The sequence below is a fragment of the Candidatus Hydrogenedentota bacterium genome, from assembly GCA_035416745.1.
Taxonomy (GTDB): domain Bacteria; phylum Hydrogenedentota; class Hydrogenedentia; order Hydrogenedentales; family SLHB01; genus UBA2224.
In genome coordinates, this window is sequence record DAOLNV010000017.1 from 1 (window position 1) to 47,013 (window position 47,013).

At 62.0% G+C, this 47,013-nt stretch carries 35 protein-coding genes; 16 read left to right on the top strand and 19 right to left on the bottom strand.

Annotation, left to right across the window (positions count from 1 at the left end; all coding sequences use genetic code 11):
- Positions 1-429 precede the first annotated feature (429 nt).
- From PLJ71_07825 to PLJ71_07835, 3 genes are all read right to left on the bottom strand, one after another.
- Positions 430-1,521, bottom strand: coding sequence for a formylglycine-generating enzyme family protein (locus tag PLJ71_07825; protein ID HQM48582.1), 1,092 nt, complete (start codon positions 1,519-1,521; stop codon positions 430-432).
- A 187-nt stretch (positions 1,522-1,708) separates the two neighbouring features.
- The gene (locus PLJ71_07830) at positions 1,709-1,894 is read right to left on the bottom strand and encodes a hypothetical protein (GenBank protein ID HQM48583.1); all 186 of its coding nucleotides are present in this window, start codon (positions 1,892-1,894) and stop codon (positions 1,709-1,711) included.
- Entirely contained in the window at positions 1,891-4,563 is a 2,673-nt protein-coding gene (locus PLJ71_07835; GenBank protein ID HQM48584.1) for a glycoside hydrolase family 127 protein, read from the bottom strand. The genes PLJ71_07830 and PLJ71_07835 overlap by 4 nt, the downstream gene beginning before the upstream one ends.
- A gap of 399 nt (positions 4,564-4,962) precedes the next feature.
- Here PLJ71_07835 and PLJ71_07840 point away from each other — a divergent pair, with 399 nt between their 5' ends.
- The 6 genes from PLJ71_07840 (at position 4,963) to PLJ71_07865 (ending at position 11,912) form a co-directional block, all read left to right on the top strand.
- Positions 4,963-5,361: a sigma factor-like helix-turn-helix DNA-binding protein gene (locus tag PLJ71_07840; protein ID HQM48585.1), complete on the top strand. Its 399-nt coding sequence runs from the start codon at positions 4,963-4,965 to the stop codon at positions 5,359-5,361.
- Between the two features lie 174 nt (positions 5,362-5,535).
- Positions 5,536-7,809, top strand: a complete 2,274-nt coding sequence (locus PLJ71_07845; protein HQM48586.1) for an NADP-dependent malic enzyme — start codon at positions 5,536-5,538, stop codon at positions 7,807-7,809.
- A 229-nt stretch (positions 7,810-8,038) separates the two neighbouring features.
- Positions 8,039-8,491, top strand: coding sequence for a nucleoside-diphosphate kinase (gene ndk / locus PLJ71_07850; GenBank protein HQM48587.1), 453 nt, complete (start codon positions 8,039-8,041; stop codon positions 8,489-8,491).
- Between the two features lie 253 nt (positions 8,492-8,744).
- Positions 8,745-9,215, top strand: a complete 471-nt coding sequence (locus tag PLJ71_07855) for a DUF1844 domain-containing protein (GenBank protein ID HQM48588.1) — start codon at positions 8,745-8,747, stop codon at positions 9,213-9,215.
- 38 nt (positions 9,216-9,253) lie between these two features.
- Positions 9,254-10,588 (top strand): adenylosuccinate synthase, encoded by a 1,335-nt coding sequence (locus PLJ71_07860; GenBank protein ID HQM48589.1) that lies wholly within the window; start codon positions 9,254-9,256, stop codon positions 10,586-10,588.
- Between the two features lie 31 nt (positions 10,589-10,619).
- Positions 10,620-11,912 carry an extracellular solute-binding protein gene (locus PLJ71_07865; protein HQM48590.1) on the top strand — a complete coding sequence of 431 codons (1,293 nt, stop codon included), beginning with the start codon at positions 10,620-10,622 and terminating at the stop codon, positions 11,910-11,912.
- 688 nt (positions 11,913-12,600) lie between these two features.
- Here the strand turns inward: PLJ71_07865 and PLJ71_07870 are convergent.
- The 3 genes from PLJ71_07870 to PLJ71_07880 form a co-directional block, all read right to left on the bottom strand.
- A complete protein-coding gene (locus tag PLJ71_07870) occupies positions 12,601-15,102 on the bottom strand; it encodes a hypothetical protein (GenBank protein HQM48591.1) in 2,502 nt (833 codons plus the stop codon).
- Between the two features lie 334 nt (positions 15,103-15,436).
- Positions 15,437-16,513: a prepilin-type N-terminal cleavage/methylation domain-containing protein gene (locus PLJ71_07875; protein HQM48592.1), complete on the bottom strand. Its 1,077-nt coding sequence runs from the start codon at positions 16,511-16,513 to the stop codon at positions 15,437-15,439.
- A gap of 975 nt (positions 16,514-17,488) precedes the next feature.
- On the bottom strand, positions 17,489-18,580 hold the full coding sequence (locus PLJ71_07880) for a prepilin-type N-terminal cleavage/methylation domain-containing protein (protein HQM48593.1): 1,092 nt from the start codon (positions 18,578-18,580) through the stop codon (positions 17,489-17,491).
- Between the two features lie 496 nt (positions 18,581-19,076).
- Here PLJ71_07880 and PLJ71_07885 point away from each other — a divergent pair, with 496 nt between their 5' ends.
- From PLJ71_07885 to PLJ71_07915, 7 genes are all read left to right on the top strand, one after another.
- Positions 19,077-20,069: an AraC family transcriptional regulator gene (locus PLJ71_07885; GenBank protein HQM48594.1), complete on the top strand. Its 993-nt coding sequence runs from the start codon at positions 19,077-19,079 to the stop codon at positions 20,067-20,069.
- A gap of 320 nt (positions 20,070-20,389) precedes the next feature.
- Positions 20,390-21,778, top strand: a complete 1,389-nt coding sequence (locus tag PLJ71_07890) for a uroporphyrinogen decarboxylase family protein (GenBank protein HQM48595.1) — start codon at positions 20,390-20,392, stop codon at positions 21,776-21,778.
- Positions 21,775-22,689 (top strand): GTP-binding protein, encoded by a 915-nt coding sequence (locus tag PLJ71_07895; protein HQM48596.1) that lies wholly within the window; start codon positions 21,775-21,777, stop codon positions 22,687-22,689. Before PLJ71_07890 ends, PLJ71_07895 begins: the two co-directional genes overlap by 4 nt.
- 185 nt (positions 22,690-22,874) lie before the next feature.
- Entirely contained in the window at positions 22,875-23,525 is a 651-nt protein-coding gene (locus tag PLJ71_07900; GenBank protein ID HQM48597.1) for a hypothetical protein, read from the top strand.
- Positions 23,526-23,648: 123 nt separating this feature from the next.
- Entirely contained in the window at positions 23,649-25,976 is a 2,328-nt protein-coding gene (locus tag PLJ71_07905) for a DUF4838 domain-containing protein (protein HQM48598.1), read from the top strand.
- Positions 25,977-26,068: 92 nt separating this feature from the next.
- Positions 26,069-28,048, top strand: a complete 1,980-nt coding sequence (locus PLJ71_07910) for a beta-galactosidase (GenBank protein ID HQM48599.1) — start codon at positions 26,069-26,071, stop codon at positions 28,046-28,048.
- Between the two features lie 59 nt (positions 28,049-28,107).
- On the top strand, positions 28,108-29,088 hold the full coding sequence (locus PLJ71_07915) for a glycosyltransferase family 2 protein (GenBank protein HQM48600.1): 981 nt from the start codon (positions 28,108-28,110) through the stop codon (positions 29,086-29,088).
- Between the two features lie 10 nt (positions 29,089-29,098).
- Here the strand turns inward: PLJ71_07915 and PLJ71_07920 are convergent, their stop codons facing one another.
- The 9 genes from PLJ71_07920 to rpsF all read right to left on the bottom strand — a co-directional run bounded on the left by PLJ71_07920 (position 29,099) and on the right by rpsF (position 36,391).
- A complete protein-coding gene (locus PLJ71_07920) occupies positions 29,099-30,094 on the bottom strand; it encodes a hypothetical protein (GenBank protein ID HQM48601.1) in 996 nt (331 codons plus the stop codon).
- 23 nt (positions 30,095-30,117) lie between these two features.
- The gene (locus tag PLJ71_07925; protein HQM48602.1) at positions 30,118-31,053 is read right to left on the bottom strand and encodes a SufD family Fe-S cluster assembly protein; all 936 of its coding nucleotides are present in this window, start codon (positions 31,051-31,053) and stop codon (positions 30,118-30,120) included.
- Positions 31,050-31,787 (bottom strand): ABC transporter ATP-binding protein, encoded by a 738-nt coding sequence (locus tag PLJ71_07930; GenBank protein ID HQM48603.1) that lies wholly within the window; start codon positions 31,785-31,787, stop codon positions 31,050-31,052. The genes PLJ71_07925 and PLJ71_07930 overlap by 4 nt, the downstream gene beginning before the upstream one ends.
- A gap of 254 nt (positions 31,788-32,041) precedes the next feature.
- Complete coding sequence (gene dnaB, locus PLJ71_07935) at positions 32,042-33,496, bottom strand: replicative DNA helicase (protein HQM48604.1); 1,455 nt, start codon at positions 33,494-33,496, stop codon at positions 32,042-32,044.
- 6 nt (positions 33,497-33,502) lie between these two features.
- Complete coding sequence (gene rplI / locus PLJ71_07940) at positions 33,503-34,060, bottom strand: 50S ribosomal protein L9 (protein HQM48605.1); 558 nt, start codon at positions 34,058-34,060, stop codon at positions 33,503-33,505.
- An 85-nt stretch (positions 34,061-34,145) separates the two neighbouring features.
- Positions 34,146-35,120: a DUF2232 domain-containing protein gene (locus tag PLJ71_07945; protein HQM48606.1), complete on the bottom strand. Its 975-nt coding sequence runs from the start codon at positions 35,118-35,120 to the stop codon at positions 34,146-34,148.
- Between the two features lie 13 nt (positions 35,121-35,133).
- Entirely contained in the window at positions 35,134-35,397 is a 264-nt protein-coding gene (gene rpsR / locus PLJ71_07950; protein HQM48607.1) for a 30S ribosomal protein S18, read from the bottom strand.
- Positions 35,398-35,432: 35 nt separating this feature from the next.
- Positions 35,433-35,858, bottom strand: coding sequence for a single-stranded DNA-binding protein (ssb, locus tag PLJ71_07955; protein HQM48608.1), 426 nt, complete (start codon positions 35,856-35,858; stop codon positions 35,433-35,435).
- Positions 35,859-35,884: 26 nt separating this feature from the next.
- Positions 35,885-36,391 (bottom strand): 30S ribosomal protein S6, encoded by a 507-nt coding sequence (gene rpsF / locus PLJ71_07960; protein HQM48609.1) that lies wholly within the window; start codon positions 36,389-36,391, stop codon positions 35,885-35,887.
- 453 nt (positions 36,392-36,844) lie between these two features.
- Between rpsF and cysC the strand changes: the two genes are divergently transcribed.
- The 3 genes from cysC to PLJ71_07975 all read left to right on the top strand — a co-directional run bounded on the left by cysC (position 36,845) and on the right by PLJ71_07975 (position 41,207).
- Entirely contained in the window at positions 36,845-37,465 is a 621-nt protein-coding gene (gene cysC / locus PLJ71_07965) for an adenylyl-sulfate kinase (GenBank protein HQM48610.1), read from the top strand.
- Positions 37,466-37,680: 215 nt separating this feature from the next.
- On the top strand, positions 37,681-39,762 hold the full coding sequence (locus PLJ71_07970) for a hypothetical protein (GenBank protein ID HQM48611.1): 2,082 nt from the start codon (positions 37,681-37,683) through the stop codon (positions 39,760-39,762).
- 128 nt (positions 39,763-39,890) lie between these two features.
- Entirely contained in the window at positions 39,891-41,207 is a 1,317-nt protein-coding gene (locus tag PLJ71_07975; GenBank protein ID HQM48612.1) for a cell division FtsA domain-containing protein, read from the top strand.
- Between the two features lie 93 nt (positions 41,208-41,300).
- Here the strand turns inward: PLJ71_07975 and PLJ71_07980 are convergent, their stop codons facing one another.
- The 4 genes from PLJ71_07980 to PLJ71_07995 all read right to left on the bottom strand — a co-directional run bounded on the left by PLJ71_07980 (position 41,301) and on the right by PLJ71_07995 (position 46,925).
- Positions 41,301-43,244 (bottom strand): heparinase II/III family protein, encoded by a 1,944-nt coding sequence (locus PLJ71_07980; GenBank protein HQM48613.1) that lies wholly within the window; start codon positions 43,242-43,244, stop codon positions 41,301-41,303.
- Between the two features lie 28 nt (positions 43,245-43,272).
- Positions 43,273-44,202: a dihydrodipicolinate synthase family protein gene (locus PLJ71_07985; protein HQM48614.1), complete on the bottom strand. Its 930-nt coding sequence runs from the start codon at positions 44,200-44,202 to the stop codon at positions 43,273-43,275.
- Between the two features lie 172 nt (positions 44,203-44,374).
- Complete coding sequence (locus PLJ71_07990; GenBank protein HQM48615.1) at positions 44,375-45,922, bottom strand: glycosyltransferase family 39 protein; 1,548 nt, start codon at positions 45,920-45,922, stop codon at positions 44,375-44,377.
- Positions 45,923-45,953: 31 nt separating this feature from the next.
- Complete coding sequence (locus PLJ71_07995; protein HQM48616.1) at positions 45,954-46,925, bottom strand: hypothetical protein; 972 nt, start codon at positions 46,923-46,925, stop codon at positions 45,954-45,956.
- Between the last annotated feature and the right edge of the window lie 88 nt (positions 46,926-47,013).

Genomic DNA, 47,013 nt, shown 5'->3' on the forward strand with positions numbered 1-47,013 from the left:
CGCCGAGCGCCAGCTCGGCATTCTTTTGCCGTCTGCCCCGTCGGCGCTCCGGAGGAGGCATGCCGTCCGTCCTTGGCGCCCCGGAGACCCCATGCCGCCGCCGTTGGTGCTTTGGAGGACGCCTGCCGTTGGCCGTTGGCGGGGTTATCTGACCACGGCAAGGAGATGGCGCCCCTGGGAGCGCCGAGCGCCAGCTCGGCATTCTTTTGCCGTCTGCCCCGTCGGCGCTCCGGAGGTCCCAAGGGGGATCGTGGGAGAGTCGTCCGGGACATCGGGTAGCCCAGACGTTTCGCTGACCCGGGCAGGGGCTTACCGCAATACGCCTCTACGGAGGGCTGCCCCGCGCGCAGCGTAATACGTGCCCACGGCGCACCCGGCCCTCCGAACAGCCATTCGGGACGGCAAAGCGCCAAACCGGCCCAGCGGCGGTTACTTCGCCAGGCGGAAGCCGGTGTCGGCGTCCGTGGCCGATGGCTCGGCATAGTAGCGATACGCGGAGCGGCAGTAGCTGCCGCTGAAATACCAGCTGCCGCCGCGCAACACGCGGGTCGAGCCCGATGCCGGCCCGGCCGGATCGGTCGCGGGGCTGGCCGAATAGTAGCCGGCGTCGTACCAGTCCTTACACCATTCCCAGACGTTCCCGCTCACGTCGTACAGGCCGAACGCGTTCGGGAGGCCTTGGCCCACCGTGTTCGCGTAGTATTCGCCTGACTGCTCGGCACTGTCATTCCACCACGCGTAATCGTTAATCTCGACGTAGTCCGGGTCGTCGCCCCAGTAGAACCGGGTCGCGGCGCCCGCGCGGCATGCGCACTCCCACTCGGCCTCGGTCGGCAACCGGAACGTCCTGCCCGTCAGGCTGTTGAGTTGCGTGATGAACTGCTGGGCGTTGTCCCAGCTCACATACACCGCCGGAGTGTCCGGCTCATCCAGCACGGACCCTTCGCTTGCCCAAGGCTCGGTTCCCATCACCGCAGTCCATTGGGCTTTTGTCAGCTCGTACTTGCCCATCCAGAAGCCGTGCGTAAGGGTCACCGAATGCTGAGGGTCTTCTTCGGGTGAACTGTCCAGTTCGCCGGGGTACCGTCCCATCATGAAGGTGTCGGGTTCGATCCACAGCATGGCGAGCGGCACGTTGCCCGGGAGGATGATGGTCTCCTCGTTTCCGCCGCCGCTCTGGTCGAGCATGATGCTGTCGCTTACTACAGAAGACTCGCCGGCGTCGTTCCGCACCTTGAAATACACCGTCTTGGCGCCGTTGCCCGAAGACAGCGTAAACGACGGCGCTACCGAATACGGGAGCCATGGCGCCCCGGCAAAGATCGACGACTCCGACGCCATATATTCCGTTGGCGCTTCGGAACAGGTGTTATTGAGCGTCACGGCGGCCGACGGCGCAGCAGCCGCGCCATCGTTGATGGCGAACGAGGTCACCGCGGGTCTGTTCCCGGGCGGACAACCGACAAGCGCCAGGGCAACGACCGAAAGAATAATCGTGGCAAGGTTGCGTGCAATTGACATGGCCTTTCCCTCCCGTGGTTTTCCGCCGGACCAGGGACGACACGATGCAGGCTTGCCTCTGCCTGGTTCAGCGGGAACGGACACGCGCCGATTCTTCCAAGCGGCCAGAGTTGGTTGTGGCTGCATGTTCAATTGTGCGTATTCTGAGGCGATGTGACCCCGAAATGGGGATGGCGCACCAATGAATTCATCCCATCCCGCGGCACATCGTCTTGATGCGGCCCGCCGGGCCACCCTGGGCCGGTTGTTTGCCGTCAGAGCCGGTCTCCGTTTCGCCCGGCAACTCCCATGTTACGCGGCGGCGAATCCATGATTCAATGGTCTGGTCGCAGGCGTTGTTTCCGGGCCGTTTCGAGACGAAGTCGCGCTTCACGGTTTCCTGGCTGAACCCACATCCTCGGATGTTCTTCCCCCGACGCTGGCAATCACGAAGTCCACGAGTTCCTCGCTTTGAAACCACCCGGGCCACATGTCATGGCCTCGCCCTTTGATGACCATGATTTCCATTTGTCCGCCGTATCGGTTGTATTGTTGGGCCAAGGCGGAGGAATTGGCCTCGAGGGGCACGGTGTCGTCGCTGTCGCCGTGGATGTGAAAGATGGGAACGCGGGCTTTCGCCAACGGTTCCACGCGGCTGACGGGGTTGTGCGCCTCGAGTTGGCCGGCGAGTTGCTCTTCGGTCATGCCGTACGCGCCGCACGCTTTGTCGAGGCCGGGGTAGCTTCTGATATCGCAGACCGGATAGATGCCGGCAATGGCGCCTACGCACTCGGGATGCTCCACGGCCCAGTTGTAGAGCATCAGCCCGCCGCGGCTTCTCGCCAGCAGGCATGGCTTCTTCGAGAACCCACGCTGCTCGACAAGCCGTTCGTATAATGACGTATAGAGCGCCCGCCCTTCCGGACTGCCATACGATTCACCCACATCGATACCGGCGACGGCGATGCCCGCATCCGTGAAGCGTTCGAACATCCATTTCTCTTCCGGACCCGGATAGGGTGCAAGGCTTGGCGCGTACCACACCCACGGATTCGTCTCGGCAGGTTGCTTCGGCGAAATCAGAAATGCGGTGTGGCCCTGAACCTCAAAGACCTCGCCCGACACCGGCAGGTCCTTTGAGGGCTTCGCGGGTGCAAGCATTTCCAGGGGCACGACGAGCACGTCAAACGCGAATACCTCGCGCTGCTCGGGCACGATGCGGGACCACGGATGAAGCGAAACCTCCGGCGCGTTTGGGAGCGCGTCGTCCACATGGTAGTCCTGAACGTATGAATTGGGCAGGGAAACCGTACTGTATCCTTCGGGCGTCTGGCCGCGAAAACGGAGCCGGCCCGTGGCGTCGACCGCAGCCACGATGGTCACCCGGCCCGAGGACGAAGCAGGCTGCGTAGCGCACAAAATATGGGGGCCCGTGAAGACGGACACGTCGCGCAAGCGGGCGCGCTCTCCGGCCTTCGGCGTCGCGAGCTTTTGAAAGCGCCGCCCTTCGAGCGTCAGGCCGATGGGCAGAATGCACGAGACTGACGCCGTTTCACCGGCGCGGAACGTGCCGTCGAAGCGGAGATAGCCGTTCTCGGTCGACGGCATGATTTCCTTGCCGGCGAATCGGACCTGCTCAACGCCCATCGCCCAGTGGGGCACGCGAAACCAAAGCGTGATGTTCTCAGCGGGCGGGCCCTCGTCCTTCGGCGCGAGCGTCACGTCCATGTTGACGCCGATGGCGCTGGCGCCGGAATCCGTGCGCACGGCCACGCGCCAGTCGCGCCCGCCGGCCTTCACAGACGACGCAAAATCGAGCGCGAAGTTCACGTAGATGCCCCGGTCTGAGCCGGCGGCCAGATAGGACTTGGCAATGTGCAGCGCCAACGGGCCGGCGAAGCAGCAACAGTAATCGGCCTCGAGCATGCTGTCGGCCGCGAAGGGTCCGGCGATCGGGTCGCCGTCGAAGTACAGGTCGCCGTAGCCGCCGTTTTCGCATTGACTGGCAGGATACTGGTTGTGAAGCAGGCGATCGGCGACCTCGAGATAGCGCGTTTCGCCTGTAAACCGCCACAGGTCAAGACAGAACCGCAACCAGTCGGCCTCGCTGCACGTTTCGCCCGCCCGGTAGAACACGTCCCATCGTTCGCCGATGCCGCCAATGGGCCAGACATACCCGCCCGCGACCGCCGTGTCCCATTTCGCGCGCGCGCGGTCGAGGTATTTCCGGTCGCCGGTGATCTCGTAGAGGTACAGGATTCCCCGCCAGGCCGAGAGGTTGCCGTGGCTGTGGTCGATGGGGAGAACGTCGAACCTCGAGAAGAACTCGGCCATCCGCTGCGCCTGCGCGAGGTAGCGCCCGTCGTTGGTCTCGCGGTAGAGCATGGCCAATCCTTCGATGGCCGGGAAATAATTGCATGTATAGCTGTGACCGTACGTACCGCTGGCGCGATAATCGGAATCCCGTTGGGGATCGCAGAGTTGATCGGCCGTTGCAACATAGAAATCTCCCAGCCGTTTGGCCGCGTCCAACGCCGCCGGGTCGTCGTATTCACGCGCGCAAACGACCAGGCCGGCCAGCAGGCGGGCATTGCCCCAGAGCAGGCAAATCGTGGGCGAATCCTCGGCAAGACCCTCCTTTGTCAGATCCACATCGACGCCGAAGTGCCCGTCCGGCTTCTGGAATTGAGAATTCCGTTCCCGCGTTATCGCGGCCAGTACCGGCGCCAGCGTTGCAGGCGATTTCTGGCCGGCCGGGCTGGTCAACGCCGTCAATTCGATGAAACGGCCGGAAACATCACCGCTGAAGTTTGTGTATCTGCGCTCCACCTCGAACGACAGGTCGGCCAAGAGCCACTCCTCGGTATACGGGGCCATATCCATCCGCGCGACGCCGCGCCGCAACGCATCACCCAACGTCCCGCCGAGTTCGACGTCCCGAGGGTTCGCCAGGACGGCCTGAGGCCAGGACGCTGGTTCCGCGTTCGCGTTCTGGAAAACCGCAAATCCCTGGCTGGTGATGGCAAGTACGAGAACCGCCGAGATCGGATTCATATTGCTCATGCTGTATCGCCTCCTGCGATGAAGGTTACGTCGAGCACCAAATCGTTCTGCCTGAGCCGGCAGAGGCCCCGGTTCAGCGAAAATTGGACAGCCGGCGCTCCCCGCGTGGCACGAATGCCGCCGTTCGCCTGCGCCTTTTCCGAAACGCATCCTCTTGAGCAGCCCCGCGGGACTATGGGCTGGCAGGGGACTCTCGGGCAGAGCCGGCCTCCGTTTCGCCCGGTAACCGCCATGGTACGCAGCGGCGAATCCCTGATTCAACGGCACGGGCTGCCCTGCCAAGAAAATTCAAAGAAAAAGACCTGGTTCCGCAAAGGTTTTTCTCGCCGTTTCGATGCCACTATTCCTTGTGAAACGGGGCGGTCCGGCACCATGCCGCCAAAAGGAGGAATTACACGCATGGAAACCACGAATTGGCACTGGCGAAGGGAGTACCCGGTGGCTCCCGCGAAGCTTGACGCCGTGAACGAAGCGCGGAGTCTCTGGCATGAAACTCCCGGCGAGATCGAAGATGCCCTCGAGTACGGCCGCGAGAAAGCCCGGCTGTTGCGATGGGTGCGGCGGCATATGAAATCCAAGTTGTCGGCGCGCGAGCGCCGTTGCGTCGAGCTGTTGTTTTTCCGTGGGCTGACGTACCGCGAGGTGGCTGAGCGCACGGGGACACACCCCTCGGTGGTGCACCGCGCGGTTCAGCGCGGCCTGGTCAAACTGCGCCGGCAGTTGGCAGACCGCCGCACCCGCGCACGGCTCCGGGTTACGCGCTTCGAGAATGCGGCAACGCGGGGGCGCAGGGAATAATGCGTTCGATAAGGAGAACGGGGTATACTAAGCGCTTCCGATGGTCTGGCATGCGTGACCGGCCTGTGCCTTGCCGGCCGGTAAACCAGAAAAGGCGCGTTCGACACGAATCCCGTGCAAACAGCCACGCCCCATGAGCATGCCGGGAGGGACCGTACCGGGAGGAGAAGCTACATGATTACTCGCGAAGATGCTTTGAACTACCACAGCGTGGGACGGCGCGGCAAAATCGAGGTTATTTCCACGAAACCCTGCCAGACCCAACGCGACCTGTCCATGGCCTACACCCCGGGCGTTGCCGAGCCGTGCCGCGAGATCGAGAAAGACCCCAGCCTTGCGTATGACTACACCGCGCGCGGGAACCTGGTCGCGGTGGTGACCAACGGGTCGGCCGTGCTCGGGCTGGGCAAGATCGGCGCGCTCGCGGGCAAGCCCGTCATGGAAGGCAAGGGCGTGTTGTTCAAGCGTTTCGCCGATATCGACGTGTTCGACATCGAATTGGACACAAACGACCCCGAAGAGATTATCCGGGCCGTCAAGCTCATGGAACCGACGTTCGGGGGCATCAACCTCGAGGATATACGCGCCCCCGAGTGTTTCCTGATCGAAGAACGGCTCAAAGCCGAGATGGATATCCCGGTATTCCACGACGACCAGCACGGCACCGCGATAATTTCGGGGGCGGGACTGATCAATGCGCTCCAGATCGCCGAGAAGGACATCGAGAAGGTGAAAGTGGTGTTCAACGGCGCCGGGGCCGCGGGCATTGCTTGCGCCAAGTTCTACATCGCGCTTGGCGTGAAGCCCGAGAACGTGATTCTCTGCGACAGCACCGGCGTCATCTACAAAGGCCGCACCGACCGCATGAACCCGTACAAAGAGGCGTTCGCCGTCGAGACCGGCGCGCGCACCCTCGAGGATGCGCTTGAAGGCGCCGACGTCTTCGCGGGCCTTTCGGTCGCGAACTGCGTTTCGAAGAAGATGGTGCGGGCCATGGCCGACAGGCCCATCATTTTTGCCATGGCCAACCCCGATCCCGAGATTACGTACGGGGACGCCCTCGAGGCGCGCGACGACGTTATCATGGCGACGGGCCGGAGCGATTACCCCAACCAGGTCAACAACGTGCTCGGCTTCCCGTTTATTTTCCGCGGCGCGTTGGACGTGCGCGCCCGCGCCATCAACGACGACATGAAGATCGCGGCCGCCTATGCCCTCGCCAACCTCACCAAGGAACCCGTGCCCTACCAGGTGGAAAAGGTTTACGGCGGCGGGCGGCTGCGCTTCGGTCCCGAATACATAATTCCGAAACCGTTCGACCCGCGCGTGTTGATTTGGGAGGCGTCGGCGGTGGCTCAAGCAGCCATGGAAACCGGCGTGGCACGTATCGAAATCGACATCGAGGAATACCGCGAAGAGCTCGAGGGCAGGCTGGGAATGTCGCGCAAGGTCATGCGGGTGATGATCAACAAAGCCCGCACGCACCCCAAACGGATCGTCTTCCCTGAGGGTGACCAGCTCCCCGTGATCAAGGCATGTGAAACCATCCTGGACGAACGGATGGCGCAGCCCATACTCCTCGGGCCCAGACAACGCATCGAGGCCATGGCCGAGGAGAGCGGCATCCCCCTCGATAGCGCCCTCGAGATTATCGACCCACGGACCACTGACCGTCACGACCGGTACGAGCAGGAGTTCTACCGCATGCGCCAGCGTAAGGGCGTCACGGTTTCGCTGGCCCACGAGTTGATGCTGTTGCGCAACTATTTCGGGGCCATGATGGTCCATCTCGGCGAAGCCGACGGTATCGTGTCCGGCCTCACCACGAATTATGCGGACACGCTGCGGCCGGCGCTCCAGATCATCGGTACGCGGCCGGACGTCCGAAAGGCTGCCGGAATGACGATACTGGCCATGCGCGACCAACTGTATTTCTTCGCCGACGTGTCGGTGACGATCGATCCCACGGCGGAGGAATTGGCCGACATCGCGATCCTGTGCGCGAATCGCGTGCGCGAGTTCGAACTCGAGCCCCGGCTCGCCATGGTGTCGTTCAGCAATTTCGGCAGTGTCCAGGCCCCCGAGGCCGAGAAGATGCGCCGTGCCGTCGAACTGGTGCGCGAACGCGCGCCCGGTCTGAAAGCGGATGGCGAAATGCAGGCCGATACCGCCATCTCGCCGGACATGCTCGAGGAGAACTTCCCGTTCTCGGACCTCAAGGGCGGGGCCAACATTCTCATTTTCCCCTGCCTTAATTCGAGCAATGCCGCCTGCAAACTCGCGCAACGGTTCAGCGGGGCCGAGAGCATCGGACCCATCCTTCTCGGCATGAACAAGCCGGCCCACATCATGGAGTACGGCGGCTACAACGAGGCCGACATCGTCAACATGACAGCGCTGGCCGTCGTCGACGCCCAAGGCGCCGTGTCCGACCTGCTTCGAAAATAAGGCCGGCGCGGAAAAAGGCCGTCCGTTGATCCGGCTCATACCCGAGCGGGTGGGGCTGCTTGTCTTCATCGTCATGCGCGGCATCGCGAGCAGCCCGGGCGTTTGAACTCTCCGCACTTCGTTTGCTATACTTGTTTGGTTTTGCCGCCGGGAAACGGGGCGGCGGTTTCAGAAGTGTGCCTGGCTCAATCCGTTAATCCGCCGCATGCATAACAGTTGAGGACGAGTTGTGGTAGAGCGGACGTTCGTGATGATAAAGCCCGACGCCGTCGGGCGCCGCCTCATCGGCGAGGTCATCGGCCGGTACGAGGCAAAAGGCCTGAAACTCGTGGGCCTGAAGATGCAGATCGTCTCAAGAGCGCTGGCGGAGAAACATTACGCCGAGCATCTTGGCAAACCGTTCTACCCGGGGCTATTGGATTTCATTACGTCGGGTCCCACCATCCAGATGGTGTGGGAAGGCGAAGAGGCCATTGCCATGGCGCGCAAGCTCAATGGGGCCACGAACTCGCGCGAGGCGGATGCCGGCACGATTCGGGGCGATTTCGGTCTCACGGTGCAGAACAACCTCGTGCACGCATCGGACGCGCCGGACACGGCCAAACGGGAGATTGCCCTGTATTTCGAGCCGGCGGAATTGTGGGAGTATTCGCAGCCCGGCGAAGCTTGGCTGCGTGAATAAACAGCGGTTTGGACCGAGCAGGAAAGGAGGCCATCGCATGGCTGGTGGACGTAAGGTTCGTCGCGCGAAGATCGCCAAACACAAACGCAAGAAGAAGCGTCGCGCGAACCGCCACAAGAACAAGTAGCAAGCGGATGGCGCGTCTCGGTTCGGGTGTTTTGCAAACGTACCACGGCCCCGGTTTTCGGGGCCGTGGGCGTGCGTGTGACAATGCGGCACGGACCTGCACGGGATGTGCTGGAGGTGGTCGATAATGGCGGATGAAGAGAAGAAGATTCTCATCGATGAAGACTGGAAAGCCCAGGTAGCCCGCGAGAGAGAACAGGCCCGTGCCAAGTCCGGGGAGAAAGCCCAGGAAGCCCCTCAGCCGGCCGCAGACACAAAACCTGATGCTGAAATGCCTGAGGAAGAGCCCGTCGAGGCCAGTTTCACGGCACTGGTCAACAGCCTGGCAGCGCAGGGGCTGTACGCGCTCGGCGTCATCGCTCCCCAGGACGCCAAAGAGGTGTATGTGGATATCGCGTCCGCGCGCTTCATCATCGACACGCTCATGATGCTGCGAGAGAAAACCAAGGGCAATCTGACGTCCGAGGAGTCCGGTCAGCTTACGGGCACCCTGGCGGATCTCCAGCGTTTCTATGTGGCGCGTGCCCAACAGGTGCATGAGCAGACCTTGAAACAAGCGGGGGTCGATCTGAAAAACCTGCGCAATCCCAAGGCGTAAGCGGCTCGGGCGCCATTAGAGAGAGAAGGAGGCGAGCCATGCCTGCCTATGTCGTCGTTGGTATGCAGTGGGGCGACGAGGGAAAAGGAAAGATCGTCGACTACCTCACGAAGTATGCCGAGATGGTGGTCCGTCATCAGGGCGGAAACAACGCCGGCCACACGGTGGTGGTGGACGGGAAGCAGACCATCCTTCATCTTATCCCCAGCGGCATTCTCCACAAGGGCATAACGTGCATCGTCGGCAACGGCACAGTACTGGACCCGGCGGTCGTCATCCAGGAACTGAACAGCCTGGAAGCCGCGGGCTACGAGACCCACGGGCGCTTGTTCTTCTCGGATTGCGCCCACGTGATCATGCCGTATCACAAGCTGCTCGACAAGGCCCAGGAGCGTTTCCGGGGCAAAAACCGCATCGGCACCACGGGCCGGGGCATCGGCCCCTGTTACGCCGACAAGGCCGACCGCATCGGGATCCGAATGGGCGACCTGGTGAACGAGCCCATCTTCAAAGAGAAGCTCGCGGCCGTCCTCGATTACAAGAACGGCGTACTGGAAAAGGTGTTGAACGAGGCGCCGCTGCGCTTTGAGGACGTCTTCGAGGAGTACCGGGTCTACGCGGAGCGGTTGCGCCCCTTTGTTACGGATGCGGTAAAGCTGGTGCACGACGCGGTCGCGGCCGACAAGCGGATCGTCTTCGAGGGCGCCCAGGGCGCCATGCTGGACCTCGATCACGGAACCTACCCCTACGTCACGAGCTCGACCACGGTGTCGGGCGGGGTATGCGCGGGCGCCGGGGTAGGCCCCACCAACATCCACGGCGTAATTGGGATCGTGAAAGCCTATACGACCCGTGTGGGCGAAGGCCCCTTCCCCACGGAGTTGACCGATGCCCTGGGCGAGCAACTGCGCACGCAGGGGAACGAGTATGGCGCCACCACGGGGCGGCCCCGCCGCTGCGGCTGGTTCGATGCGGTGCAATTGCGCCGCGCTTCGAAACTCAACGGCATGACCGCAATCGTGTTGACGAAGCCGGACGTGCTCAGCAACCTGGACCCGATCAAGATCTGCACGGCGTATCGGGTGAATGGCAAGGTCACCAAGGATTTCCCGACGGGCATCGATGTCCTCGAGAACATCGAGCCCCTGTACGAGGAGATACCGGGCTGGAACCAGGATATCTCGTCTTGCCGCACCTGGGAAGAGCTGCCCGAGAAAGCCCAGCGCTATTTCCTGCGGATCGAGGAATTGCTTGGCGTGCCCGTATGCACCGTCAGCGTCGGACCCGGCCGTGAACAGACCATCGAACGCATCGATCCATTTGCCATCGATGCCTGCGGCGCCGGGCACGGATTGACGGGAAATCCCGCATGAGGTTTACCGCGCGTCATCGCACGTTCTCGCCATGACGACAAGACGCCCATATGCCTTTGGCCGCGGCGCCCGGCTTTGCTGCCGGGCGCTTATGGTTTTCGTGGCGGCAGCGGCCTGTGGTTGCCTCGCCGGTCCCGAGCCGATTCCCCCGAAGGAAGCGCTCAACCGCGCCCACCAGCGCATTACGCGCCTGCTCGACGAGGAGCGGACCCAGTATCCGGCCGCCATGGCCATCGAGTCCCCCGAGATACCCGCGGACCCGGCCCGTATTGTGGTCTGGTATCCGTCACACCCGATCATCGCGGCAGGGCTTAGACGGCCCGGCGGACCGGCCGCTTTCGAACAGGCCCATCCCGGGCTGAAACTTGATGGTCAGTTCATCGGCGAATGGCATGTGGCGGTTCAGAAGCTTACGGTAGCTCTGGCCGCCGGTGACGTGCCGGATATCGCGGTGGTCGAGCGTTCGTGGGCGGCCCGCCTGGCTCAGGCCGGCCGGCTCATGCCCCTGGACGGGTTTCTTCCCCTGGAGGTACTCGACGATATCCATCCGGCGGCGCGCGACGCCTACGCGATGCAGGGAAGGGTGTGGGCGTTGCCCGCGGACGGTTTCTGCAGCGTGTTGTTCTTCAATCGGGACCTGGTGGCGAACGCGCCAGAAACGTGGGACGAGCTGCGCAACGCCGCGCCCGGGGCCAAGGCCGTCCGCGCCATCGGTTACGTCCCCTTTGTCGAATCGTTGTGGTCAGCCGGGGGCCGGGTGTGCGAACTCAATCAGAGCGGCCTGACCGCGCCAGCCGCGATGCGCACGCTCGAGTTCCTGCTGGAGTTGCGCGACTCGGGACGAACCGAGGCGCGGATGTTGCAGGATCCCGCGTGGGGATTCTCAGCATTTCTCAACGGCGACGTCGCCATGACGGTGGGGTCATCGGAATGGCTGCCACAGACGTTTGATGTGAAGTTTCCGGTGGGCATGGCACCAGTGCCGGGAGAGAGCGGCCCGGTATCACGCCTGGGAGACATGGCATTGGTCGTTTTCGCAAAATATGCCCCCGCGAAACGCAACGGTATTGTGGCCGTGTTGGATTTCCTGACCGGACCGACCGTGCAAGGCACGGAGGCGGCGTTTCGCGGCTCGATGCCCGTGCGGCAATCGGTGGCGGACACGGCCGAGATTCCCGCGGGGCTGCGCGAAGCATACGCCGCAGCTCAAGCGCCGCCTTTCACGGGCGTCTGGAGCGCCGCCGAATTCGAATTGTGGAGTGCCCTCGAGCTGACGTATCGCTGGGCGGACCAAACGGAAGACTCCCGGAACAAAGCTCAATAGGCGCCACGCGGACCGTGCCACGGCGAAATAGAGGGCTGAAACTAAGTCTCCTCCGCCCCTCCGGGGCAGGATGATGGAGTTGGCTTATCCCGGGGCTGCGGCCTGCCGCCTCTTGCGGGGCTCCGGACTTGATCTCCGCGGTCACCGCAGCGCGGGCGTCTCGCCTGCAGTTTCCGGGTAGAATGAGCATTTTGCTCATGATTGGCATCCGGGGTTATGTCTGTTGGAGACCTGCGGTCGTAAGAGTGGCATGGTCGGGAGACCATGCCACAGCGCGGGGGTGAGGAATGGATGGGTGTCAAGGGTGTGAACGGGTGAAAGGTGTGAAGGGTTTGGAGGACGCGCCACAGCGGGGACGTGCATGTTGTCTTCGCAGCGGAGGGCCGGTTGGAAAACCGGCACTCGGCTGAGCGAAAAACAGTGATAGGTGATACGTGGGGCCGGGGGATACTTGCCGGAGCCGCTCATCCAAACCCGAAACCCGCTGCACGGAAACAGGTGTTGTGCTTCTCGTTTCGGTGCCCGCTATTTCGTCTTCATCTCGTGCATTTCGTCGCTTTGCCGCTATAGGTTCTTTTGCACTGCAACCACGTATCATCACGCCGAAACAGAAGCTCTGGCTCAAAACGAAACCGGCGGCGAAGGCATCTTCGCCGCCAGCACGTAAACGTTCTCTCGAACGTCAGGATCATTCGGGGATCAGCCACGCCTCCGCGACCTGGCATCCGCGTCCTTCAACACGCTGCCATTCGAGGTCGAGAACGCCGTCCGCCGTCAATTCCTTCGGCAACACGAAGTCAACGGGCCATATGGGATTGGGCTGCGCCATGGGTCCGTGTACCTCGTGGCCCCCGTCAGCCACGAGCCGCATCGTTGGCCTGAACCGCCCCGCATAAGTAACGCGCAGGGTGTAGGCCTTGGCGGGGTCCAGCCCTTCGTAGTGCATCTTGAGGGGGGTAACGAACAGCGTCTGGGCTTGGTCGAGCCAGGACAGCCGGTCGTCGGTGTACTCGCGCGTCCTGTTGTCCTGGCCGCGGGCATGTTCGCACTGCGGCCCGTTGACGAAACCGGGGTCTTCCTCCCATGTGGTCTGCTTGACGAGGTGAGGCTGTTTCCAGGCGCATCCGAGGTCGTCGTACAACGCGCCGGGTTTCGGATTCTCCCACGTGAGGAGCCGGTCGATGACGGCATTCCGCTCATCATCGCTGGCCAGGGCCGGAAGCGTTGCGATCTCCTTCATGAGCCACAGCCTGTTGCTGAGCGGAAGGTCGATGCCGTCGAGAATGGCCCCGCGCTCGGGGTTAAGCGCAAAATAGGGCGGCAGAACCGAGAGCTGCATCCCGATGCTCTCATGCATCGCCATCGAGACCTCCTCAATGCGCTTCCGAAGCTCCGGACGCACCTGCGGCGGCGGGGTCTGACTGAGTTTCGTGTGCAGCGCGGCCGCCGCTTCGCCAACTCCGGTTCCCCGAATGCCTTCCAGGGCAGTGTAGATTTCCTGTTCCTGTGCGGTCTCGGCGGCCAACCGCGCGCGGATATACCCGTCGCAAAGCGCACGCAGCAGGTAGAGCTGGAACCGCCAGTTGCCCGACAAATCGGCCCCGCCCCGTTGCTCGAGGGCCTGCCAATGCGCCAGCGTCGCGTCGATGCCAGCATTGTCCAGAACCGGGCCAACCCAGTTGGCTTCCAGCATGTAGAGCCCTTCTGCGACGTCATCCGCGTACGCCTCCCCGAAGAACGCCCGCGCGTACTCGCGCACAATGCCTTTTACGTCCGCTTCCGGATTCCAGGCCAGGGACGTCCAGATCATCTTGTTCAAGTCGTCGTGGCATCCATCCGAATAAGACACAAAACCCTGTGCCAGCGGCGCGAAAAGGTTATGAATATGGGCGGTGCCGATGGGCCTGGGATTTGAGCATTCCCGGCCGATCAACTGGGCAAACGCGCGGTCCCAATCCGGCACCGGGTACTGGCACCGCACATTGTGCGTGATATCGGGGTAGCGGCGAATCGCATAACGGGACGGCGTGCGCTCGCGCTCTTCCTTCAAGGAGATCTGGGTCCACGGCCCGAAGATCACGCCTGTCAGCCACTCCGGCTGGTTGTCTTGAAGGTATTTGAAGAATACTTCGTTCTGCTCAACGGTAAAACCTTGGTTCGATACCCACAGGCCCGCTTTGGGGAAGTGTTTGTGCAGCACCCCGGTCATCTCGGCGAGCCAGGGCATGAGGTCCTGGGGTTCCGTGTCTCCCGGATCGCCCCCAGGCACCATGACGTGATCGATTCTGGGATACGCCGCAAACAAGGCGTCGCGCGCCTCCAATGCCTGCTTGTATTCGTCCGGGTTCTTGACGTTCTCGCCGAGCGCCAGGAAGAGCCACACGTCGATCCCGTAGGAATCCAGCATCGCCGACACTTTCCGGTTCATCTGCTCCTGCGGCAGCGGCATGATCTGGTTGCTCTCTTTGTCCTCGTCCAGGCTCGGGATTACTTCAATCGCGTTCGCGCCGAAAATGATGCAGTCGCGCACATACTGCTCGTACACTTCCACGGTCCACGCATCGTAGCTGTTGGCCGTGTCGCGGTACCCAATCTGATGGCCCCGCATGGAATACACCGGCGCCGAAGACACCGACAGGCTCTCGGGCAGCGTGATGCTGCCCTTCCCTAGTTCCGCCGTACGAATGAGGTGTCCCACAGCATACAGCGCGCCCCGCTCGTCATGGCCGACAAGATACAGCGTGGCGCCGTCGCAATGAACCGCATACCCCTCAGCCTTGTCCGGCACCTGCACCCCCCCCGGCAACGCAAACGATGCGGGCAACGTAGCGGCCGTTCCAAGCACAATCGCCGGCGAGGCGCCGGGTGCTCCAGCCAGAGCAATCTGCACGCCGCTGCGCTTCTCGAGCTCCTGTTGGAGCATTTCCCCCGCCTTCGCAAGCAGCGCGTTCCCTTCCGGAACGTACAGTTGCGCCTTCGACCAATCCACCTCGCCCGGCGCTGCGGCGGCCGCAGCAGCGGGAGGAGCCGCCGGGACTTCAGCCGGCGCGGCTGCCCGCGGCTCAGCCGGCTTTTGGACCGGAGCGGCAGGACCGGTCTCGCTCTTTTCCTGAACACACGAAGTCACACAACAAACGAGCAAAAGCACCAGGGCTTTCGCAATCATATCCGTGGCAATACCCAGACGCATCGTTTCTCCCCTGTCTGTTTTTTGTTCCCTGCACGCACCTTCGGCCTCACGGCACAATGCCCCCGCGAGGCCGGCACTTCGGAACACCCGTAGTACACCCATAATACCAATTTTGGGGACACAATACTCAATTATGATTGCTACACCCGCGAAAGAATCGTCTCTCGTCTGCGTTCCATATCTTTGATATGAAGAATTGAGTATTGTGTCCCCAAAATTGAATTGAGGGGTGCCGGGGGCATTGCTGCGCCCCGCACCCCTCATTTACTGCTTACACTATGTCCGCATGGCCCCGCTTACGCGGCGGCCAGGTGACGTGCGCCATTGTACAAGGTCACGGAAAGTCCATGCCGGAAGTGATGCCGATCGGGTACTTAAATGCGAATTCGTTTACCGGCCATGCATCGTGCCCGTGGTAGCGAGCCCATTCCACGTGGCCGTCCATGAACAGGATGTTCATGCCGCCCGGAATGTGGTTGAACCGGTTGGCATCAACGCCGCCGCCGCCCGCAGAATACGCACGGCTCTCGTCGTACATGACAACGAGTTCAGACTGCGCGGTTGCCGAGCCCGCGGGATTGTTGATGTCGGTGATGCAGAACCGCTCGATGCCTTCACGCAACCGGCGAATGGTGATCTCTTTGCCCGACGGCAGCGGGGGAGGGGTGAAGTCGTTGTCTCTGTTCGCCCACTGAATGCTGCTGTCTGTCGTGTTGTACGAGCCGCTGCCCATGATGTAGCAGCCGACCGCGAAATAGTCATCAACCGTGTTGGTCATCCACTCTTGCGCGATCATGCGGCCGAAGTACCGGTAGCTGCGGACATCGGTGAACCGGCTGGTGTAAAGGTCGGTGTGCCAGTACGGCGCGCACGCATTCGGATTCAAACCGCAATCGTAGAAACGCGCCCTGGCGGTCCCGGAACCAACCAGCGGCTCAACAACCCGGGGGGCAGCTTCCTTGCCAAAGCAGGGGTTGTCCTTCTCCTTGTTGGTGGTGGCATAGGTGACGAAGTTCTGGTCGCAGCCGCCCAGGGTGTTTCTGGCCAGACTGAAATCGGTGGCTTTGTAGTCGTCATACCGGCCGGCCGACGGGCATGCCATGATCATGACGTCCGTGCAGTATTCCGGATAGACCTGCCATGCGCCCATTGCAGCGGCCATCTTCTTGCCCGCGACATTGGTGTCGGTGTTGGTGTGGTCAATGCTGCAATAGGGCCACACTTCGCCTTTTGACTCGTTGGCGAACATCTTGCAGACGATGCCCCATTGCTTGAGGTTATTCTGGCAGCTCGAACGCCGCGCGGCTTCGCGGGCCCGCGCCAGTGCCGGCAGAAGAATCGCGGCCAGAATACCGATGATCGCGATAACGACCAACAATTCAATCAGCGTAAAACCTTTCTTAGATACCATGATATCGACTCCCTATGGTTTATCAAGAGTACTTCACTCAATTGGTCTCAAAACTTCATCTCGGCTCAGCGCGTCGAAACCTCGACGAATATGCCGCGTGGGTACCACAGAATTTCCGCTATTCCCTCCTTTCCTGACTGTTACAGGGGACACCCAGCACCGGAAATGACACTCATCACCTGTACCTATCCCCCTACCGTGTGTGAAACCTGAGGACAGACCTTGAGGCTCCGGCATGTTCCTGAGACTCACCAGCACCCCACGACTCCTGGGTGCTCGTGTCAGCCGCCCTGCGCCGGATTCGGGCCCCCAGACCCTTACCCAAACCCCAACAGGACGTAAGGAGCCACAACGTCCTACTCCAGACGGCGGGCTTTCTAGGAGAGCAACAACCAAATCAAAAGAATAATCGCTTAACTATCAACTGCCCGTCATCTCTTGGCAGGATTGTGCCAGCACTGCCATTTGAATGTCAAGAGCTATCTGTGGTAGCTGTTGTAGGGCATCTGCAAGAACGACGTAAGCTACTAGACTTTAAAGACTTAAGTAAAGACCACAGGAAGGCTTGAGGTGGGAAAAGCAGCCGTTCCACGGTCACCGGCTTCCGCTCCGACGAGTAATTCCGGGGCAAAAACGAATAAAATATCCCCTGCGCGCGCGGCAGTTGCGAATGCGGGCACCGCTCCCCCTCTGGATGATAATCGACAACTAACGGCAAGCCTTGAGGGGATAAGCACAAATCTCACTGATAACCCCTGAATACTCCATCGTTGATCCGGCCGAAAGGAATTCGCGCTCGAAGCAATGCGTTGGCGGGCGAAGTGACCAATAAACCGAGTGTTGTGTCCCCAGAGTCAGAACAGAGTAAGGAGTGCCGGCGATACTGCTGCCGGCACTCCTCGCTCCCGTACTTCTTTTCTATATCCGCACGGCCCCGCTTACGCGGCGGCTGTGCGCAATATGTCTGAGACGGTCTCAGGGGAAATCCAAATTGTCGGGGTCGCAGCCGGGCGGCACCACGTAGGCGAATTCGTTTACCGGCCAAAGCTCGCTGCCATGGTACCGCGCCCATTCCACGTGGCCGTCCATGAACAGGATGTTCATGCCGCCCGGAATGTGGTTGAAACGGTTGGCATCGACGCCGCCGCCGCCCGCATCATACGCACGGCTCTCGTCGTACATGACAACGATTTCCGACTGCGCAAGGGCCGAGCCCGCGGGGTTGTTGATGTCGGTGATGCAGAAACGCTCGATGCCCTCACGCAACCGGCGGATGCTGATCTCTTTGCCGGAAGGCAGCGTGACGCTGAAGTCGCTCGCCCGATTACGCCACGAGGAATTGGTTTCCGAAGTAGGAGCGCCCGGCCACTTCCCCGTGGTGTAGTTGTTCATGACGCTCTGCCCGACCGCCCAGTAGTCCAGCGCAGTGTTCACCATCCAGGACTGCTCGATCATGCGGCCAGGATAGCGGTAGCTGCGAACATCGGTGAACCGGCTCGTGTAGAGGTCGGTGTGCCAATACGGCGCGCACGCGTTCGGGTTGATGCCGCAATCGTAGAAACGCGCCTTTGTGCCGCCGGAGCCTACCAGCGGCTCCACTACTCGGGGGGCAGCTTGCTTGCCAAAGCAGGGGTTATTCTGGTCGTTGTCGGTCGTGGCACGGGTCACCGAATTGGTGTCGCAGCCGCCCAACGCGTTTCTGGCCAGGCTGAAATCGGTGGCTTTGTAGTCGTCATAACGGCCGGCTGACGGGCAGGCGGCGATCATGACGTCTGTGCAGTATTCGGGATACACCTCCCACGCGCCGGGGGCCACGGCCATGTTCTTGTCAGCCGCGAACGACGTATTCGTGTGGTCAATGCTGTTGTAAGGCCAACGTTCGCCCTTGGACTCGTTGGCGAACATCTTGAAAACGATGCCCCATTGTTTGAGGTTGTTCTGGCAGCTCGAACGCCGCGCAGCTTCGCGGGCCCGCGCCAGTGCCGGCAGAAGAATCGCGGCCAGAATGCCAATGATCGCGATCACCACCAGCAGCTCTATCAACGTAAAGCCTTTCTTGGATATCATAATGTCGACTCCCTGCGGTTCTTTACGATTCAGCTCCGTTACTTTTCATTTCATCAGGACCGATAAGCTCTTCGAAACCCTTACGAAGATGCTTGATGAGTACGGATTGCTTCCCTTGGCGCTCTCCTTATCCTTAGGGTTGACGGAGGACTCTCCACCAGGAGTGGCAGCGACCCCAACCGCCAATCCTCTATTCAAGTTCTGCAAGCTGAAGGGTATCGTTTCGCACGGCCCCTCGCCTGCCGCGCCTCGGACTGCCGAAGCGCTATGCTTCAACCGTCTTGTCCGACGTTTGGGCCCTTTTCCATAACCAAAATGCTAACAATGACTTAGGAGCCCGAAAGCCTCTGCGTTAACAACGCCACTTGCCAGCAAGGTCCAAATCACCTAGAATTGACGCGTCAGCCGACAGGTTTCATAGCCAGCAGTCTATGTTGGATACGACACTAACAGGGTTGTAGTGTCGATAATTGAATATTTTGATCGGATTTCCAGAATGAATAAGTTGTACGGGCTGATCGCGGAGCGAACCGTCCAACGGTACGGCTACATATTGACTGCGCAGCGGCCGCTATCCGTTGGCTACCACGAGTTCACGCATGTGAACGGGGAAACCCCGCGTCCGTGCGAGGACTTGGCCTGGCCGGGTACGGTGGACCACCTCTCTCCCGAGAACAAGCGCGAACTGCCGCCGCACGACCACGATCATTGCGAGTTGCTGCTGATCCTCGGGGGCAAAGCCGTGCACCGCACGCAACACTACGTGGCGCCCCTGGGGCGGGGAGATATCGTCATGACGTCTCCGGGACAGCCCCACGCGTTCGACCAAATCGACGGCATCCAGCGGATCGAATGCGGGTGTTTGTCGGAATGTGTCGCACACGGCTCGGAGGACCTGTGGGGGGAGCCGGGCGTGCTTCAGCTTTTTCTGGCGCCCGATGCCCTGGCCCCGGCGGGAAGCCTCCGGGTAACCCATCACAGGCTGAATGAAGAGAATCTGGCGTTATGTATCGCGGAATTCCGGGCGATGGCGCTCGAGCTGGAACGGGGGAGGCCATCGCTTCCCTACCTCAGGCGCTGTCTGGGCAAGCTGATAATCGTGGTGGGGCGTTCGTACGCGGATTCCCAAGGGCTTGACCCTTCCGAAAGTCTGAACGAACAGCTTCTCGACTGGCTCAGGATAATCGAGAATCACGCCTCCTCGAACGAGCCGTTCCGCGTGTCTGACCTTGCGAAGCAGTATGGACTGTCGCCGGGCCATCTTGCGCGCCAGTTCAACAAAGCCGTTGGGGTCAGTCCGTCCCAGTATTTCCAGCACCGCCGCGTGCAGCACGCGTGCTGGCTGCTGCTGCACACCCAGCATTCGGTAACGGACATAGCCTACGCGCTTGGTTTTTCGGATGTTCCCCATTTCGAGAGAGTGTTCCACGAGCGGCGCAAGATGACGCCGCGCGCCTACCGCGACCGTTTCAGCGAAAAAAAGCCGTAACTTATCCCCTTCCCACACGAAGGTTGGATGGAGCGGGCGGCCGCTGTCCCGCGGCTGCACTGCACTCCCCGCCATGGCGTGATTTCCACGGTTAACGCCGTGAGGGAAAGGACATAAGCGGCCTGGCGCGCACGTTTGCGCGCGCAGGTTGCGCGCAGCATGCCCGGCACATTCAAGGATCATTTTCCTCAGAGCTTGTGATATAACTTCTGTTCTGGGCTGTGTTTTGGTGTCGGGAATCCGCCCGGACGCCCTGTGCGCAGCAGGCCGGGACCGGGCAGGAATTCAACGTTTGAGGCGCAGGAAGGGATGGGCACGCTATGACGAATGATCTGTCCGGGAAAGAGATCTTATTGGCGGCGATACGGAACGAGCAGACGCCCCGTCCGGCGTGGCTGCCCTTTGTGGGGGTTCATGGCGGAAAACTTATCGGCAAGACTGCGACCGAGTACCTGCAATCCGCGGACTGTGTGGTCGAGGGTTTGCTGAAAGCGCGGGAATTGTACAAGCCCGACGGGCTGCCGGTGTTGTTCGACCTGCAAATGGAAGCGGAGGTGCTGGGTTGTAACCTGCAGTGGGCTGACGAGGTGCCGCCGTCGGTCACGTCGCATCCGCTGACCTCGCGCGCTCTGGGCGATCTGCCCGAGTTCGACCTCGCAAAGGGGCGGTATCCCATCGCGAAGGAGGCCTTGGTGCGCTGCCGAGAGAAGATGGGCAGCGACGTGGCGTTTTACGGCCTGATTACCGGCCCGTTCACGCTGGCGTCGCACCTGCGCGGAAGCGAACTGTTTCTCGATATGATGACGTCGTCCGATGAGGTGCACCGGTTGTTGGATTACTGCGCGAATGTGGGCTGCAAGGCGGCGGATTTCTACCTCGAGCACGGGGCGGACGTAATCGCGGTGGTGGACCCGATGACGAGCCAGATATCTCAGCAGCATTTCGAACACTTCATTGCTCAGCCGCTGAACAAGGTCTTTGCCCACATTGCGGCGAAAAACGGGATGTCGTCGCTGTTCGTTTGCGGCGACGCGACGCGCAATCTCGAGTTGATGTGCCGCACGAAGTGCGACAACGTGCAGGTCGATGAAAACATTCCGCTGGACCTGCTCAAGAACCTGGCTCACAAATACGGCAAATCGTTCGGGGGCAATCTCAAGCTCACGGTGGTACTGCTCTTGGGCAGCGAAGCCGATTGCATGCTCGACGCCATCCGCTGCATCGACCTGGCGGGTCTTCAGGGCTTCATTCTGGCCCCCGGCTGCGATCTGCCGTACGCCACCCCGGAGCGCAACCTGATCGCGGTGGCCCAGATGGTGCACGACGACTATCAGCGCCAGGTGTCACGCACTTCCCTCAAGGCAACCCAGATGGAGTCGTTTGACGATATTCAGTTGCCCGATTACGGCAACAAGGACGTGGTGTTTGTGGACGTCATCACCCTGGATTCGTCGGCCTGCGCGCCCTGCCTGTACATGATTGACGCCGCGCGCAACGCCGCCGAACACGCCAACTGCTATGTCACCGTGCGTGAGCACAAGGTCAAAACGCGCGACGGCATCGGTTACATGTGCCGGCTCCACGTCGAGAACATCCCGTCGATCTGCATCGACGGCAAGCTGCGCTTTTCTTCGCAAATCCCGGACCGCCACACCTTGATAGCCGCTATCGAGGCGCGGGCAAAGGAAAAGCAGGGAGGCGGCGGATGACCGCGCTGAGCCTGGTCACCGGATTCCTGGGCAGCGGCAAGACCACGTATTTGCGCCGGCTCGTCAACCAGTACCGCGACCGCCGGCTGGTGTTCCTGGTCAACGAATTCTCTCCGGTGGACATCGACGGGCCCCTCCTCGGGAGCGTCGAGGATGACGTCCTATCGCTGCCCGGCGGCAGCATCTTCTGCACATGCCTCGTAACGGAATTCATCAGCACCCTCAAGAGCATCCCCGAGCGGTTCGGCAGAGAGGCGCCGGTGGAGGGCGTCATCATCGAAGCCAGCGGCATCGCGAACCCGAAAGTCGTCGAGCGCATGCTCCGCGAGACCAGACTCGACGAACATTACGCCCTCAGCACCATCGTCACCATCGTCGATCCCGGCACGTTCCCCGTTCTCAGGCACACGTTGCCCAACATCGTAGCCCAGGTAGAGGCCAGCGATACCGTCATCCTCAACAAAGTCGATGTGTTCGACGCGAAAACCCTCGAATCCGTCGAAGAGGACCTCCGTCGTATTCACCCCGGGGTGCGGATCGTCCGTGCAACATATTGTGAGGTCGCTCTGGATGTCCTAGCGATGCCGCAATACCGCGGGCTGGAGGGGGAATACGCGCCGTGCGCGGATCCCAATTACGCGCGATTCACCGTGAAGGTGCCGGTTCCCCTCGATGAAGCCAGACTGCGCGCGGCACTGGAGGGCGTGAGGACGGTTCTGTTTCGCATGAAGGGTTTCGTGCCGGGGCCGTCGGGCAGCCTTTACCTCGATTATTCGGGCTCGGGCCTGACCCTCGCACCGGCCGCGGAACCGCATCCCGCCCACGAACTCGCCATCATCGCCAGCGGGCCCCGCTACGAAGAAGCCCGCCGTTTTGTCGAAGCTCTCAAACGCGGCGCCTGCAACGCCTGATGCCGCTCCCCGCGAAGTAACGCTGCCCGTGCCGGCTGGTCCAGGGGGATTCTTTGCGCAACGGATCGCGGTGTCGCATGTATAATAGGACAGGGCGTGCTCGATGGTAGCGGGAGCGCGGTACGGTTGTGGCTGGCCGCGAGAAGCGGGGAAAGCCGGCGTTCCCGTAGAGGGAGGGAAATTCCATGCGAAACAGGATTGGTCTCACCGGGACGTTGCTTTTGTGCGTGTTCATCGCAGGCATTGGGTGCCCGCTGTCGGCGCCGATGCTGCGGCTGGTTTTCAATCAGGGAACCTGCGGCGACACAGCCGGTTACAGCGAATCGGACTATTCAGACTTTTTCGGAGGCGAACAGCAGCTCGGCGACGATTTCGAGCTCACTGCGCCAACGTCGACCGTCACCCTCGTGAAATGGTGGGGCGCCTACCGGGACGACGACCCCGTGACCGACGATTTCACGCTGACTGTCTTCCGGGACAATGGGACCGGCATGCCGGATACGGGCGGCTACTGGGAATGGCGGGCGGGCGACGTCGTAAACCGCACCGCTACCACCATGCGCATTGCCCCGGCCACTTGGGACCTGACCGTCTACGAGTACAGTTGCGAGGTGGAAGGCTGGGTGGGAATGGAGCCGGGCGAAAAATACTTCCTCTCGATTGTCAACGACACGGGCAAATGGATGTGGTGTGACAACGGGTCGGCCTCCGAGGGGAACAACTTCGGCGTGGCACGCGAGGGGTGGGGCGATGACTGGGGCTCCAACGCTGTTGACATGGCCTTCCAGCTCTGGAGCAACGAGGCGCTGTGGCCGCCGGGGATCTGGGAAAAATAGATGCGGCATCTTGCCGCCGACGTTGACCGGCGGGGGCGCCGGTCCCGCACGCCCGTTCTTGCGCTGCAACCCGCGGGGCAGTAGAGTATCCCTTGGCGCACACAAGAAAGGGAGGGCTGTCTCATGGGGAAACGCCGGGGATGGATTCTGGTGATATTGGCGGTGGCGGCGGTCGGCTTGGGGAGCGGCGGTTGCGCGCGGCTGGGCGCACCTCGGGGAAAAGGCCCGCTGACGCTGGCCGATAACGGCCAAACGGATTTCTTCATTGTGATTGCGGAGGACGCCTCGCCTTCGACCAGTCACGGCGCGGCCGAACTGCAGCATTACCTACGCGAAATCACTGGGGCGGTGTTCCCGGTACAAACCGACGCCGTAGCGATGGGCAAGCACGAGATCATCCTGGGCGACAGCAAACACCTGCGCCAGCTCGACACCCGGGTGGATTTCGATGCGCTGGGCGATGAAGGCTACGTGCTCCGCACGGTGGGCCCGCATTTGGTGATTGCCGGGGGCGCGTTGCGGGGCAATCTCTACGGCGTGTACGGCCTGCTCGAAGACCACTTCGGCTGCAAGTGGTTTACCACTGCCGTGAGCCGCGTTCCGAAACAGCCCAGGCTGAAGTTCGGCCCCATAAACGAGACCAAGGCGCCGGTTTTGGAGTACCGGGAACCGTTCGTTATGGATTGTTTTGACGGCAACTGGTGCGCCCGCAACCGGATGAACAGCAGCGCGGCCTCGCTCGAGGAGAAGCATGGCGGCAAGGTGCGTTTCGGCAACGGCATGTTCGTGCACACGTTCAATTCTCTCGTCCCGCCGGATACCTGTTTCGATGAGCATCCCGAGTACTTCTCGGAAATAGGCGGCAAACGGGTCAAGGACCACACGCAACTCTGCTGCACCAACCCGGACGTGGTGCGCATCGTCACCGAAGAGGTTAAGAAGCGCATCGCGGCGGACCCCGGCGCCTTCGTGTACTCGGTGTCGCAGAACGACTGGGACAACCATTGCGAGTGCGCGGTCTGCCAGGCCCTGGCCGAGAAGGAAGGGTCGCAGATGGCGCCAGTCCTGCAGTTGGTCAACCAGGTCGCGGAAGAAATCGAGAAGGTATACCCCGACAAGGCCATCGAGACCCTTGCCTACCAGTGGACGCGCAAGGCCCCGAAGACGATGCGGCCCCGGCCAAACGTCATCATCCGGCTGTGCAGCATCGAATGCTGTTTCATGCATCCCCTGGCCACCTGCGACAGCGAGCAGAACCGCGCGTTCCGGCGGGACGCCGAGGCCTGGGCCAAGGTCGCGAACCGGCTCTGGGTATGGGATTACGTGACCAGTTTCCGCCATTACCTCGTGCCGTTCCCGAACCTCCGGGTGCGTGACGACAACATTCGGTTCTTCATCCGGAACAACGTGGTGGGCATCTTCGAGCAGGACACCTACACGACGCGGAACGGCGAGTTCAACGAGCTGAGCGGCTATCTCAACGCGAAGCTCTTGTGGGACCCTGAATATGGCGAGGACCAGGCCATTGACGAGTTTCTCGAAGCGGTGTACGGCAAGGCATCCAGACCCATCCGTGCCTACCTCGATATGCTCCACGACAAAGTCGAGAAGGAGAACATCCACTGCGACATCTGGATCGGGCCCAAGGAGGCGCCTTACCTGACGGAAGACGTGATGGCGAAGGGCGAGAAGCTGTGGGACAGTGCGGAGGCCGCCGTCGCGGACCAGCCGGCGGTTCTCGAACGCGTAAAGATTGCCCGGCTCTGCCATGAATACAGCTGGCTCGAACAAAACCGGCTCAAGGGCAATGTGCTGTACGAGTTCGACCACGCCAATTTCGCGGTCCAGCCCCGGCCGGATTTTCAGAGGCGCGTGCAATCGTTCTTCGAGGTGGCGCGCAAGGCCAGCGTAACGTGGATGGACGAAGGCACTATCAGCCTGGATGCCTATGCCGAAAGCTTCGCGGTTGCGTTGCAGGGCGGCAGGCAGACTCTTGAACCTCTGGAGCCGGTGGCGGTGGCGAATCCGCAACCCGGCATCGCGTTTCAAGCGTACACCGGCGGATGGGACGCGTTGCCGGACGTGACGGGTCTTACGCCCGCCGGGGAAGGTGTGGCCACGCACGTGCATCTTGACGCCTGGCCTGACGGGGGCGGTTTCGCGCTGCGTTTCTCGGGATTCTTCCTGGCGCCCAACGACGGCATCTATACCTTCGCCATCGGTTCAAACGACGGCAGCCGTCTGACCATCGGCGCCAAGGTTGTTGATAACGACGGGCTTCACTCCCTTCGGGAACGGTCCGCTCAGGTGGCGCTTCGAAAAGGGTACCATCCCATCGCCGTAGAGTACTTTCAGGCGGGCGGGGCCAAGGAATTGTATCTGCGTTACGACGGTCCCGGCATCAGCAACCGTCCGATCCCTCCATCGGCGTTTTATCACGACGCGGGATAACGATGGTGCGGGAATCTCGTGAGGTTCTCATTGGCCGGACGGGCCAGCCGCTGTTATAGTAGCCCGCAAGGAACGAGTGAAGGAAATTCCGTATGATGTATTTTGGCGCATGTTACTATCCCGAGCACTGGACGCCCGACCAGGCCAAGAACCACATTCCTTACATGAAGCGCGCGGGCATTAACGTCGTGCGCATGGGCGAGTTTGCCTGGAGCCATTTCGAGCCCGAGCAGAGCCGCTACCGCTTCGAATGGATGGACACAACCATTCAGGCGCTGCACAAAGAGGGCATCGCGACCGTTTTGTGCACTCCCACCTGCATCCCCCCCCAGTGGGCGGTCGTGAAGCACCCGGGCATGTTGCAGCGGGACGCCGAGGGCCGCGTGCGCAACGCGGGCTCCCGCTGCCATTGCTGCAAGAACGCGCCCGAATACCAGATGCTGTCGGACCGCATCGTCGAACAGATGGCGCGGCACTATGCGGATATGCCGGGGATCATTGGCTGGCAGACCGACAACGAGTTCGGGTGCCACAATTCGACCCGGTGCTATTGTGACCATTGCTTGGCGGCGTTTCGCGACTGGCTGCTGGAGAAATACAAGGACACCGACACCATCAACCAGGCGTGGGGCACGGCGTTCTGGGGATTCGAGTTTCAGCAATGGAACGAGATCCCCCTGCCGCGGCACATGCCCGCCGGCAACAACCCGAGCCATTGGCTCGATTTCGTGCGCTTCTCGTCGGACACCCAAGTCAAATTCCAGCAATCCCAGTTCGAGCTGCTCAAACAGCTCTGCCCGAAACATTTCGTCACCCACAATTTCATGGGCCGTTTTCCCGACATCGACTACTACAAGCTTGCGCAGTTCACCGACTTCCCGTCGTGGGACAACTATCCCGAGAGCGGCAGCGACCCATTTCTGCCGGCGTACCAGCATGAGATCACGCGGTCGTTCACGGGCAAATTCTGGGTCATGGAACAAAAGAGCGGTCCTACGGGCGACTCGGAGACCGGCCTTTTGGGCGAACAGCCCGAACAGGGCGAAATCCGGCGATGGACCTGGCAGGCGATCGCCAACGGGGCGGACGGCGTGTGTTATTTCCGCTGGCGCGCCTGTTTAAGCGGCGCGGAGCAGTATTGGCATGGCATTCTCGATCATGACGGCGTGCAGCGGCGGCGGTACGCCGAGATTTCCAAGACCGCCCAGGAAGTGGCGAAGTTCGGCAACCTGTTCGCGGGGTCCACGGTCGATACGCCGGCGGCTATTCTGCGAAGCTACCCCCTGTTGTGGAGCGTCGAGCGCCAACCCGGCGCGGCCGGATTTCACTACGACGACCACTGCTACGAGATTTACCGCGCGGTGAAGCGCACCGGGCACAACTGTGATTTCGTCAACATCGACGGCGACCTGAGCAAGTACAAGGTGGTCTTTGCGCCATGTCTGTGCCTTGTAGACAAGAAGCTGGCGGACAAACTCGATGCCTTCGCGCAGGCGGGCGGCACGGTGGTATTCACGCCGCAATCGGGGGCGCGCACGCCGAGCAACACGATGTGGGCCTATCCGCGGCCCGGCGCGCTGACCGCCATGGCGGGACTCACCGTCGAGGAGGTCCGCCCATATCACCACGGCCAGACGGAGGCCATCGAACCCGCGGGCGACAGGTCTCCCGTGCCTCCGGCAACCGTCGCGAAATGGGTCGAGGTGCTGGCATGCAAGGAGGCGCAGCCTGTCGCGCAATTTGCAGGCGGCCGGCTCAAAGAGAAGTGCGCGGCCGCACGAAACGCGTGCGGCAAGGGCATGGTGTATTATCTCGGCGTGTACCTGCCGGCCGAGGCGATGGCGGCATTCGCGGCAGCCGTGCTTCCCGCCTTTCCGATTGCGGATATCCCCGAAAATGTGGAGATTGCGCGGCGGACCGGCAAACAGGGGTCGTACATGTTCGTCATCAACCACGGGAGCCAATCCGAGGTCATCACCCTTCCCCATGCCCTCGCGGAGTTGATCACCGGCGAAAAAGCCGGCCCGGAGGTCAAGATCGCGCGCAACGGGGTACTGATCTTCAAGACGTGATCGAACGCGCGGCCCCGGCTTTCGTGTTACAATTCCATCGGAAGGAGGGCTCCACCTGCATGAAGCTGAGCTTTGTCATCCCCGCCTTTAACGAACGTGACTCGGTTCGGGCTGTCGCCGAGGGAATTCTTCAAAACACCGGCGGGCACGATGTACAGCTCCTCTTCATCGACGATGGAAGCACCGACGGCACCTACGAAGAGCTCGCGGCCCTGCGCTCGGAGCACCCCGAGGTCGAAATCGTCCGGTTCCGGCGCAATCTCGGCAAGTCTATCGCGCTTGCCGCGGGCTTTGAACGCGTTTCGGGCCAATTGGTCTTCACCATGGACGCCGATCTTCAGGACGACCCCCAGGAAATCCCCGCCTTCCTCCAGAAACTCGAGGAAGGCTGCGATGTCGTTGTCGGGTGGAAAAAGACCCGGCGCGATCCCTGGCACAAGGTTTTCCCCTCGCGCGTCTACAACTGGCTCGTCTCTCACGTGCTGGACCTCGAGTTGCACGACATCAACTGCGGCTTCAAATTGTTTCGGCGCGAGGTGGTCGACCGCTTGTCGGTCTATGGCGAACGGCACCGTTTGCTTCCCGCGCTGGCGCGTGACCTGGGTTACCGCATCGCGGAAGTGCCGGTACATCACAATCCGCGCCGCTTCGGCCGGTCCAAGTATGGTATCGAGAGGTTTGTGCGCGGCGCCATCGACGTGGGCACCATGGTCTTCTTGTATCGTTACGTGAACCGTCCGATACATTTCTTCGGATTTCTGAGCCTGATGACGATGTTCCTGGGCCTTTGCGGCATTGTCGCGGGATTCGTCTTGCTCTTTTTCGCCGCGTCGCCGGTGTGGACCGCGACACTGCTCGTCGACGGCGTCACGCTGTTTGTGGGCGGGGGGCTGGTGCTCGGCATCGGACTGCTGTGGGAACTTGTCCTGCATTTCTTCGTGCCGCTCAACGTAGGCATGTACATCGTCGAAGAACCGGGCGAGGCGCCCGAGACCGCCCGGCGCGCGAGTAAGGACGGGGTAACAAAGAGGAGCGAGTAGCCTCGCCCCATTACTCCTGCATGAATTTCTTCAGCGCTTCGTCGTAGCGGGCGCGTATGTCGGGAGGCAGGTCGGCGACGGAATTGTAGGTGCGGGTGTTTCCTTCGGAATCGGTAATCACGATCTTTTCAGAGATGAACGCTTCCTTGCCGATCGTAGGGGCGCGCCCTTCGATTTCCATGACGCGGGCCCGGAGTTCCGGGGGCATTTCCTCGAGCGAGTGATAGGTCTTTGTCGTAAACGAGGTGGTGATGTGGCGGGCCCTGTTGCCGTGCCATTCCATGAACTCCGCGTTTTCCGGGGCAGCGCCGGATTGCGCGCCCAACAGCCGGGGCCGGCCGCCGTATTCGATGAACACGGGAGAGCTGCTGCACGGAATGCGGGTGACCTGCCGCAAAGCCTCGACCCACTCGCGCGTGCGCTCCGGCATGCGCCCCTCGATTGGGGGAGTCTTGCTCCGATCGATCTGGAGCTCGACGCGCCAGTGGCCGGTCTGGTCCACCAGCCCCACGCGCCACAGGTATTCCTCGTGATTGGGTATGCCGCGCGCGGGATGACTCGCCCGCTCCTGGACGATCACGGCGATGTTGCGGAACACGTCAATGGGCCACTCCTTGGTGCGCGAGAAGACACGCCGGGCCGTGACGGTCAGGACGCCCCGCACGCCGCGGGAAATAGTGACGGCCTGCCAGAGGGCGCTCAGGGGAGCGACAATGCCGATCGCCGCGGCAAGGCCCCCTATACCCCATACGCCCGCCTTGATTCCCTGGGCATAGATGTCGCCCTTGTTCGCCGCGGCGTCCAGAGCGGCCAGCTCGCCTCTCATCGTGGCTAGTGCCGCAACGACTATCGCCGCCACCAGAGTAATGCCCAGCCGCCTGAAGAGCGTTTTCAGCGACGGCCGAAACGTGATGCTGGCCGCATCCTGCGATGCAATATACCAGTCCTCCATGGAATAGACGGCTGGACGGGAGGCGGCAGGCGAAGAAGTAAGACGCGGACCCATCACTTCCCTCCCCGTCGCGTGACTTAGCTCAGCATGCCTTCGATGATCAGGTCGACCGCCTGGTCTTCGGTGAGACCGCGCGACAACAGGGTCTGCAACTGCTTGGAATCCACGCTTCCAATGGCCGCTTCGTGCGTGACGTGGGCGGTAGGATCGTTCACCTCGACGATCGGGACCGCCTTGGCTACGGCGCGGCCCTGGACGATCTCTTTGCAGTCCACGTGGCCCCGCGCGCGGGGCGCATCGGCGATGATGGTGTTGAACACCTCGGCTCGAGCGTCGTCGCGCAGGGCGATGTTTGTCGTGAGCGCGGCCCGGGCGGCCTCGCCCACGAGCCGCGCTTTCTCATGAATGCGCACCTTGTCGTTGCCGCTCGCGCTCACCCGCGCCATCATTTCGAGCACGCTGTGGGCATGGCAGACAGCGTCGTAGGCGATGTCCATCTCGCCGACGCGTCCCTTGATGAGATCGAAATCGGTTTTGAACCGCCCGCCCTGGCCGACTTCGACCGAGGCGTGCGGAATCACCTGGACGCCGCCGCCCGGACCGTGGACGTGCCGCTCGTGATAGGAGTAGTGCGCCCCGGGAGCGAGGCGGATGCGCGCATCCATGCGGTGTTCGACCTCGACGGCGTTGGGGAAGGTGCAATGGGCGAGCACCTGCACCGACGCATCGTCTTCAACCTCCACGTCGAGGATGATCCGCTGAATGCCTCTCTCCGGCAACATGCCAAAACAGAGATGGACAGGCCGCTCGATCTTGGCCCCGGTTTTGAACCGGAAGTGCGCCTCGATGCCGTCGTCCAGCTCGTTCGTGTCGACTTCGAGTCCCGGGACCAGGTGCGCGCCGACGACGCGGTTCTGGTGGACTTCGAGGCGCGCCACGTCATCGGCGAGCACATGGCTTGGTTTGATTCCCACCGATTCCAGCAAACGTTGGACCACTTCGGCGTCGCTCATGGGGCCTCCCGCGGATCGGGCTCGTTAGCGTGGTCGCACTGCACGCACCGGTTCTCGAAATACTGGCCGATCCGTTTGACCGGTCCCTCCTCGATGACGCGTCCGTCGCACAAGAGATAGGCGTTTTCCGCCTGGCGCAGCACGACGCGGCTGTGGGTAATCAGAATGACGGTGGAACCCTTTTCCTTGAGCGTGTGAATGGCCTGGAACATCTGGTCCAGGGCCTCGACGTCGATGCCCGAGTCGGGTTCGTCCATCAGAACCAGGGCCGGTTCGATGGCGAGGATCGAGGCCAACTCGATGCGTTTGCGTTCGCCCCCGCTGAGGGTCTTGTCGACGGCGCGGTTCAGGTATCTGGCGGGATCGAGCCCCACCTGGCGCAATGCCGAAGCGGCGAGATCCCGGCCGTTCGAGGTCTTCGCTCCGGCCGTTACGAATCTGTGCACCGACAGGCCTTCGAAACGCGCGGGCTCCTGCCAGGCCAGGGTCATCCCGCGCCGCGCACGTTCATCTACCGGCACGCCTTTCAGCGATTGGCCCCGGTAAACAATGTCTCCCTCGAAACCGGTATATCCGGGCAAGCCCATGATCACGTTTGCCAAAGTAGATTTGCCCGCACCGTTGGGTCCGACGATTGCATACACCTTTCCCGGTTTGAAGCCCGCCGATACGCCACCCAACACCTGCTTGCCGTCAAGCCGAAGAGAGACATCCTGCACTTCCAGAAGTGTCATGGACGGTCCTTTCCCATACAAGAGCGGTCTCTTGTGAGTCTGCATTCATTGTAACGCGCGTTCGCGAGTGCGCTCAATGGAATATCCTCCCGGCCCCACGCGTCATTACCACGATATCTCGGGCCTTCGGCGCCGGAAACGGAGGCCAGGGGCGCCAAAATGAGACCTGTGAACCCACTCGATATCATCTGCCCCCCGGGACTTGGGCCTCTGACTGATGCTTCCGCAGGAGCAAGCCTCGGGAGCGCTGAGACTCAGAACGGTATGTCGCCGTCGCCGGCGGGAGGTACGTCGTAATCTTCGGGCTCATATTCGCCGACACCCGGAGGCGGCTCCTGCGTACGGGCCGCGGCAGGCCCCTCTTCGAGGTCGCGGAAACGCTGGACCGGTTTGTCGAACAGCAAATGGAAATAGCCCGTGGGGCCGTTGCGCTGTTTGGCGACGTCCAGGCGCACTTTGTTCTGGTGCATGTGCGCGCCCTCGTCCGCGGCCAGACGCGACAACATGAGGACCACGTCGGCGTCCTGTTCGATAGCACCCGATTCCCGGAGGTGCGACAGCTTGGGGATGCCGGAGTCGTCTTTCTCGGCTTCGCGGCTCAATTGCGACAAGGCGAGAACGGGCACTTTGAGTTCGCGGGCAAGCCCTTTCACGGCGCGGGATATCTCGGCGATTTCCTGCTGCCGGTTCTCGGCGCGCGCGCCCGCGTTCATCAATTGGAGGTAATCAATGATGATGAGGTCCAGCTGGTGCTGGGACGCGTGCCGGCGGCTCTTGGACCGCAGCTCCAGGATGCTGATGTTCGGGGTATCGTCAATAAAAATAGGAGCATTGTTAAGGTGTCCCGCGGCCATCTGGAGCTTCTTGAAGACGTGCTTTGCCAGGAATCCGGTACGCAGTTTCCCCGAGTCAATCTCGCCTTCCATGCAGATCATGCGCTGGACGAGCTGTTCCTTGGCCATTTCCAGGCTGAAGATGAGCACGGACTTGGAACCGCGCACGGCAATGTGGCGAGCCATGTTGAGGGCCAGGGCGGTCTTGCCCACCGAGGGCCGCGCAGCCAGGATGACCATGTCAGAGGCCTGCAGACCCGAGAGAAGTTCATCCAGCTTGTCGAACCCCGTTGCGATGCCCGTTATGCCGCTGTGCGACTTGATGATGCTTTCGATCTTCTCGACGGCGGGTTTCAGCAGCTGGCTTACGTGTTGAATGGGGTTCAACTGGCGCTTCTCGGCGATCGCGAAGATGTCGGCCTCCGCGCTGTCGAGAAGAAAATTGACGTCTTCGCGCCCTTCGTAGGCCTTGCCGATGACGCGGGTGCATATGGTAATGGTGCGCCGCAGCACCGCCGTATCGAGCACGATGCGGGCATAGTGCTCGATATTGGCCGAGGTGGGTACCGCGCTGGTCAGTTCGGCGACATAGGTTGCGCCGCCGGCGCCCTCGAGCGTGCCTTCGCGAGTGAGCTGGTGAACCAGGGTCGTGGAATCCACCGCCGTCCGGTCGCGGAACAGCGACAAAATGGCCCCGTAGAGGTGCTGGTGCGCCTGAGCGTAAAACACTTCCGACGGGGTTTCGCGCAGGATCTCGACGGCGGTTCCAATGGCATCGGGGTCGAGCAGCATGGCGCCAAGCACCGCCCGCTCCGCGTCGATGTCGTGGGGCGGCGTACGGTCAAAAACCGGGTCGGTCTTGGGGCGCGTAGCCACCGAATATTACTCCTCGGAAGATGCTGACTCGGCTGTTTCCTTCTGGGATTCCGCCGCGTCGGCGGCGGCAGCTTCGGCCGGGATGGCCTCCACCGCTTCGGCCTGGGCGGGCGCTTCGGGCTCTTCGGCGCTCACCCACACCTTGATGTTCGCCGTGATGCCTTTCATGAGGCGCACCGGCACCGTGTAGATGCCCAGACTCTTGATGGGTTCGTCCAGTTCGATCTGCTTCCGGTCGAACTTGTAGCCCAATTCGAGCAGCTTCTGGGCGATCATGGCCGATGTGACTGAGCCAAAGATCTTCTCGTTTTCGCCAGCCCGCGCCTTAATCTCGACGGTCTGGCCCTCGAGCGCCTTGGCTTCCTGGCCCAGTTCGGCGCGAACCTTTTCTTCGCGGCGGGCGATGATCCGGCGCTGATGCTCCATCTCCTTCGCGCTGCCCGAGTCCGCGGGCACCGCCAGCTTTCGCGGAAACAAGTAGTTGCGGGCGTAACCATCCGACACATTGACCGTGGCGCCCATGTCGCCAAGATGCGCCACATTCTCACTCAGGATCACCTTCACGGCATCCACCTCCCTTTGTCTTCTGAACAGCCGCCCGGCGGGACGCCGGACAGGCCTTTCACTCGCTCACATTCACACATCCGGGTTATTCGTCGCCGCCGCGGCCCTCGCGCAGCTTCTCGCGCGCCGCCACGAGACGATCCACCTTTACGCGAAACTCCCACCACGTGTCGAAGAGCCCGGCAAAACTCAACATCCAGCCCCCCGCGTATATCATAAACACGACCAATGCTATGACGACAAACGCATGGGGCCGCAGATGCCGCACCGCGTACACGACGAGGCTCAATCCATTGAGCCAGTATATCGCAGCCAGGCCAATCGCGGCATTCCACGCAATGGCCCGGGTCACGCCGTTCGGCGCGCGCTGCTCCACAAACCAGGCTACGGCGCACAAAATGGCGGGCCAGACCAGCCACTCCGGCGGCCGCATCGTTTCGAACCCCGTGCGGGGACCCGGCAAACCGTGCCGCAGCCGGACCCAAAACGCGGTTGCGCCGGTAGCCAGGGCGGCACACACCAGAAAAGACCCAAACATCAGGCCCGCACTGACATCGGCCCAGTGTTCGACCAACATCCAGCGCAGGAGATCAAGGGCGGCTTCCTGCCCGGCCGCATCGCCCCCGGCATCCCGCGTCTGCGCAAGCACCGCATCATACGATGCGGCGGCCTGTTGTTCCCATACGCTCCACGTCATGTGGAACGCCACAAACCCGGCGAATACCGCGCAGGTCCACGCCGTCACCCGGGAGACTACCGCGCCGAACGTATGTTGACGCCGGATTCCCGCGCCAAGCACGACGCCCGCCAGCACAAACAAGCCGTAAAACAGCCCGGCCTGTGCCCGCAGCGTTACAAACCCGCCGATCAGTACGGCGCCAGCAATCGCGGCGCCAGCCAGCACGGTCCGCCCCGTTGCCCAATATGCCGCAACGAGAAAAACGAACGGCAGCGGCGCGACCGGATTCGCCCCCGTCCACGAAAGCACACCACAGAAAATGGCCGCCGCCGTCAACGCCGGGACGTTCCGGAACGCCGCCGCGATGCCCCCGGCCGGCACGCGTGGGCCCCGGTCACTCCGCCACGTAAGGCAACAGCGCAATCTGGCGCGCCAGCTTTATGGCGCGCGTCAACATGCGTTGATGCTGGGCGGTTGCTCCGGTAATGCGGCGAGGAATGATCTTCCCTCGCTCCGTAACATAGTGTTTGAGAAGGTTCACGTCTTTGTAATCGATATAAACGACCCGGTCGACCGTTAACCGGCAGACCTTGGCCCGGCTGGAACCGCGCTTTTTCTTCTTGCGCCGTTTCGACCGTTTACCCATTGCTCTTGCCATGGTTTCCTAACTCCTAGTGCAGAAGGGCTTAGCATTCAGAAGGGGACGTCGTCCTCGGGGACCGGCTCTTCGATTTCCCGCGGGGCGGGTTTGCTGCCGGAACCGCTGTCCGAGTCCCAATCCAACGTTTGGATACGGTCTGCCTGCACCTCGATTTTGGTGCGTTTCTGGCCGGTGTTCTTGTCTTCCCACTGGTCGCTGCGCAGAGAGCCTTCCACCATGATTGGGCGGCCCTTCTTGAGGTTTTCGCCGCAATACTCGGCGGTGCCGCGCCACGCTACGACATCGACGAACAGCGTTTCTTCGCGCCGTTCGCCTTCGCGGGTCTTGTATACCCGGGTGACTGCCACCCCCATTCGGCATAGAGGGGTGCCGCTCGGGAGGTAGCGCAGTTCGGGGTCACGCGTAAGGCGCCCCGCCAAGAAGACCCTGTTCAAGTCCGGCATTCGCAGATCCGACATCCGTCCATCCCTCCAAGCTTGATGCGTTAATCGTCATCGGATGCAGCCGACCGCGCGGGCCGTCTCCGGCGTCCGCGGTCACGATCGTCGTCCTCATCCTCGTCGTCATCTTCATCACGGTAACGCGAGGGCCGTCTCCGGCGGCCGCGATCGTCGTCATCCTCGTCATCGAACGGCCGTGCCGCGTGGGCGGTTTGGACCTCCGCCTGTTTGCGGCGCTCCTGTTCGGCTTCGAGACGCAACGTGTGCTCGTCGAAATAGACCACGAGACTGCGAATGATGTTTTCGGTCAGACGGAAGTAGCCTTCCAACCGCGTTATGAACTCCGGCTCCGCTTGGAACCGCAGCAACACATAGCAGCCCTCTGTGCATCGCCTGACCTCGTAGGCCAGTTTGCGTTTGCCCTGGATCTCCGAGCGCACGACAGCTCCGCCGTTGTCCGTCACGAGCTTTTCGACGTTCTTGGCTATCGTCTGGATCTCATCGTCCTTCACTTCCGGATGAACGATGTAGAGCGCTTCGTATGTCCGCACTAGTAGTCACCTCCTTCGTATGTGGATTTTTGTCGGAAGCACGAAGCAAATATCATAGCAAACAAATCCAGACGCCTCAAGTTTCATGCGCGGTATCGGAAATGCCGGGATTCAGAGATTTCGCGCCGTATGACGGGACAACAAGCGGAATTCCCTGCCCCGACGGCAAGAATAACGCAAGCCGGGGCCTAAGGTCAAATGTCCCTATGTATCTAACAACTCCTATGGTGTGCCGAATCCAAGAAGCGCGGCATTTCTCTCCGCTCGTTCAACCCGGGGACAAGTGGGCCGCGCCATGCTTCGCCTGCGCCCCTTATTGGCTGGGATTCGCCGGGCGGGCATGCTACACTATGCGCTCGATGCGGACGGGGGCGCGGGGGACCGTGTTCCGTGGGCGTCCGGCCGCGATGGACGGCGCCGCACCCTTTAACACAATCAAATACGGAGCCAATCATGACGGACACCAAAAGCACAAACATTACGTGGCACGAATCGAATATCACGAAGGAAGACCGGGAGAAGCTGAACGGCCATAAGGCGGCGGTGATATGGTTCACGGGGCTCTCGGGTTCGGGAAAATCGACCATCGCCCACGCCGTCGAGCAAGCGCTGTATGACCGGGGTTGCCACACCATCGTCCTGGATGGGGATAACATCCGCCATGGCCTCAACAAGAACCTTGGCTTTTCGCCGGAAGACCGGGAAGAGAATATCCGGCGCATCGGCGAGGTAGCCAAACTGTTTACGGAAGCAGGGGTAATAGCGATGACGGCGTTCATCTCGCCGTACCGCGCGGACCGCGACAAGGCCCGGCAACTCGCGCGTGACCGGGCGTTCATCGAGGTTTACGTGAAATGTGCGGTCGACGTGTGCGAGCAGCGGGATGTCAAGGGGCTGTATAAGAAGGCCCGTGCGGGTGAAATCAAGGAGTTTACGGGCATTTCGGCGCCGTATGAAGAGCCTTTGAACCCGGAAGTCGTGGTGGATACGGGGGTGGAAACGCTCCAGGAATCGGCCCGGAAAGTGCTCTCATATCTTGAAGAACAGGGCATTGTCCCCCTGCGCCGGGCATAGCCGAGACCCACGCCCCCAAGGGGGCAGTCTTGGCCCGCTCCGGCCTCCAGAGCCGGCCGCAACCGCGGCGGAACGGGCAGGAACCCGGCTGGAGCCGGCGGCTGCGGGGGGTGCGGTCACGCTATGTATGCTTAGATCAGTTTGTTTGACCACAATATATTGCGTTCGGCGCACGGCTATGATAGACTGGTTTCAAAAGTCGAGGGCTTTGTCACATGCGATTCTCCCGACGTAGTAAAGGTCCGCTCGCATGGGCGCGGCGTTCCAAGTCCCGCGCGCAAGAACAGGATGCAGAACAGGAATTTGGACCCGTCGCCTCGGAAGAACGCGATGCGCTGTTGTCGCCCCACGCGGCCTCGGGAAACGGTGCCGTTGAAGAGGCCGGCAACGGTCTCGAGAACGAAGAAGCTACCCAGCACATGCTTTCGGCTTTGGGCCGTTTCCACCGGCAGGTGACGAAAGCAAAGGTTGGGGCTGCCCAGGAATTGTGGACCGACGAGTGCATGAACGAGTTGGTCACGGCGGCCGAGGTGGCGGTCAGCGAAGGGTGGCGCGAGACCGTCACCGTGCTTACGGAGACGGGCCGTATCCTCCAAACCTATGAAGACGCTGGCCGGGCCCGCGAGTGCGTAAACTTCCTTTCCGAAGCCTACGACATTCTCTCCCTGATGGTGGGCGACCTTATCGTTGGAGAGGTGCGCCGGGGCGTCATGCAGAAATGGGAAGAGTGCCACGCCAGGGCGCTTCGGAGCCTTGAGGCGGCGGGGCTGACCCTCATCAGCATCGACGAGGAGGGCGAAGATACCGGGGCTGAAAACCACAATGGCGCCCAGCCTCAGCGGGCGTTGAACACCGTCCCCTTCGAATTGCCCCCCTTGGACGATTACGACGACGAATCGGAGGAAGGCCCGGGCGGTGAGCCGCCCACGCTGGGCAACCTTCCCCCCATGGGAGAGGCGGACGCCGCACGCACGGAACCCATCAATGAAACCCTGCTCGCTAAGGAACAGGAACGCGAACATACCGCCGTCCCAACTCCGCAAGGCGCTCCCCCCCTGGAAACGGCCGAAGCTCCCGTCGTGAAGACGGCGGCGCCTCCTCCCGCGCCCGAGCCTGCCAGACCGGGCGTGCAGGCCAAGGACCCTGAAGTAGTCGCGACGCTCGATTCGTTCTGCGAGGGTCTGGTCAAGATAGAAACGGCGGGGGACCGCGACCTCACAACCGTTTATGCGGCCATGCTGGACGAGCTGGCGTTCCTGGATAAATGGGCCGTCAACGCCGAGTATGAACAAGCGCAGCGTTTGACGAGGGCGATGGCCCTGCTGTGTCAACAGGTTGCCGAGGGGAATGCGGCGCCAAACGAGAAATTCATCGAATTGAGCTACGGGTTCTGCGGGGCCTATGCCGAAGCCAATTCTTCCGAGGCCTCACCGGCCGTCAAGACGTGGCTCGACGAGTGCTCGACGCTCTACCACAAGTGGACGCAGGAATCCGAACCGGCTGCATCCCACGAAGCCGAGAAGGTGGAAGCCGTCGCGGAGGCCGGTTTGGACGGCTCTGTTGCCGCGTCCGAAGAGGAAGCGGCGGAACGTGCTGCGGCCGCTCCCGCCACGAACGACGGGTCGCCGGAATGTCTGCTGCGCATCGCCCAAGAAGCCGTTGCCGCGGGACGCCCCACCGAAGCCAAGGTCCTCGCCATGCAAGCGGCCGCGGCATTCGCCAAACGCGAGGCGGACCAGGCCGAGGAGCGGCTCAGCAACATCGAGCGCCGCATAAACGAAGGCGGGATCCAGATCGAGGGCGCGCGAGGGGAACTGCGCACCGCCGAGGAATCCGTTGTTGCGGCGGAGAAGCAAACGAAGGAGGGCGAGAAAGCCCTCACGACCTGCGGCAACCGGACCCAGAAAGCCCAGAAGCATCTCGAAGCCGTCGATGCTGAGATTGCCGATCTGGATGAGCGCATTCGCGAGTTGCAGACGCAGCGCGACGCAGCCGCGGAGCGACGGGCCGAGGCCGACCAGTTACTTGGCCAGAAACGCGCGGAAGAGTCCGATGCCGAAGCCACGCTGGGGTCGCGCCGGTCCGAGGAGGACGATGCGCGGAACCGGCTCGAGGACGCGCGCCAGAAGGTCAAGAATCTCGAACGCAAACGGAGCGAACTCGAACTCGAGATGGAACGGGCCCGCGACCTCCTGGCTCGCCAGCAGAGTTCACTTCAAGACATCCAGCAGACGATCGCCCAGCTCGAGAAGACGGATCTGGCGGGTTCGGGCAGTTCCGATGAGCTTCTGTTCTAGGTCTCGGCCTGCCAGAAGCTCGTGAATGGCATTCAGGAGTAGCGAGGGAACCGATGCGCGTTGGGGGCCCGGCACGGGAAAGACGGGCAGCGCGCATTTTTTGATGGTCTACAATGTGATGGGGAACAGTGCGGCACCGGGCAGACATAGTCGGAGCAGTTGATTTCGGTTCGCGCGAGATCCGCGTGCTGATAGGACGCCAGGAATCGGACGGCGCGGTGCGGATCATCGGGCACGGGACGGCGCCGGGTCACGGCTGCGTTTCACAGGGCGTCATCCAGGATCGCAACGCGGCGCAGGTGGCGCTCAAGAAGGCCTTGGCCGGCGCCGAAAAGGAAGCCCGGGCCAAGGTGCGGTCGCTGTTCTGCGGCATCAACGGCAAGAACGTCGAGACCTTCATCCGCGAGGGCAACGTCAAGGTCGAGGGAGAACTCGTCGAACGGGTCCACATGGCCGAGGCTCGGGACATCGCCTCGCGCGATATTCTGGCGCCCGGCAAACGCATTGCCTCATCTATCTCCGCGCAGGAATGGTACGTCGACGACCTGCGGGTGCTGGACCCCATCGGGATCTGCGGGCAAGTGCTCAAGACGCGGGTGCATTTCGCGCGGCTGCCCGCGGCGATCGAAGACAACCTCGTGGCCTGCATCGAATCGCAGGGCCGGGAACTAGAAGACATGATCTTCCTGCCTCTGGCGGCTTCCCTGGGCACCTTGACCCCGGAGGATATGGAACTCGGGGTCGCGGTGATCGATTTCGGGCGCAGCACTACGGGGCTTGCCGTATTCCGCGATTTCCGCATCCTAGGCAGCCACAGTTTTGAATGGGGCGGCTACCACATCACGCGCGACGTCGCGGCCGGTCTCCAGGTCACCTTCGAGGAAGCCGACGAGCTCATCCTTGAATACGGCATCTCCGACGAGTTCATCCGGCGCGAGTTCAACGAAGAGGAACAAGAGGAAGAACCCGAGCCCGAGCCGGAAGGCCCCGCGCCGCGCCACCGTGACCGCAAAGAACCGGCCCGGATCAAGTTGAAGACCGTCGTTTCGGGCGCACCCTCGATTGTCGAACAGAGCGAACTCGATATGATCATCTTCGAGCGGGCCAAGGAATTGCTGGTCAAGATCCGCCAGCACCTGAACGCGCGCGGTCTCGCCAAGAACCTGGTGCGCGGGATCGTGCTGACCGGCGGCGCCAGCGTCATCAAGAACTACGTCGCTCTGGCCGAAGCCCTGTTCCAGGTCCCCGTCCGCGTAGGCCAGCCCAACTCGGTTGAGATTCTGCCCCACGAGGTCAAGGCGCCCGAATTCGCCGCCAGCGTGGGCATTGTGCGCCACGCGTTCGAATACCGGACCGCCGTCCGTCACGGCCGGGTCGAAGCCCGCGGCGCCATGCGCTCAAGCGCGAAACGCCTGGCGGGGTTCCTGAGAAAGTACTTCTTTTAAGCCACGCGCCGGCTTCCTGCCTCGTCAAACGGCCTGAAGGACCCAAACCATCTTGGGGAATCCAACGTTGCGGATCTCCCCTTGTGCTCATGCTCATCCCGAGGGTTGAGCGATTGCCTCGGTGTCCAGTGAAAAGGCTGTACAGGGCTGGGCGGTTTTCACGACGATGCAGGTATGGTAATTGCCCGGCTCGGCCTCGCCCGTGTGTCCCTCGAGGGTGTTGTCAGGCATAGGGAGCAGTTCGAGCACGAGCGGCGCCGAGCCTTCGAAAGAAAGCGCCGCGCCCGGCCAGGAAACGGAAAAAGATGTCCCCTCGCCATCGATGACGGCGCGGTCTTTCGTTCCCAGATGCCACCGGAAGAGGATGATGTCCCGGGTTTCTCCCGCGAGCGCCACTTCATCGTTCACCACGAGGCGCTCCGCGTCCCAGGCAACGTGCCGGCGCCATATTTCGAGGCCTTCGTAACAGGCCGTGCCGTCAACCGTCACGTCGCCGCCGGAGTCGTCGAGGCGCTGTACCGTGATGGGCGCGACGCCCCCGTTCTTCTGCCATCCGGGAAGCTGGACCAGTTGACCCGCTTCGGCGTTGGATTCAGGGAAGACGGCGCCGAGTTGCAGCACGTTGTGGCCGGCGCCGGTCGTGTAATGGGTCATCATGAGCGGGTGGTGGTAGGCGGGCGTGCCCGCTTCGATAAGAACAGGTTTGCCGTGGGCGATGAAGTTGACGTGTCCGCGATCCTGGTGATCGTGCTGGTCCGTGGGATGTCCCCCGCGGACCCAGACGCCCGTGGCGCCGTCGTTCCAACTGCTGCGCCAGTTGACCCGGGTGGCGCGCTCGTAATAGGCGAAGAGCGGAGGTTGGACAGTCTCCGCGGAAGGCAGCGCCCGCGCGGCAAGTCCCGGCAGGTCATCCGACGGACCGCCCACCTGATACGTCAATGCCCACCGCGCTTCCGCGCTGCCGGTACATACGGCGAGCAGCGACAGCAGGGGCCGGATGCGGTCCGCGGCGCCGTAGGCGGGACCCGCGTCGAAACAGTTGATGAGCATGTCGCCCGGCTGCAGGTGGTGGATCAGCCAGGTGGGGAACCGCGAAAGAAAAGGATGCTCGAGCGCGCGCCGATCGCCGTGCACCGCCATGGCATGAGCGGCATGAAGCATTGAGGTTACAGTGAACGACGCGTACCCGACACCCTCTTCGAATTCGCCGTTCGCACCGTGGGCATCCAGCGCCTTCAACAGATTCCCGACGCCCAGTTCGTAGGCGTCGGGAAACCGGTCTTTGCCTACGGCAAGACACGCCGAAACCAGGCCCTCGGTAGGCAGTACCCACTGGTTCGTGATGGGATTATCGCCGCGCACGAACCACGGCCGTTTCGTCTGCCAATCGTCGGTCACGCCCGCGATCTCGGCTTCGAGCAATGCGTAGAGCCGCGCACGCAACGCGCCGGGGACGGCGTGTTCAGGCATGAGCTCCAGGGTCAGGACGATCGCGCGAACGCCCTGGCCCGTGGCAAGCCAGTTCCCGTCTTTACCGTCCGCGGGCAGACGGTGCCCCGGCGTGTAGAGAGTCCAGCCCGGCCGTTGCAGGGGCACCCACGTGGCCATCTCCTCAAGTTGGGCCAGGACGCGGTCGCGGAAGACCGCCTCGCCGGTCAGGCGGTACGCGGCGGCGAGTTGGGGCAACTCCGAAGCGCAGGCGCCTGACGCGCCGTGGTCCGACATGGCGAGGGCGAATGTCTCGCGGATCTCGTCTTCGAGAGCGTTGCTGCGTCCGTCCAGCCACGTGCGGCCCTTGACGCCGACGTCTTCCAGGGCGTACACGCGCTGGACGATGGGTTTCGCGGCGGTCTCGCGCGCTTGCCTCACAAACGCGGCCCGCGCCTCCGCCATGGCGGGATCATCGCCCAAGGAGTCGAGCAGGGCGCCCCAGGATGCGATTGCTCCGTTGTCTCGCGCGGAAGCGGATTCGCTTTCCGCGGCCAATCCCGGCGCGGAAAGACCAGCAACCAGAACTACGGCCATCACTAATCGCATTGCCTTGGCCTCCATGGATGAAGTCTTCTCAGAGTTCGAGCAGCTCGGGAAAATGTTCGCGGCACCAGGCGCGCAACGTTTCTGCATCCTGTTCCACCGCGGCGCGGTAGGGCCCCTGGCTTCTCAACGGAATAGGAAGAAAACCCGTCGCGACACCGCACATGTGGTCGTAGGCCGTATCCGTAAACCCCAACGGCCCAAAGTGATCCGCGAGAAAGCGGTGCAACGCCTGCACTGGTTCGAGCGCCGCGTTGAGGTCGTCCCAGCGCTTTTCGCGGAGAAGATTCCACAGGCCGAGGGTGACACGCGGATTCCAGTAGACCATGGCGCTGCAGCAACCCCGCGCGCCGTACGGACCCAGCGTGCCCCATTTGGTTTCCTGCACGAATACGTTCACGAATGCGTTCATCGCCGCGCACCCCTCGGGCGTGCAGCCGGCCGTGCCCGCAGTGGCTTTGACCATCACGTAATTTGGCACGGCCTCTTGGATGGCGCGATGCAGGTCCACCGACAGGTTTTTCTTTGCGTGTACGGTATCGTAGATTGACAAAGGCAGCCCCTGCGCCGCGTCGGACACGGCTTTCATGAACGGGACCACCTCCGAATCAGGCACTTCCAGCCAGAACGGGAGCGCGACTTGGACCGCGTCCGCGCCGAGCTCTGCCGCATGGGCCGCGCGTTTCGTTGCGCCGCGGGTCGACGTGGCCGTGCACCCGATCATGGCGAGTCTCCGATGGGAATGGCATTCCTCGACCGTCGCGCGAGCCACGCGCCGGAAATCGTCAAACTCGAGGGCGTAAAACTCACCCGAGGTGCCGCCTGTATACACGCCCGGGACCCCCATTTCGCAGCAACGCGCCACCGCGCCGCGGTAGGACGCCTCGTCGAGCTCGCCGGAAACATCCCACGCCACTGGGAGCCCCGCCCAGGGGCCTTCGAAGGTCTTTCGTGTCAACATCACAATCCCTTGTGCCCTGGCGGCGATGTTAATTTCCGCGCCGGCGACACGGAGATAGTAGGGCCTTGCGTCTCTCCGCGCAAGCGAGTCAAGGGAAGCCCCGCGCGTGCCGCGTGGCGGATTGCGGGTGCACGTCCGATGTCCATCTGCGAGCCCGGAAACGCGCGCGCTATCAGATGTAATTCCCCGCGCCGGCCCAAGCCTTCTCGAGGTCCACATGAAGACCCCGGCAGACGCAGATCGGCTTGTTATTCTCGGACGGCATGCAATAGGGATGGGTGAACGTGGCAGCCAGCGTAACCTCGTCAAACAGGGCCATCAACTCTTGCTCATCGATTCCGACGGCGATCACCACGCCGCCAGAGTATTCCCCCGGCCCCCAGAGATGATAATTGTTGTGAGTGCTGATTGCGCGGGGCAGCCCGTAGTCTTTTCCAAACAGCTCGACCGCGCCCGCGTTGCCGTAATCACCCGCCAGGATTACGCACCCGGCCTTCTCTTCCTCCGGGAGACTGTCGTAGACACCAGCAATCAGAGCTACCAACTCTTCCCAACCGAACATGTCGGCGAAATGCTGAGGGAGTCCCCGAATCGTGACGTTTTCATGCTTGAGTCCGGCGTCTCCGCCAAGCAGGGCGTTATAGGCCACGGCTTGCCTCGGGGGAAGGATGGGCAACGCCAACGGCGCCGTCAGTGCCCCGCCTATCACCAGCGCGGCAGGATATGCAGCCTTCAGCCAGCCCCAGCCTCGATTCGCAACCATTTGTTCGAACGCGCAGGCGCCTCCGGCGAAAATGGCGCAGTGCGCCGGGGCCAGCCAGTAAAACTTGGCGTGCAGCGCGGTGAAGGTTACAGCAAGAAAGAGGAAGCCCCACCCGATAGCGCGATACCTGTTCCCTTCCCGGCCGCGGAAAAGAAACCAGATGCCTGCGACCCAGACGGGCGCCGATAGCGGGTGAATGGCCATGACCTGCATGTACACGGCCTCGGCCAGCGAGGCATCGTATGTTTTGCCCGAGGCATACGCGCTTGTGAGCTTGAGTGTGGGCCAGTCATGGGCAATCTGCCAAAGAAAATGCGGCAGGAATATGCCGAATGCAATGAGGCCGCCGAGCCACGGCCACGGCGTGAGCAGCCACCATTTTCGGTGCGGCGTCAGCAAGAGGCCGAACAAGACGCTCACCCCGAAGAACAAAAATGTCAGCTTGGTCATCAGACCTATGCCCGCCACCACGCCGAACACCAGCCAGAGCTTCAGTTGTCCCGTCCGGAGGATGCGCGCAAAGATGTACACGGCGAGAACCCACAGGAATTGTTCGAAAACGTTCACGCCAAAGAACTGGTGGTTTGCCAGCAGCACCGGAGCAACAAGTGCGCACAGGGCGGCTAAGCCCTGGGCAAACCGCTTCCCTCCGAACTCGCGCGCGATCAACCCCGTCACGAACACCAGACCCGCGCCGGCTGCGATGGGAAGCATCCGCACAGCCCACAGCGAATCGCCCAACGTGCCCTGCACGACCGCCCCAATCAAGCCTATCACGGGCGGAAAATCGACGTATCCCCAGTCCAGATGCCGCCCGCACGCCAGATAATACAATTCGTCCCGGAAATACCCGTATTGATTAATGAAGGCGAGATGCAGGGCGAATTTCGACAACGCAATGCACCCCAACAGGGCGTTGTCCGTCCGCCACCACGTTGTGGTCTCAGAACCGTTCATTCGCGCCACCCCTCCGCGCGCTATCTGTTTTTCACTGTTTTTCGGGCGGAAACCACATCATCATGGGATCGGGGCCGTTGCCGGTGTGGATAATCTTCTCGACCGTAAGGCTGTCGGTGTTGACCACATGGACCCCGTCCTCGTGTTCACAGCCCACGAATAGACGTTTGCCGTCGGGAGAAAGCTCGATGCCAATGGCAAAACTCCCCACGGGGACGCGTTTGATCTCCTTCCTGGCCGCGACATCGATAACGATCAATTCGCCCTTGTCGGTCCAGCTCGGAATGAACGCGCGCGTCCCGTCCTCGCTGAAATGGATGCGTACGGGCATGCCGGGGCACGCGAAGGTCTCGAGCGGCGTGTGCGTGGCCAGTTCGATGAGGGTCACGGAGCCACCGGTCTGGTTCAAGGCCCAGAGCTGCTTGCCGTCGGGTGTGAACGCCATGCCTTCGACGCCCTCGCCGCACGGAATCTGCGTAATCAGGCCGCCCGATGCGCGGTCAATGACCGACACGTTCTTCGAGACGATATTGGCGGTGTAAAGGCGTTTCCCGTCGGGCGACACGAGGACCATGTGCGAGATCTCGCCGTGGGTGGGAATGCCCCGGGTGACCTCGTGCGTGGCGGTATCCACCTCGACGACGAAACCGGTCTGGCCCGCCGTGAAGTAAGCGTGTTTGCCGTCAGGCGCCATGGCCGCGCCGTGAATGCGTGTATAGTCACCGGTCGGGATCTGTTTGATGTGTTTCCGCTGCGTCAGCTCGATCACCGAGATGGTGTTGCCCGGGGGCGCATAGTTGGAGAGGTACATAATGCGCTGGTCAGGCGTGATCACCATCTCGTGGGGGTTGGGCCCCGTCGGGATGGTCTGCAGGATTTCAAGCGTGGCCGGGTCGACAAAGCTGAGCGTGTTGTCGTGCTTGTTGGCGACGGCGAGGACCGGTCCGGCGGATGCGGACGCCGAGACCATCAGCGCGATTATCACGGCCGTGAATTGCAGCATGGCATAAGACTCCTCGTAAGACGGGGACAGTGAGCGTTCGGACAGTCATTATGCGGGCGCATGGCGAAAGGGTCAATGGCTGAGGCAA

Bases quoted from the DNA above. Each gene is read 5' to 3' on its own strand.
- PLJ71_07895 (HQM48596.1), top strand. From the start codon at position 21,775: ATGACCGCGCTGAGCCTGGTCACCGGATTCCTGGGCAGCGGCAAGACC.
- ssb (HQM48608.1), bottom strand. From the start codon at position 35,858: ATGTCGGATCTGCGAATGCCGGACTTGAACAGGGTCTTCTTGGCGGGG.
- PLJ71_07860 (HQM48589.1), top strand. From the start codon at position 9,254: ATGCCTGCCTATGTCGTCGTTGGTATGCAGTGGGGCGACGAGGGAAAA.
- PLJ71_07855 (HQM48588.1), top strand. From the start codon at position 8,745: ATGGCGGATGAAGAGAAGAAGATTCTCATCGATGAAGACTGGAAAGCC.
- PLJ71_07970 (HQM48611.1), top strand. From the start codon at position 37,681: ATGCGATTCTCCCGACGTAGTAAAGGTCCGCTCGCATGGGCGCGGCGT.
- PLJ71_07910 (HQM48599.1), top strand. From the start codon at position 26,069: ATGATGTATTTTGGCGCATGTTACTATCCCGAGCACTGGACGCCCGAC.
- PLJ71_07835 (HQM48584.1), bottom strand. From the start codon at position 4,563: ATGAGCAATATGAATCCGATCTCGGCGGTTCTCGTACTTGCCATCACC.
- PLJ71_07875 (HQM48592.1), bottom strand. From the start codon at position 16,513: ATGGTATCTAAGAAAGGTTTTACGCTGATTGAATTGTTGGTCGTTATC.
- PLJ71_07870 (HQM48591.1), bottom strand. From the start codon at position 15,102: ATGCGTCTGGGTATTGCCACGGATATGATTGCGAAAGCCCTGGTGCTT.
- PLJ71_07925 (HQM48602.1), bottom strand. From the start codon at position 31,053: ATGAGCGACGCCGAAGTGGTCCAACGTTTGCTGGAATCGGTGGGAATC.
- PLJ71_07920 (HQM48601.1), bottom strand. From the start codon at position 30,094: ATGGGTCCGCGTCTTACTTCTTCGCCTGCCGCCTCCCGTCCAGCCGTC.
- PLJ71_07840 (HQM48585.1), top strand. From the start codon at position 4,963: ATGGAAACCACGAATTGGCACTGGCGAAGGGAGTACCCGGTGGCTCCC.
- PLJ71_07865 (HQM48590.1), top strand. From the start codon at position 10,620: ATGACGACAAGACGCCCATATGCCTTTGGCCGCGGCGCCCGGCTTTGC.
- PLJ71_07905 (HQM48598.1), top strand. From the start codon at position 23,649: ATGGGGAAACGCCGGGGATGGATTCTGGTGATATTGGCGGTGGCGGCG.
- PLJ71_07930 (HQM48603.1), bottom strand. From the start codon at position 31,787: ATGACACTTCTGGAAGTGCAGGATGTCTCTCTTCGGCTTGACGGCAAG.
- PLJ71_07915 (HQM48600.1), top strand. From the start codon at position 28,108: ATGAAGCTGAGCTTTGTCATCCCCGCCTTTAACGAACGTGACTCGGTT.
- PLJ71_07885 (HQM48594.1), top strand. From the start codon at position 19,077: ATGAATAAGTTGTACGGGCTGATCGCGGAGCGAACCGTCCAACGGTAC.
- PLJ71_07880 (HQM48593.1), bottom strand. From the start codon at position 18,580: ATGATATCCAAGAAAGGCTTTACGTTGATAGAGCTGCTGGTGGTGATC.
- rpsR (HQM48607.1), bottom strand. From the start codon at position 35,397: ATGGCAAGAGCAATGGGTAAACGGTCGAAACGGCGCAAGAAGAAAAAG.
- PLJ71_07980 (HQM48613.1), bottom strand. From the start codon at position 43,244: ATGCGATTAGTGATGGCCGTAGTTCTGGTTGCTGGTCTTTCCGCGCCG.
- PLJ71_07845 (HQM48586.1), top strand. From the start codon at position 5,536: ATGATTACTCGCGAAGATGCTTTGAACTACCACAGCGTGGGACGGCGC.
- PLJ71_07890 (HQM48595.1), top strand. From the start codon at position 20,390: ATGACGAATGATCTGTCCGGGAAAGAGATCTTATTGGCGGCGATACGG.
- PLJ71_07985 (HQM48614.1), bottom strand. From the start codon at position 44,202: ATGTTGACACGAAAGACCTTCGAAGGCCCCTGGGCGGGGCTCCCAGTG.
- PLJ71_07990 (HQM48615.1), bottom strand. From the start codon at position 45,922: ATGAACGGTTCTGAGACCACAACGTGGTGGCGGACGGACAACGCCCTG.
- cysC (HQM48610.1), top strand. From the start codon at position 36,845: ATGACGGACACCAAAAGCACAAACATTACGTGGCACGAATCGAATATC.
- PLJ71_07825 (HQM48582.1), bottom strand. From the start codon at position 1,521: ATGTCAATTGCACGCAACCTTGCCACGATTATTCTTTCGGTCGTTGCC.
- PLJ71_07995 (HQM48616.1), bottom strand. From the start codon at position 46,925: ATGCTGCAATTCACGGCCGTGATAATCGCGCTGATGGTCTCGGCGTCC.
- PLJ71_07900 (HQM48597.1), top strand. From the start codon at position 22,875: ATGCGAAACAGGATTGGTCTCACCGGGACGTTGCTTTTGTGCGTGTTC.